This is a genomic window from Acidobacteriota bacterium, from assembly GCA_040752915.1.
Taxonomy (GTDB): domain Bacteria; phylum Acidobacteriota; class UBA4820; order UBA4820; family DSQY01; genus JBFLVU01.
The window spans coordinates 1-42,438 of sequence record JBFMHB010000024.1 but is presented as its reverse complement, the minus strand read 5'-3'; the positions used below and the strand labels follow the sequence as shown (position 1 = coordinate 42,438).

Sequence of the window (42,438 nt, the reverse complement as noted above, 5' to 3'; positions counted from 1 at the left end):
ACCCCTCCGGGGTTTCCCACCCTTCCCACAGTCCCTGCTGCGGTCAGAAGGCACCGCGTTTCGGATTGATTTTTACATGAGGCAACAAATACCATTTCGGGAAGATTCTTACGTGAGGCAACAGGCGCGGCGCCTTGGAGGCTCGATGGGGGGCGACCTCTTTACGAGGCCCGTCTGGAGAAATTGTGCAGGCTCCCGAGACGGATCGCCATCCGCCACAGGCGGAAGGCGGCGTCCCGGCGAAGAAGAAGGGGGCGGCCGAAGCCGCCCCCTCGGGCACCGCGCAAGATGGCCCGTTCCCCGGCCTCTCAGGGCTGGGGGCCGGGAGGGTCCTCGTCCTCCTCGGGACCGAGCTCCGGTTCCGGCGGATCGAAGGCCCACATGCCGGGCCCCTGGCCCGTGCATCCAGGGGATCCAGGGCCGAAGCCCTCGGCCGGTCCAGCGCCGATTCCGGGTCCCGACCCGGTACAGCCGGGTGCGCCCGGCCCGAAACCCTCGCGGGGTCCCGGGCCGCGGAAGCCGGCGCCGCGACCCATCCGTCCGCCCCGTCCGGGACGCTCTGCCCTACCCGCCGCGAACCGGCCCTTCACCTTGTCCCATTGCTCGGGCGTGAAGACCTTGCGAAGCTCCAGCTGGTGGGAGGCTCGGGCCTTGCCCATGGCGGCGCGAAGCATGGCGGTCTCGTCGATGAGCCGGTTGACGACCGCCGGGTCGGGCGTGTCCTTCTCCATCTCCCGGCGAAGGTCCAGCATCTTCTTCTGGAGGTCGCCTCGCTGGTCGATCATCTCCGCCTGGTGGCGGTAGCGCAGGTCTTCGAGTTTCTGGATCTGCTCCGGTGTGAGGCCGAGATCCTTGGCCACCTGGGGATCCCTCAAGGGATTGCGGGCTACGGCGGCCAGGGCCACGGCGATCGCGGCCCCTACGATTCCGATCTTCGTCCACGTCTTCATGGCTGTTCTCCTTACGTCCAGATTCCAAGGACCGGGTCCTGTCTCGGATGGTTTAGTCCGGACGCGCAAGGGCCGGCCAAGAGGCCGGCCCGAGGATCGGAGGATGGTTCTGGAGGTCCCGCTACTTCGGCACGACCTGGTTCTGGAGGTAATTCTCCAGCCCCATCTGGTCGATCTGGTCGCGCTGGATCTCGGCCCAATCCACGTGGGATTCCTCGTCCTTCAGGATCTTGTTCAGGAGGTCGCGGGTGCCGTTGTCGGCGCACTCCACCGCCAGTTTCATGGCGGCGTTGTAAGCCTTCACCGCGTCCACTTCGGACTTGTAGTCGTTGAGAACCATGTCCTTCACGGACTTGCCGATGTTCATCTTGTTGAGTTTGGACACCGTCGGCCCACCCTCCAGGAAGAGGATGCGCTGGATGAGCCACTCGGCGTGGTGCATCTCGTCGAAGGCCAGCTTCTCGATGGCCTTGTGGAGCTTTTCGTACCCCCAGTTGTCGCACATTTCCGAATGGACCATGTACTGGTTGATGGCCGTAAGTTCTTCGGCCAGAAGGTCGTTGAGCGCCTTCACCACCTTGGGATCGCCTTTCATGTTTCGCTCCTTTCTCTGCCGGCTTCTCGCTCTACGGAGGATTGTACAACACTTTGCCGGCCCTGGGTCATGCACGTAGGCCCCCGGCCCCTTTTCAGGAGGCCGCAAAAGAAACGCCCCAAAATGATTTTGGACTCCAGTGATCTGAGGTATGCTGGTCAGGACCTTCGGGTCGGGACGGGGGCACGAGGCCCATGGAATCGGCGCTCTGGAACGCGGCGGTCATCCTGCTCCTCATCGCGGCCAACGGTCTGTTGGCCCTCTCGGAGATCGCCGTCGTGTCCGCGCGAAAGACCCGGCTCATGAAATGGGCCGCCCGGGGGGACCGCCGGGCCCAGGCGGCGCTCGACCTCCAGCGCGATCCCGGGGGGTTTCTGTCCACGGTTCAGACGGGAATCACGCTCGTGGGCGTCCTGGCGGGGGCATTCGGAGGGGCGACCCTTGCCGAGCCTTTGGCGCGTCTCCTCGAAGGCCTGCCCATCGCCAAGCCCTACCTCCACCCTCTGGCCCTCGGGGTGGTGGTCCTGACCATCACTTACCTCTCGATCCTGCTGGGCGAATTGGTCCCCAAGCACCTGGCCCTCTCCAACCCCGAGCGCCTGGCGACGGCGGTGGCCCTCCCGCTCCGGGCTTTCTCGCGGCTTTCCGCGCCCGCCGTCTGGCTGCTGGCCGCCTCCACGCGCCTGGTCCTGAAGACTTTTCGAATCCAGGACCACGCCGATGCCCCGCTCACCGAGGAGGAACTCCGGATCCTGATGGACCAGGGGACCGCCGCCGGCACCTTCGAGGCGGCCGAGCGGGACATGGTGCACAGCGTCTTTCGGTTGAGCAACCGCCGGGCCGCCGACGTCATGACGCCGCGGCAGAACGTGGTCTGGCTCGACGCCGCGGCGGGAGCGGAGGACGCCCGGAAGGTCCTCTCGGAGACGCCTCACGCCCGCTACCCGGTGGCCAGGGGGAGTCTGGACAACGTCCTGGGTGTCGTGCACGCCCGGGACCTCCTTCTGAGAAGCCTGGGCGGACAACCCTTCGACCTCCTGGCGTGCCTGCGCCCCCCCGCCTTCGTTCCCGAAAACACGCCCGCCCTCAAACTCCTGGAGGTTTTCCGGGGCAACAAGGTCCACATGGCCTTCGTGGTGGACGAGTACGGAGCCTTCCAGGGCGTTGTCTCGCTGAACGACTTCCTGGAGAACGTGGTGGGCGAGATGGCACACGTGGGCCATGGAGCGGAAGCGGAGGCGATCCAACGGGAGGACGGCTCCTGGCTCCTGGACGGCATGCTCCCCATCGACCGGTTCAAGGAGATCTTCCAAATCCACAAGCTTCCGGGCGAAGACCGCGGCCACTTTCGAACGGTGGGAGGCTTCGTCATGCGGCAGATGGGACGCATTCCCAAGGCCGCCGACACGGTTCTCTGGCAGGGGATGCGCATCGAGGTCGTGGACATGGATGGACGGCGCGTGGACAAGGTTCTCGTGTCCAGGCCCCAGGTCGGCGCGGACAGGCCGGAGGCGTAGGTCCGGCCATCCGGCCAGGAGAAGCCCGTGGACCAGGCAGATCGCCTCATCGCCGCTCTCGGGTTGCGGCCCCTCACCTTCGAAGGCGGGTTCTTCGCCGAGACGTACCGTTCGAACCGAGGGGCGGGCGAAAAAGGGAACGAACCCCTTTGCACGGCCATTTACTACCTCCTTACGGCGGACACCCGCTCGCGCCTCCACCGCCTCCCCAAGGATGAGCTGTTTCACTTCTACGACGGGGACCCCGTGGAGATGCTTCAACTCTTCCCCGACGGAACGGGACGGGCCCTCCTGCTGGGGAGGGACGTTCTCGGGGGTGAACGCCCGCAGGTCAGGGTTCCGGCGGGGGTTTGGCAGGGGGCGCGGCTCCTTCCGGGAGGACGGTTCGCCCTCCTGGGCACGACGATGGCCCCCGGGTTTTCTCCGGGCGACTTCGAAGCGGGCGAAGCGGACCGCCTGACCCCGGCCTACCCGGCCTTCGCGCCGCTGATCGAGGATCTGGCATGAGGAACGCGAACCCGGCTCCGAAGACGCTGGAGATCCATCCCCTGACACCCGACCGCTGGGCCGATTTCGAATCGCTTTTCGGGATGAGGGGCGCCTGCGGGGGCTGCTGGTGCATGTGGTGGCGGCGGACGCGGGCCGATTTTCTGGCCGGAAAGGGAGAGGGAAACCGGGGCGCCATGCGGGCGCTCGTGGAATCCGGGGAAGTTCCCGGTCTGCTCGCCTACTCGGCCGGGCGGCCCGTCGGTTGGGTATCCCTGGGGCCCCGCGCCCAATTTACCCGCCTGGCCCGGTCGCGGACGCTCGCGCCGGTGGACGACCGGGCCGTGTGGTCGGTCGTCTGCTTCTTCGTCGCCAAGGATGCCCGGGGGCGCGGGGTGGCGGGGGCGTTGCTTCGCGCGGCGGCCGATTTCGCCCTCGCCCGGGGGGCGCGGATCCTGGAGGGTTACCCGACGGATGACCCCCCGAAGCCCCTTCCCGCGCCCTTTGTCTACACCGGCGTCACCTCCCTCTTCGTAAAGGCGGGGTTTCGGGAGGCCGCCCGCCGATCGCCCTCCCGCCCCGTCATGCGTCTGGACTTGGGGCGCCGAACGCGCTAGAGTGTGCCACTCCCCGTGGGCGGGAGGAGGAGGGCCGCGAGAGGATGAAGCCCTGGGTCGAGGAAGTGGCGAATGCCGTGACCCACGGGATCGGGTTGGCGCTGAGCGTGGCGGGCCTTCCGGTCCTGGTCACCCTGGCCGCCCTTCGCGGAAACGCCTGGCACGTCGTGTCGTGCAGCATTTTCGGGGCCACCCTGGTTCTCCTCTACGCGGCCTCCACGCTCTATCACAGCTTCCCCTGGCCCAAGGCCAAGCAGATCTTCCAGGTGCTCGATCATTCGGCCATCTACCTGCTCATCGCTGGCACTTACACGCCCTTCACGCTGGTCTCCCTGAGGGGGCCCTGGGGCTGGACCCTTTTCGGGGTCACCTGGGGGCTCGCCGCCGCGGGGATCGCCTTCAAGACGTTTTTCACGGGCCGCTTCAGCATCGCCTCCACCCTTGTGTACATCCTCATGGGCTGGCTCATCATGATCGCGCCCTGGTCCATGCTCTCGTCCTTCCCGCCCCTGGGGCTCTGGCTCCTGCTGGCGGGGGGCGTCTCCTATACGCTGGGGACGGTCTTCTTCGGAATGCGCCGCATGCCCCTCCACCACGCGGTCTGGCACCTGTTCGTGCTCGCGGGAAGCGTTCTTCACTTCTTCGCCGTGCTCGTCACCGTGGTTCCGCCCTCGCCGGCCTGAGATCGGTAAGCCGCCGCCCCCCTCCAGGGATCAGCCCGTCAGCGATCTCCACAACCCGCGCCAGGAAAAGACTTCCCTCGGATCCACGGTTTCTTCGGCCAGCCCGCGGAGCGCCTCCTGCATCCAGGGGCTCCTTCGCGCCCTCTTGAAGATGAGATCGCACAGCCAGGGACGGCCCACCCAGCGCTCGGCCATGGTGTAGCCGTGGTAGCGGGGCCTCAACCGCCTTTCCAGGATCTCCGGGTACCGGAGGACGGGGGCGGCGTCTCCCGTTTGGAGGGCCTCCCCCACCGCCTCGGCGGCGATTTCCGCCGATTCCATGGCCTTCCCGATCCCCTCGCCCGAGAAGGGAAAGGTGGTCCCCACCGCCTCTCCGATGGCGAGGACCCGGGGGTGTACCGCCGGGATGGAGCCCTCCAGGCCCATCCGGAGCATGGCCCCCTTCGGAGGGCCGAGAAGGCGCCCCGAAGCCATGAGATCCCGCGCGGGCGGAAACTCCCTCAGGAAGCGGTCGAATCCGTCTCGGATGGTCCCTCCCGCTGTGGCCGGCCGCCCCACCCCCACGTTGAACTCGCCTGCCCCCAGGGGGAAGATCCATCCGTACCCCGGCACCAGGGCCCGGTCGAAGGCGAACAGGAGCCGGTCGAGGGTCATGTCCGATTGGACGTAGGCCCGAAGCGCGAAGGCCGAGGGTTCGGGCCTGCGCACCATTCCCAGCTCCTTCATCAGCGAAAGTCCCGCGCCCGTGGCCACCAGGAGATACCGGGCGTAGAGGGGATCGGGCAGTCCCTCCACCTCCAGCCGGACCGAATCCTCCCCGGGTTCGGCGGATCGTGCCGCCCCCTGGACGAACCGGGCTCCCGCACGGGTCGCACCCGAAGCCAGGATGGCATCGAGGTGAAGGCGGCGCAGGGTCAAGGCCTCCCCGGGCACGTCCACGGCGATCCGGGAAGGGCTGTAGGCGGTCGCCAGCGTAAGCCGGTGAGCCGACGCCGCGACCTCCTCGTACAACCCCGCCCGCTTGAGGGCGCGCAGGGCGTCCGAGATCAGACCGTCCCCGCAGACTTTTTCTCGGGGAAACCGTGCCCGATCCAGGAGGAGCACCCGGTGTCCTCGTCGGGCGAGGTGCAGGGCGGCGATGGAGCCGGCGGGGCCCGCCCCCACGATCGCCGCATCCCAGCACTTCCCTTTCGCGGACTCGGGGGACTCCTGAATGGAGGGCCTCTCGGTCACCGGTCCCTCAGCCCCCTTCTCCCCGGAAGGGGTCCCTGGAGGGCGTGACCGTGACCTCTTCCAACAGGACGTTTTCGGGCAAGTCCAGCGCGAAGGCGGCCACCTGGGCCACGTCCTCGGGACGGAGCATCCTGTCCAGCGGCGCCTTGCCCGGATAGGCGCTCCAGATGGGAGTGGCGGTGGGGCCCGGGTTCACCAGCGTCACCTTGAGCCCCCTCTCCCGGCCTTCGAGCCGCAGGGCTTCCAGAAAGCCGGAGAGCCCCCACTTCGCGGCGCAGTAAGCTGTCTCCAAGGGGAAGGCCCTGCGGGAGGCCACGGAGCCGATGGCCACCACGTGGCCGCGGCCCCGGGCATAAAAGTGGGGAAGGAGGTGGCGCAGCAGATGGTGGAGGGCGGTGAGATTGGCGTCGAGGACGGCGCGGAAGACGTCGGAAGACGTATCCTCCAGGCGGGACACCTGAAAGACGCCCGCAGCGTGCACGAGCGCGTGCACTTCGCCGAAGGTCTTCAGGGATTCGGCCACGACCTCCCGGGCGTCCGTTTCCAGGGCCAGGTCCCCCGGGATGGCCACAACGCGCAGGCCCTTGGCGCTCAGTTCCCGCTCCAGCGCCACGATCCGCGCCCGGTCGCGGCCCGACAGGACCACCGTGTGGCGCCTGCCGGCGAGTTCGCGGGCCGCGGCCTCCCCGATTCCGGAGGTGGCTCCCGTCACCAGAACGACTTTCCGATCCATGGTCGGTCCTCCGGAGAGGGCCTGGGCCGCACCCGGGCGGCCCCGAGCCCCTCCGATCATTGCCAGCGGCTCAGGATGGGTTCGTAGGCCCCGAGGTCGAATTGCGGGAGGACAGGCGCCTCCGCCACGCCGAGGGGGTCCTTCCGGTTCTCCGCCATCACGTCCACGTGGGGGATGGCCGTACCGTAGCCGTCGTTGATCGCGTCGATGAAGGCGTTGGCCACGATGGCCTGCCCCGTGTAGGTGGGATGGACCCCGTCCAGGCTGAAGATCCCTCCGAGAAAGGACGTGAAGATCCTCTGTCCGTTGGGCAGTTCGTACCCGCGGTTGTGGATGAGCTTCAATTCCTTGAAGACGTCCACCACGGGGACACCGGCGGCCTTGCAGGCCTTCGCGATGACCTTGTTGTCCTCGATCACGAGCTTCTTGATCTTCTCCGCTTCCTTCCGGGTCAGCACCTCCGAAGGATCCAGGGGGCCCTGGGCCGTGCCGGCCAGGATGGCCTTCACGTGGGCCATGCCCGCGGGGGTGACGTAATCGGCGGGCGTGATTCTCAGGACCCGGAGGGGGACGCCCAGGTCCTTGAGGTACCTTCCCGAGGTGAGGGCCGGAACCACCGTGGGATCGGGGATGTTCCCCACGACCGCCTGGGCCCCCGTGGCCAGAAGGGCCTCCAGGATGGCGGGAAAGGTCTGGGAGAAGACGCTCGTGGGAATGGTGTTGGCCGGATCCCCGGAGAGGGCCCCTCCCAGAGCGTCGTTGGCGCCGATCCAGAGAAGGACGAAGGTGGGATTCAACTGGGCGGCGAGCTCCACCTGGCTGAGGGCCGGCTGCCCTCCCAGGTAGTGGCCGGGAAAGCCGAGGATGAGGTCCGTCAGGGAGTCGGGGGCTCCCTCCGGTGCTTTGGAGAGGCAGTCCAGGGAGGTGTGCCCGGGAACGGCCAGGTTGGTGGGCTGCTGGAGGGGGTTCAGGAGGGACCCCATGGTCGTCCCGGCGGGAACTAGGATGGGAAGCCCGTTGGCGTCGAAGCCCGCGAGGGTCAGGCAGATGGGAATGCCCGGATAGGAGACGAGGGGGTTGGTGACGGGGTGGCCCACCTGCTCCGAGATGAGGCTTCCCAGGGCATGCTCCTGGCCGTGCTCGTGGAGCCCGCCGTCCACGAATCCCGCCGTCAGGCTGTCTCCGATCAGGACGATGTTGGAGAAATCGGGCGACTGTGCGGCGCACAGAAGTCCCGAGGCCACGAACAGCCACGCAGTCCAGAATCCACGACTCGGCATGCCGGCCTCCTTACAGAAAGCTGAGCCTGCGTGCGGACCTTCCGCACCCGGATTCTACCCCCTCAGGTGTCATGTGGCCAAGACGAAAAGGGGCCGCCCGAAGGCGGCCCCGATTCAAGCCCGAAGTTCGGTCCGGTCTAGAAGCGGTAGCTGAGGGACACGCCGTAGAGGTAGGCCTGGCCCTTGTACTTTCCGTCCGGAACGATGTCGTACGAAGTGGGATAGAGCTGGCCGTAGACGGGCACCACCACGAGCGGAAGGCCCGTGCTGTCGGACCGGTAGTGGTTGTACTCGGTCACGTGGGCGTTGTTCCACTTCAGGTACATGGCGTACCAGTCCAGCCCCCAGTGGCCCTTCTTGTAGCTGGTGCCGAAAGTGAAGGCCCAGCGAGCCTGGTCGGGCAGGAGCGGGGAGCGCTCGTTGTTGCCGATGGCCGTCTCATCATAGAGGGCGCCGAAGTTGATCGTGTAGTGGTCGCTGTACTGGTAGCTGGCGCCCACGCGATAGGTGTAGCCGTCTTTCCAGTTGAAGACGAAGGTCTCGTTCGCCACCACCGGCGAGCCGTGGAAGGAGGTGGGCTTCTGGAAGTGGGCCGGCGCCGTGCCCCAGGTGCTCCACTGGGTCCAGTTGAGGTCCACCTCGGCGCGCCACTTGTCCCACTTGTAGCCCAGGCCCAGACGGGCGCTGGCCGGAACCGACGTGAGGCTCAGATTGACGCCCTGTCCCGGGAACAGGTAGCTGACGGACCGGAGGGACGCGGGCACCTCGAAGGAGACGTGGCCGTCGTAGTCGAACTTCGCCTTGCTGTGGTAGAAGAGGCCGAGGGACAGGTGGTCCCACTGGCCCATGTAGGACACGTTCCAGCCCAGCGCCTGGTCGCGGACGTGCGTATCGAGGCTCACCTCGGAGAAGCGGTAGAAGGGAATGCCCGGCGGGAAGGGCGGCGAGGGGAGCCGGTGGGGGTTGATGGCGGTGGAGATGGCCGAAGTGTTGGCGCTCCGGATCAGGTTGATCTCGGAGTCGTAGTAGTCGAGGCCGATGGCCACCGCGTTGTGGTCGTCCAGCTTGAAGGAGACCGCGGGCCGCACCTGGAACGTGACGATTTTGGAGTGGCGCCCGGCGAAGCGGCCGTTGAAGTCGTCGGCCCAATCCGTGGCCAGGTTGAAGGGGGCCGTGTTGCTCAGGCCGAAGGTGATCTTGTCGTTGATGGGCATGGTGAAGAAGAACGACGGCAGGAAGAAGTTCTTTGCGTTGTTCTGGAACGTGCCGTAGGTGGGGCTGAGGTGCTTCACGTCCGCCCGGATGTACGTCAGGTTGAAGGACAAGTTCATGCCCTTCTGGAAGGCCATCCCGGCGGGGTTGTAAAAGACGGCGCTCGGGTCGTCGGCCTGGGCGACGAAGGCTCCGGCCAGGGCCGAGGCCTTGGACCCTTGTTCGTAGACCTGCGTGCCGGACGCGAAGGCGCCGGTGGCCGCCAACAGTAGCAGGACCCCTACCAATCCTCTCATCCTCATCCGATCCTCCTCTTCCAAAAGAAAAGATACGCGGTCAGGTTAAAACAGGCTAAAACGGGGTGTCAAGGGCTTTTTGGGCCCGGACCGGACCTTCCGGATGTAGAGAAGCCATTACACTGAAAAGACTTGAGTTGCAGCCTCCCCCGCAGGCGCCCTGGGAGTGCATCCAAGCGAAACGCCCCAGTCCGGAGACCGGGGCGTCTCGTGGAAGGACCTCCGCCGGGCTACTTGCCCACGGTGTACGGGGGCGCCTCGGGGATCTTGGGATCTCTCGGGAGCTTGCCCGGACCGTGCAGTTTGTCGCACGGTTTGTGCTTGCGGGAGAGGTGGAGGTAGTCGAGGACGAGCTGCCTCTTGAGGTGCTGGATGGCCTTGGCCGGGTCCACGCCCTTGGGGCAGGCGCGGGAGCATTCGCCGGCGTAGTGGCATCGGAAGGCCCCGTGGCCCGAGCCCGCCACGGCGGACCGCTCCTTGCGCGCGCCATCCCGCGTGTCCACGTTGTACCGGTAGGCCTGGGCGAGGGGCATGGGCCCCAGGTAGCGAACGTCCGTGGCGAGGGTGGGACAGGCGGCCATGCAGCAGCCGCAGCGGATGCAGAAACTGAACTGGAGGTATTCCTCCAATTCCTCGGGAGACTGCTCGTACTCACCCGCCGGGTCATTGAGCTCGGCTTCGTCCCTTACGATGAAGGGCATCAGGGAGCGGTGCTTGTCGAACATGGTCACGAGGTCGGGAACCAGGTCCCTCACCACGTCGAAGTTCGGCAGGGGAGCCACGGCGAGCGCCTTGTCGGCGATGTCCAGAATCTGCGTATTGCAGGCCAGCATGGGGCGCCCGTTGAGGAGCATCCCGCAGGAGCCGCAGACCCCCATGCGGCAGGAGTACCGCCAGACCAGGGTCGGGTCCAGGTTCTCCTTGATGTAGTGGAGGCCCTCCAGGACCGTCATGCCCGGCTTCACGGGCACCGTGAAGTTCTGAAAATAGGGCGCCGGGTCCTTTTCCGGCGTGTACCTGCGGACGCTGAAGACGACGTCGATCACTTCGGTTGCTTTTCCCGCCATGGTCAGCCCCTCCCCCCGGCCGCTGCGGCGAAATGGACGGTCCACGCCGCCCAGGTCCCCAGCCCGAAGAGGCCCAGGCCCGCTAGCAGGAGGATCGCCGAAATGGCCTTTTCCACCGCGGGCTTGAGCGTGAGTTCGAAGAGGATGTTCTTGAGCCCGTAGAGACCGTGGTAGAGAGCGATCCCCAACAAGAGCGTGAAGAACACCGGGTAGAGCGGCTGGGCGTCCCGGGCCAGGGAGTTGGCCTGGGAGACGGCCTCCTCGCTCCGGTCGGCCACGGCGATACCCGTCAGGTTTCCGGCGTGGGTGTACACCATGTGGAACCCAAGGAGCAGAAGGATCACAACGCCGGCCAGCATGTGCCAGGTCCAGAATTTCGTCTCGCTCACGGCCGACCTCCTACTTGGACAGGGCCGCGAGGAACTCGGCCCCTCCCAACACCACGAAGAGCCCCGCCAGCATCATCATGACGATCAGCAGGGGGCGCTGGACGTTCAGGGACGTCCTGTAGGGATACACGGGCTCGATGGGCCTGCCCACGGCGAAGCCCAGCTCCACGAGCACCAGCCTCAGACCGTTGAAGGCGTGGTAGGCGAAGGCCAGGAACACCATGAACTCCCCCACCCGGAAAATGGGCTTGTGGAGCATGCCGCCATCGGTCCACAGGTAGATGCCTTTGGCCCTGAGGCTCGTCACCACGATGTGCATGAGAAAGTAGAGCAGGATACTCAAGCCCGTGATCCGGTGCAGGGCGTACGCGTACCGCTCCACGCCCCACCGGCCGCCTCCCAGCCAGCCCCAAATCCCGAGCCGGTTGTCGTGCCGTTTTCGATCGGCCATCTCCGCCTCCGTTTCGAATTCCGAACTCCTTGGCTGGGTGTCCGGAATCTCCAGTAGTCGACTCCCGGGCCGCCGGCGAAGCCGCCGGCCCTCCTCCCCTCCCTAGTACTTCCTCTCGACGGGCTTCCAAAGGGTGATCGTCACGTCCTTGTAGTCCAGCTTGGGCTTCCCGCCGTCGTTGAAGACCAGGGTGTGCTTCAACCAGTTCTCGTCGTCCCTCGTCTTGAAGTCGGTCCTTGCGTGGCCGCCTCGCGACTCCTGCCGCGTGTGGGCCGCCAACAGCAGGATCTCGGCGAGGGTGAGGAGGTTGCTCGTCTCGATGGTGTGCATGAGGTTGGAGTTGTAGACCCGCCCCTTGTCCTTGATGGAGACGCGGGAGAACCGGTCCTTCAGTTCCGCGACTTTCTTGAGCCCGGCCTCCATGGAAGGGCCGCTCCGGTAGACGCCGGCGTGCTCGTCCATGACGCGGCGGAGCTCCCGGCGGATGTGGTACGGGTTTTCGTCGCCCTGCTTTTCCAGGAGCCCTTTGAAAAGGCGACCCTCCTCGTCCTTGGCCTCCTGTTCGGAGTAGCCCGAAAGCTTCGGTCCCGGCTTGAGGTAGGCGGCGATGTTGGCTCCCGTGATGCCTCCCCAGGCCAGGCACTCGGCCGTCGAATTGCACCCGAGCCGGTTGGCGCCGTGGAGGGAGTGGCAGGCCACCTCCCCGGCGGCCCAGATGTTCTCGATGCGCGTGCGGCCGTCGATGTCCGCCTCGACTCCGCCCATGGAGTAGTGCGCCACCGGGCGGATGGGGATGGGCTTCTCGATGGGATCGAGGCCCAGGAACTTGATGCAGACCTCGCGGATGAGGGGCAGGCGCTTGTTGATCCGGTCGGCCCCGAGGTGGGTGAGGTCCAGGTGGATGTAGTCCAGGCCGTCCGGGCCGGGGAAGCCCCGCCCCTCCAGGATCTCCGTCATCTCCGATCGGGAGACGATGTCCCGGGGCGCGAGCTCCATGAACTTGGCCGCGTAGTTCTCCATGAAGCGGGCCCCCGAGTTGTTCCTCAGGTACCCGCCCTCGCCCCGGCATCCTTCGGTCATGAGGATCCCCGAGGGGATCAGGCCCGTGGGGTGAAACTGCAGGAACTCCGGATCCTCCATGGGAAGCCCCGCCTCCCACGCGAGGATCTGGCCGTCGCCCGTCACGGTCTGGGAGTAGGTCGTGAAGCCGTAGAGGTTGCCCAGGCCGCCCGAGGCCAGGAGAAGCGCCTTGGCCCGGATCACCAGGAACTCGCCCGTGGGCATGTCGATGCAGCACAGCCCGGCGAAGCGGCCGCCCTCGGTGAGGATCTTCGTGGCGAAGACCTCGTCGTACCTCCGGAAGTTTCTATACTTCAGGAGGGTGTCGTAGAGGGCCTGCATTTCGAAAAATCCCGTCTTGTCGGCCGCCATACAGGAGCGCGGGAAGGAGTGACCGCCGAAGGGCCGCTGCATGATCCGCCCGTCCTCTCGGCGGGACCAAGGGAGGCCCCAGTGCTCGAGGAGGCGGATCTCGTCGGGCATGGTCCGGACGAAGCGCTCCACCACGTCCTGGTCGGCGAGGAAATCGGATCCCTTCACCGTGTCCCAGGCGTGCAGGTCGAAGCTGTCGCCCTCCTCGGGACGCATGACGGCCCCGGTGCCCCCCTCTGCGCAAACCGAATGGGAGCGCATGATCTGAACCTTGGAAACCACGCCGATGTTCGCCGTGCCCCCCGTTCGGATGGACAGCTCCACGGCGGCGCGGAGTCCGGCGAGCCCCGTCCCCAAGATCAGGACGTCGTGGGTGATGACCTCAGCCATTCGATTCCTCCCTCCTTCCCCCTCCAGGGGGAAAGTGCGTTTCAGGGCGGGTCGGCTTGCGCCGAGAATCCCGCCGGCCCCTCAGCGGCCGCGGACGGGGCGCGCACCCCGGCCGAACCGCGGTCGGGCACCCCTCGACGATGGATTCAAACAGGTCCCCCAGCATCAAAGGGGCCAAGATAATGCCGCCGGAGGCCGCTGTCAAACGGCCCCCGCGAGCCGATCCAGCGATGGGGACGGACCGGGCCGCCCGCTCCCCGCCCTCCAGAGCGGGTGACGCGGTACTCGTCCGGCCCAAGGCCTCTCCGCCTGGCGCCGAAGAGCAAGTGCTCACCCGAGCAGGAAGCGGGTTCTGCCCCCATCCACGGGCAGGGCCGTGCCGGTGACGTAGGACGCTCTCTCGGAGCAGAGGAAGGCCACGGCGGCCGCGATCTCCTCCGGCTCGCCGAGGCGGCCCGCGGGAATGGAGGTCGCCCAGGCGGCGCGCACGGATTCCGGCGCGGTGCCCTCGCGCTCCGCGGTGGCGGAGGCCAGGTCTTCCAGCCGCTCGGTCCGGGTGTAGCCCGGACACACGCTGTTGACCGTGACGCCGTCGGCCGCCACCTCCGCCGCCAGGGTCTTGAGGAGCCCCGTGACGGCGGGCCGGTAAACATTCGAGAGCGCAAGGCCCGCGATGGGTTCCCATACGGACACGGACGTGAGGGCCACGATCCGGCCCCACTTGCGTTCCCGCATGCCCGGCAGGACCCCGCGGATGAGCCGGGCCGCCGACAGGAAGGTCAGCTCCCACCCCTTGCGAAGGGCCTCCTCCGTGAGGAGCGAGGCGGCCGAACCGGGGGGCGGCCCGCCCGCGTTGGCGAAGAGCACGTCACAGCGGCCGTATCCTTCGTGGAGGTCTTTCAGGACCGTTGAGATTTCCCCGTTGTCCGACAGGTCCGCGGCCCGGAAGAGGGCGCGGACGCCGAAGCGGCGGCGAAGGTCCCCCGAAAGCCCGGCCAGGGCCTCCTCCCGCCTGGCCACGAGGAACAGATCGCACCCCTCCGCCGCCAGGGCCTCCGCCACGGCCCTGCCGATGCCCGCGCTGGATCCGCAGACCAGCGCCACTTTGCCCTTGAGCCCCAGGTCCACGGGGACCTCCAAAGAAGACTGTCCGACCCCTCGGCCGCTCCTTCACCCGGTGGACAGGCCGCTTGCCCTTACCGGTAGGATTCCTTCCTGTGCGCTATGCGAACGACGAGGATCCATAGTTCTTTGTCGCTGAAAGCGTAAAGGACCCGGTAATCGCCCGTCCGGGCCCGCCAGAGGGGGCGCCAACGGCCCTGGAGCGGTTCGCCCATTCTCGGGTCCTTCGCCAGCTTTCTCTCCACGAAGGTGCGCACCCTTCCCGCGGCCTCCCGTCCCAGCCCTTTGAGATCTTGTCGAGTGCTGGCTTTCCAACGAACCTCGTAGGTCACGACCAGCCCAAGGAGGCCCAGAGTTCGTCGCCGCTGAGGACTTTATCCTGCGGGTCGCGGAAACGCTCCAGGGCGAGATCGTATTCAGCGCTTTCCCCCACGTAGGCCGCCACCGCCTCGCGAACCAATTGAGAGCGGGTGCGTCTCCTGCTCTTGGCCAGGCGGTCCAGGCTTTCCACCTCCTTCCTGGATAGCCTTGCCGTCACTGCAACAGATGGTTGTCTTTCGGCCATGTGTACACCTCAAATTCGAATGTATACGATTTAGTACGCACAGTCAAGGCATAGCCGCCCTCGCTTTCGCATTGGGAAAGCTATCCATCCATGAGGACGAGATTCTCCCCCGGTAAGGATTGCTTACTTCACGGCCCTGGCGAATTCCGCTTCGAGGCGCTCGGCCTCGAAGGTCTGGACGAGGGGCTCGAGGAGCATGTCCATGTCGCCGTCGAGGATGTCCGAGAGGCGGTGGATCGTGAGGTTGATGCGGTGGTCCGTGCAACGGTTCTGGGGGAAGTTGTAGGTCCGGATCTTCTCCGAGCGGTCGCCTGAGCGGACCATGGACTTGCGCGTGGCGCTGAGCTGAGCCATGCGTTTCTCCTCCTCCATCTGGAGGAGCCGGGAGCGGAGGATCTTGAGGGCCTTCGCCTTGTTCTTGATCTGGCTCTTCTCGTCCTGGCAGGAGACCACCAGGCCCGTGGGCAGGTGGGTGATGCGGATGGCGCTGTAGGTCGTGTTGACGCTCTGGCCGCCGGGACCCGAGGAGCAGAAGCGGTCGATGCGGAGGTCCTTCTCGTCGATCTGGACGTCGATCTCCTCGGCCTCGGGCAGGACCGCCACGGTGACGGCGCTGGTGTGGATCCGGCCCTGGGCCTCGGTGGAAGGCACGCGCTGGACCCGGTGGACGCCGGCCTCGAACTTGAGGCGCGAGTAGACCCTCTCGCCCGACAGGGAGCACACCACTTCCTTGAAGCCGCCGAGGTCCGTCCGGCTCTCGTCCAGGACCTCGATTTTCCAGCCCCGCCGCTCGGCGTAGTGGGCGTACATCCGGAACAGGTCCCCCGCGAAAAGGGCCGCCTCCTCGCCGCCCGTCCCTGCGCGGATCTCGAGGATGGCGTTCTTGGCATCGTTCGGATCGGTGGGCAGAAGGCAGACCATGAGGGCCCGCTCGAGCTCCTCGAGGCGCGGAGCGAGGGCCTCGGCCTCCTCGCGCCCCATGGCGGCCAGCTCGGCATCCTCTCCCGAGGCGAGTTCCTTGGCGCCCTCATAATCGGAGAGCGCCTTCCGGTAGTGGAGGTAGGTCTGCACGGTGTCGCCCAGGTCCGCGTAGGCCTTGGAGAGTTCTCGGAAGCGGGCGGAATCGCCCATCACCTCAGGCCGGCCCAGCTGATCGGCGATTTCGTTCCGCCTCTGAACGAGGCTGTCGAGGCGCGAGAGGATAGCCGGGTCCATGGAGTCTCTCCTTCCGCCTCAGGCCGCGGCGGCTTCCGCGTCCAGATCCCGCGCCTCGCTCAGGGCCTTGAGGGCCACCTCGAGCATGGAGTCGTCGGGCTCGCGCGTGGTGAGGAGCTGGAAGGCGAGGCCCGGCCAGAGGAGGGGGCGCACCCACGGGCTTTTCGGAAACTTGGCCGTGAAGCGGATCAGCTCGTAGGAGATCCCCGCGATGAGAGGCAGAAAGACGATCCGCGCCAGGGCCTTGGCCCAGAACGGGAAGGAGTGGGGGACGAGGGAGAAGACCAGGATGGACACCACCATGACGAAGAGGAGGAAGGAGGTTCCGCACCGCGGGTGCAGGCGCACGTGCCGGCGCGCGTTTTCCACCGTGAGGTCTTCCTCCGCCTCCCACGTGAAGACCACCTTGTGTTCGGCGCCGTGGTAGGCGAAGACCCTTCGGATGTCCTTCGCAAGTGAGATGCCGAGAATGTAGACCAGAAAGACCGCCACCCTCAGGGCCCCGTCCACCAGGTTGAAGCCGATGGAGTTCTGGGCCAGGGTCCAGCGCGTGGAAATGAACTGCGTGGCCACGAGGGGCAGGTAGAAAAACAGGAGCACCCCCAGCGCCAGGGAGAGCGCCACCGTAAGAACGAGGGACCAGGTGGAGGCGGCGGCGGGCTTCTCTCCCTCCTTCAATTCTTCGGCCATGGCCACTTCGGCCGAGTAGTTCAGGGCCGAGATGCCCAGCATGAGGGACTTGAAGAGAATGACCGAGCCCCGCACCACGGGGAGGTTTCCGAAGCGGCCGCGGGCGGTCTCCAGAAGCCGCTCCTTCTTGACCTGGACGTCGCCCTTCGGGTCGCGGACGGCCACGGCGTAGGTCTTGGGGAGCCGCATGAGGACCCCCTCGATCACCGCCTGCCCGCCCACCAACACGCTCCCCTCGGCCAGGAGGGGCAGAAACACCCTCCGCGTCGCCCGGGACAGGGCACCGCCGGATTCGATCATGGGAGGGACGGTCTACTCCGACTTGTTCTTGTACTTGCGGTTGAACTTCTCGATCCGGCCCGCGGTGTCCAGGTATTTCTGCTTGCCCGTGAAGAAGGGGTGGCAATTGGAGCAGATTTCCACCTTCAGGTCCTTCTTCGTGGAGCGGGTCGGAAACGTGTTCCCGCAGGCACACGTCACGGTGACTTCGTGGTATGCGGGGTGAATGGCCTTCTTCATGGAGCAAAACCTCCTAGCAAAAGAGGATTTTAGCCCAGTTTGCCCCCTCTTGGCAAGGGGATCCGGCGCAACCGGCGACACGGGCGACCGGTAACCGGAGGGAATGGGTCGGCCCGTTCCCTCTCTTCCTCTGAGGTCCGCCTCGCCTCCCGCTCTACCCGACGGTGAGGACGACCTTTCCGACGGTGCGCCGGTCCTGCATGCGGCGGTGAGCCTCGGCGGCCTTCTCCAGGGGAAGGGCGAGCCCCACGCGGGGCTTCACGACCCCCTGGACTCGCAGATCGAGCATCCGCGCGGCGGCCTCTCTCAGAAGGTCGCTGCGGGAGGCCATGTGGTAGAGGTTGAAGCCGGAGAGGGTGCGGTTCTTGTCGATCATGGCGAGGGGCGAAACCAGGAGCATGCGCCTCAAGCGCCACAAAGCGCCCAGCCGCGCGATGGCTCCGGGCTTCACCGCCGCTGCGGCCCCGAAGAGGACGTGGCGGCCGTAAGGCTCCAGGAGACCCCAGGATTTGTGGAAGGTGTCGCCTCCGATGGAGTCCAGGACCACGTCCACCCCCCGCCCCGAATCCTTCCGGATCCGCACGGCGAAGTCCTCCTGGGTGTAGAGGATGGGGACGGCCTCGGGATACTCCTCCTTCACGACGGCGGCCTTTGGTTCGCTGCTCACGGTGGCGAAGACCCTCGCGCCCGCATGCCTCAGCAGTTGGAGGCAGGCGATGCCCACCCCGCCTGCCGCGGCGTGGACGAGGACCGTCTCCCCCTCGCGGACGTGGGCCAGTTGGTGGACGGCGTGCCAGGCCGTCAGGTACTGGACCGGAAAGGCCGCCGCTTCGGGAAACCCCATGTCCTCTGGGAGTCTGAAGACGAAGGCCTCGGGCGCGGCCACCTTCTCCGCGTAGCCCCCAAAGGTGCAAAAGGCCATGACCCGGTCCCCGGGCTTGAAGGCCCTAACACCTTGTCCTGTGGCTTCCACGACGCCCGCCACCTCGATTCCGGGAACGAAGGGCGGCTTGGGCGCCGCCTTGTAGATTCCCAGCCTGGAAAGCACGTCGGCGAAGTTGACGCCGGCGGCGCGCACGTCCACGAGGAGAGTCCCGGGCCCGCACGGTGGGGCCGGGACTTCACGGACCTCCAAGAGGGAGGCGTCCCCGTATTTAGGAATGACCACGGCTTTCATGGCGGTTCCTTTCCTACCGGGCCGTCATCGGCCCCCGAACTTCGACACCAGCAGCACCGTCACGAGGGCGGTCAAAAAGAGCGCCCTCCGCATCCACAGGAGCCGGATCTCCCACGGGGATTCCCTGGGAATCCCCTTGTCCAGGGCGAAGAGAAGGCTCAGCGCAAGGAGCGTCCACAGGGCGATCCCGCCCCAGGGCTCGGGCAGGGCGGGCAGCCTGAGGATTCCCTTGGCCTCGAGCAGGGCCGAGGCGCCCGCCGCGCCGAGGAGGACGACCCCGACCCCGCAGGCCGCGCAGAGGGCTTTCGCGGTGTTCTCCGTCCAGCGCATGGCCACTCCTCGAAGGACCGCCCGAGCGCGTCAGGCGGGCTTTCTCGGGCGCATCTTCAGGGCGAAATAGGGCCTCGCCAGCGCCTTCACGGCCCTCAGGCGGGCCACGTAGAAGGCCTTCCTCCAGCTCCAGGGCACGAGGTCCCTGGCGTCATCGGGATTGACGATGAGGCTCACCTCGATATTCGGCGCCATGCCCACGGGAAGCCCCCTCTCCATGCAGGATTCGAAGACCCTCCGCATGACCACGACCATGTCCTCGAAACGGGGCGAGGGTTCGTTCTCCATCGCCGTACCCTGAAGGGGCCGGAAGATGCACACCGTGGGGAAACAGCCCAGGGAGGTGATGAAGTCGATGGCCTCCAGGGTCTTCTCCAGGGGCTCCAGGCCGGCGATGATCTCCCCCGAGTTTCGCCCCTTCCCCATCTTCTTCGCCGTGTACTCCATGGCCCGGAAGAAGGCCTCCTGGCCCACCGTGGCGGCCTTGCCGGGACAGACCCGTTCGAACCAGCCGGGGTCCTGAAACTCGTAGCAGAAGGAGAAGTGGTCCGCTCCCGCGTCGATGAGGCGGTCGTACTGGGAGAGGTCCTTCTCGGGCAGGACCTGCACGCCCACGAGGGCTCCCACCCGGTCCTTCACGGCCCGGACGTAGGGCTCCACCGTCTTCAGCCCCCCGCCCGCCTGGTCCCCCGAGTTGAAGTGGACGAAGGTGACGCCGCTCTCCCGCTTGGCGGCGAGGGCCGTTTCCACCACGTCCTGAATGTCCTTTTCGGCCTCCTCCGTGACCCCCACGTTGAGGCCCGTGGCGCAGAAGCGGCAGTTGAGGGAGGGCCGGGCGGACCAGAACTGGCAGACCCTCCCCACGTAAATTCCCAGGTAGGTCCCCTGGAGGACGCCCACCTGGCTCATGAGGGTCCCGCGGGAGGTCCGCCGGCCGTACCAGGAGGGCTGGGCCGGCAGGCGCACGGGATAGATGAGTCCCTCCTCTCGGGCGTCGGACACGGCGTAGCCCCCGTCCCGCCGCTCGAGAGAGTAGGGAGAAGACGCCGCGAAGGGCTCTTCCACCGGCACGTTGACCCAAATCGTCTTGTGGGCCGCCGGGAGACACAACTCGAGGCCCGATCCCAACCCCGCCCGCACCTTGGCCAGAAACCGGGCGTCCCCCTCCACGGCGCGAGGATCCACGCGGATGCCCTTGCAGAGAAGATCGATCTCGAGTTCGGCAGGATTCAGAGGTCGCATCCGGCCCTCCTTCCCGGTCCAGCATACAGGGAAACCGCCCCTCGGAAAAAGGAACCGTTGAGGACCGGGAGCGCCGCCCGAACCGTCTCGAAACCTCCGGCCCTTTCTCTCCGTATAAAGAAGTTTGCAATCATCCGCGGCAGTCCCCATGGGAGTCGGCGGGGAGGGAATGCGGCGGCCGTTCATCGGAACGTTGCGCATGAATCGGAAAGGAGAATCGGGCATGACGTGGAAGAGGCGTTTCGCGGCCCTCTGCGTGCCTTTGCTGGCCGTGGGCATCTCCGCGGCCTTGCGGGCGGAGGGCTTCAAGGATCTGCAGGGAAGGGTCGTCGAAAAGACCCTGCCCAACGGGTTGAAGGTGATCATCCTGCCGAGGCCCTCGGCCCCCGTGGCCTCCTTCGTGACCTACGCCGACGTGGGCGGCGTGAACGAACAGCAGAACGCCACGGGGCTCGCGCACATCTTCGAACACATGGCCTTCAAGGGCACCACCTCCGTGGGCACCAAGGACATCGAGAAGGAACTCGCCGCCATGAAGGCGGAGGACGAGGCCTTCCTGGCCCTCCGCGCCGAACGGAACCGCCGGCCTGCGCCCGATCCCGAGCGCCTGAAGTCCCTGGAAGCCGCCTTCAAGGCCGCCCAGGAAGAAGCCCAGAAGTACTCGGAAACGGGCGAGTTCGACAAGATCATCGAACGCGAAGGCGCCCAGGGCATCAACGCCTTCACCGCCTTCGACCAGACCGTCTACTTCTATTCCCTGCCCTCCAACAAGGCCGAGCTCTGGGCCGCCCTGGAGGCAGACCGCTTTTCCAACCCCGTCCTGAGGGAGTTCTACAAGGAAAAGGACGTGATCATGGAGGAGAAGCGAATGGGGGAGAGCAGCCCCACCGGCCGCCTCTTCGACGACTTCTTCCCCGTGGCCTACAAGGCCCACATGTACCGCTCCTTCGTCATCGGGCACATGAGCGACCTGCAGCACATCTCCCGACAGGACGCCATGAACTGGTTCAACACCTACTACCGCGCCAGGAACCTCACCTGCGCCGTGGTGGGGGACGTGGATCCGGGGGCCCTGCTACCCGTGCTCGAAAAGCACCTGGGCCGGATCCCGGCGGGCGTCAAGCCCGAGGGGCCGGTCACCGTGGAGCCTCCCCAGCGGGCCGAAAAGCGCGTCATCATGGAGGACAAGGCCCAGCCCTTCCTCGTGATCGGCTACCACCGCCCCGCCGTGACCCATCCCGACAGCGCCGCCTACGAGGCCCTGGCGGACATCCTGGGCGGAGGCCGGTCCTCCCGCCTGTACACCGCCCTCGTCAAGGAGAAGAAGCTCGCCGTGCAGACGGCCTCCATGCCCACCATCGAGGGCGAGAAGTACCCCGGCCTCTTCGTGATCTTCGCCGTGCCCAACAAGGGCAAGAGCAACGCCGAGTGCGAGGCCGCCATCTACGCGGAGCTGGACCGCCTCCAGAAGGAACCGGTGACCCAGGAGGAGCTCGACGGCGTGAAGGCCCGGGCCAAGATGAAGTTCATCGACTCCATCGACTCCAACGTGGGCCTGGGCATCCAGCTCGCCATGGCGCAGAACGTCCACGGGGACTGGCGCGAGATGTTCAAGGCCCTGGACAAGATCGACGCCGTGACGGCGGAGGACATCCAGCGCGTGGCCAAGACCCTCTTCCTGAAATCCAACCGCACCGTGGGCCTCATCGAGACGGTCCCCGACCCGGCGAACTGAGGAGGCTGCCATGGACATCACGAAAAGGAAACCCCTGTTTGGCGCCCTCGCCCTGCTCCTCGCCGCGCCCGTCCTCGCGGCGGGGGCCCAGAAGCCCCGCCCCATCGACGCCCTGAAGTATCCCAAGCTGAACGAAATCAAGATGCCCGCGGTGGAGCGCGTCCAGCTTCCCAACGGCCTCAAGGTGATCCTCGTGGAGGACCACGAGCTTCCCGTCATCCAGATGCGCGCCCTGGTCCGCGGCGGCAAGGTGGCCGAGCCCGCGGGCAAGACCGGCCTGTCGGACCTCTTCGGCGAGTCCCACCGCACGGGCGGCGTGCAGAGCCTGAGCGGCGACAAGGTGGACGAGTTCCTGGAGCGCATCGGCGCCTCCATCGAGTCCGGCGTTTCGGACGCGTACGGGTCCCTTTCCGCCAAGACGCTCAAGGAGAACTTCGACCAGGTCCTGCCGCTTTACGTGGAGTTCCTGGCCTCCCCGGCCTTCGCCGGGGACAAGGTGGACCTGGCCAAGACGCACCTCAACAGCGTCATCGCTCGGCGCAACGACGAGGTGATGAACATCGCCCGGCGGGAGATCCTCAAGGTCATCTACGGAGCCGGCTCGCCTTACGCCCGCCAAATCGAATACGCCGACGTGGAGAACCTCTCCCGGGAGGACCTCCTCGCCTTCCACGGCGCGTACTACCGGCCCGATAACGCGCACCTCGCCGTCTGGGGCGACTTCGACACGGCGGCCATGAAGGACAAGCTGGCCGCGGCCTTCGCCTCCTGGAAGGCCTCCGGCCCCCGGCCCGAGATCCCCGAGCCCTTCCTCTTCCCGCCCGAGCCCTCGGTGAACTACATCGAGAAGAAGGACATCGAGCAGACCTTCCTCTTCGCCGGCCTCCTGGGGCTCCGCCTCGACGATCCCGACTTCCCGGCGGTCAACATGCTTTCCGAGATCCTCGGCGGGAGCATGGCCTCGCGTCTCTTCACCCAGATCCGCACCCTCAAGGGCCTGGCTTACGGAGCCGGCGGGTTCATGGTGCCGGCCTACGACCACCCCGGGGCCTTCTACTTCTTCACCTCCACCAAGCCCTCCACCACGGCCCTGGCCCTGGAGACCCTCCTCGACGAGTTGAAGAAGATCCGCGTCGAGCCCGTCACCGACGAGGAGCTGGACCGGGCCAAGAAGGGCTACCTCAACTCCTACGCCTTCGAGTTCGATTCCACGGACAAGATCGTGAACCGGCTCCTGACCTACGACTTCTACGGATACCCCGCCGACTTCAACGCCCGCCTCCGCGACGCCATCGAGAAGGTGACGAAGGACGACGTCCTCGCCGCGGCCAAAAAGCACCTGCGGGTCGAAGACCTGGCCGTCATCGCCATCGGGATTCAGGAGAAGTTCGACCGGCCCCTCTCGGAGTTCGGACCGGTGAAGACCCTGGACATCACGATCCCCGATCCGCCGGCCAAGGAGACCCTCCCCGAGGCCACGCCCGAGGCCCTCGAGCAGGGGAAGGCCCTCCTCCGGAAGGCCGCCGCCGCCAGCGCCGAGAAGGCCCTGCGCTCCTTCAACGACCTCACCACCACCGGCAACGTCTCCGTCCACTCCCCCATGGGGGCGATGGACCTCAAGGTCAAGACCGTCTTCGCCCTGCCCGGCCGCTCCCACAGCACCATCGAGACGCCCATGGGAACCATGGCCCAGGTCTTCGACGGCAAGAATGCGTGGATGGCCGTGGGGAACCAGCACCGCTTCCACCCCGCCTCCACCGCCGAGGAAATGAAGCAGGGGATCTGGCTGGACGGCGGCTTCGTCCTCCTGTGGCAGGCCCTCCTCGACGGCAAGGTCGAGGCCCAGGCCCTCGGCAAGACGACCTTCGAGGGTCAGGAAACCGAGGAGGTCTACCTCCGGGCCCCCGCGGAGAAGGTCCGCCTCTACCTCTCCCCCGACGGAAAGACCGTCCTCGGCGCCCGCCGCCGGGTCCTGACCCAGGAGGGACCCAAGGTCATGACCGAGATCTTCTCCGACTACCGGGATGTCTCCGGCCTCCAGATCCCCTTCAAGACCGTGCAGAAGGATGGCGACAAGGAGGTGGGCGTGCAGGTCATCCAGACGGCGGTCGTCAACGCCGGCTTCGCTCCCACCCTCTTCGAGAAGCCCGCGGCGGCCGAATCCAAGTAACCCGCGGCCGGCCCGCCGGACCGCACCGACAGCAAGAAACGCCCCGCCCCTTGGGCGGGGCGCTTCCGTATCCGGGGGGGCCTACTTCACCACGATCTCCGCCCGGGCCGAGTGCCCCCGGCCGTCCCGGACCTCCACCACGTGCGTCCCCCGTGTCAGGGGCCAGTCCAGGCTCCCGTCGGAGGAGGCCCGCCCCACCTCGGCGCCGTCTACGAGCCAGAGGAGGGTGCGGGGAGGGCCCTCCGCCGCCGCGCGGAAGGGTAGGGTCTGAAAACCCGGGCGGAGGGTGGGGTCGAGGAGGTAGACGGCCCCCGCGGGAGGATTGAGCAGGACCAAGGGTGGCGCCGACGCGCGGCGCTCCCCCCCCGGCGGAGGCGGAGCAGGCAGGGCCGTGGCGCCCTCCTCGAGCCGGCCGGCGCTCCGCGCCCAGGACCGGTACTCGGAGGGCCAGGCCACCGTTCCACCCTTTCCATGCCACGAGCACGAGACCGGCGCGGCGGACGGAGGAAGCCATTCCCTCTCCACCCGCGGGCACAGGGGCGAAGCGGTCAGCCCAGAAAGGGCGCAGATTTCGAGGGGGGAGAGCCCCTCCGGAAGGTCCGCGAGGGGCGGGTCCGCGGGCCCGGGCAGGCGCCCCGTCGCCCGCCGCTGGGCGGCCACGAGCACGTCGTGAAAGAGGGGCCCGGCGCCGGTCACGCCGGAGGAGTTCACCAGGGGCGTCCGGTCGAAGTTGCCCACCCACACCCCCACCGTGACTTCCCGCGTGAAGCCCACGCACCAGTTGTCCCGGTAGGCCTGGGAGGTGCCCGTCTTGACCGCGACGGGGAAGGGAAAGTCCAGGCTCCCTCCCGAACCGAAGGCCCACGCCCTCGCCGAGGGGTCGCTCAAGACATCGGCCGCCCAGAAGGCCGCGCGGGGAGAGAGGATCCGACGGGGTTCGGCGGGGGCCGGGGAAGTGGACGAGCCGTCGCTCCACCGGACGCGCCGCACGAGCCGAGGCGGGAGGTAGAGGCCGCCGCGGGCCAGGGCCGCGTAGGCGGCGGCCACCTCGTCGAGGCGGACCTCGGCGTCCCCGAGGGTGAGCCCGAAGCCGTAGAAGTCCGCGTTCCGGTCCAGGGTCGAGAACCCCGCCGCCCTCAGCAGGCCCAGGAGGTCCGCCACGCCGACCTTGGAGAGCAGGTACACGGCGGGGACGTTCTCCGAACCCGCCAGGGCGACCCGCGCCCGCATGGGGCCCCGGAAGACGCCGTCGTAGTTGCGGGGAGCGTAGAGGACGCCCTCCTGGGCCGTGGGGAAATGGGAGGGCACGTCGGGCAGGACCGAAGCCGGCGTGAAGCCCTTCTCGAAGGCCAGGGCGTAGGTGAAGGGCTTGAGGGCCGACCCCGGCTGGCGCGGGGAGGCGGCGCCGTCGATGGCCCCACCGTGGGCCCCGTCGAAGTAGTCCCCGGAGCCCTCGTAGGCCAGGACCTCGCCCGTCTCGTTGAGGAGGACCACCACGGCCGCGTTGTGGGCGCCATGGGCGAGGCGGGCTTCCCGACCGGCCGCCAGGATTCCCCGGACGTCGCCCTGCAGGTCGAGGTCCAGGGCCGTCTCCACCCTGGAGGCCCTGCGCCCTTCGAGGCCGCCAAGGACCCGCTCCACGAAGTGGGGCGCAAGGAAGGGGCGGTCCGGACGGCCCACCTTCAGGCGCTCCCTCAACGCCCGGCCATGGTCCTCCCCATTCAGGAACCCCAGGGCCCTCATGCGGCCCAGCACCCACCGCTGGCGTCCCAGGGCGGAGTCCAGGTTCTTGTAGGGGTCGAGGGCCGTGGGGCGCTGGGGCAGCCCCGCCAGGAAGGCGGCCTGGGCCGGAGTCAGGTCTTGGGGCGAACAGCCGAAGTAACCCCGGCTCGCCGCCGAGGCCCCCACGAACTGGTTTCCGTAGGGGGCCAGATTCAGGTAGAGGGCCAGGATCTCCCGCTTGGAAAGCCGGTGCTCCAGGCGGAGCGCGTAGACCATTTCCCTCAGCTTGCCGCCCACGGTGCGCGGCCGGCCCATGAGCCGCTTCACGGCCTGCTGGGTGAGGGTGGAGCCCCCCTCCTTGATCCGCCCCGCCTTCGCGTCGTGCCAGAGGGCCCGGCCGAGGGCCAGCGGGTCCAGGCCCGGGTGGAGGAAGAAGCGCCCGTCCTCGGCGGCCAGCGTGGCGTTTACGAGAGTTGCCGGCAAGGAGTCGGGCGCCAGCCACGCGCTCCGGCCCTCCCGCTCGGAAAGGCTCTCGTAGAGGGGAGCGCCGCGGCGGTCCACCACCTGGGTGGACTGGTGGGCGGAAGGGTCCAGGAAACCCTCGGGGAGAGGCCCGCAGCGCAGCCACAGGACGAGCGGGATAGACGCCAGAAGGAATGCCGCCGCGGCCCTCGCCCGCCTGGATCTCGCCAGGTGTCCGAACCTCTTTGCGGCGCCGCCCATGGTCTCTTTATCTGGGACGGGGAGGGGTTGGCCCCTTCCCGCCCAGCGCCCGGGGGGGCAGAGCCCACCGCGGGGGGCTCAGGCGCAGGCAGACCCGCGGCTTCGCCCATGGTGTCCACCCATCCTCACTTCGAAGAAGTCCCTTGCACATGTCCGATACTTCCGTCCGGAGCAATAGTGTACACGCTCGCGGTCTGCTACTCTTGCACAAAGGTCCCGCCTGGGGGGACCCGAAAGGGGGAACGGGAGATGAAGCGATGGGTGGCGGGGGCGTGGCTGTTGGGCGCGATTGTATGGGGTGCGGGGCTCGCTGTTCGTGGCCAGACGGGTGGCCCCCTCCCCGCCGACCGGAGCCAGACTATTGAAGGCCTTCTGGACGAGAGCCGGTACCAGGAAGCCCTGACCTCCGCCGAGGAAGGCCTGAAGGCCGACCCCTCGAACCCGGACTTCGGCCTGGGAAAGATCCGGGCCCTCCTCGGCCTCGGCAGGCCCCTCGAGGCGGCCCGCCTGGCCGTCCCCCTGGCGGGACGCCACCCGGACCGCCCCGAGTTCCGCTTTCTCGCCGGCGAATCGGCCTTCCATCTCGCCATGGTCCCCCAGGCCGTCCAGCACTGGTCGGCCCTCTTCTCCGTTCCAGGCTGGTCGGAGACGGCCTGCCGGAGGGCCGTGAACGCCCTCCTCGCCACCGGCAAGGAGGCCGAGGCCAGGGCCCTTCTGAACGAGACCCTGGCCCGGTTCGAGAAGCCCCCCGTCGGAATCCTGCGGCTGGCGCTCAGCCTCGCCCTCAAGGGCGAGGAGGGAGTCCGGCTCGCCGACCGCCTCCTTCTGGCCGATCCCGCCAACAAGGAGGAGTACGAGGGACTCAAGCGCCTGTACGCGTCCATCGGAAGCGCATCGCTCTTCGAGGAGAAGCTCGAAGCCGCCTATCCCGTCGTCCTCCCCCTGAAGGAAAAGTCGGAGTTCCGCGACATTTCCTCCCTCACGTGGGGCTCGGGCGACATCGGCACGGCGGGCGTCACCACCTCCACCCGCGTGGTCACGCCCGTGGCGGTGAACGGGACCAAAGAAAAGCTCATGCTTCTCGATTCGGGGTCCGACCTGTGTCTCGTGAGCCCCAAGTGGGTCGAGGAACTGGGCCTCAAACCCGTGGCCACGGCCGAGTACCTCGGGCTGGGCATCGAAGGCTCCCAGACGTCGAAGTGGGTCCTGCTGGATTCCGTGAGATTCGGCCCCCTCACCCTCCGCCACGTGCCCGCCATGGTCATCAGCGAGAAGGAGGACTTCTTCAAGGAGGTGGGCGGGATCATCCCCCTCTCGCTCCTCCGCCGCCACGGCATCCTCTACGACCGCCGGCACAGCAAGCTCGTGCTCCACCCCGCCGGCACCGACCCCAAGGCTGCCCTCGGGCCCGACGCCTTCAAGGTCAAGTCCCTCTGGCCCTACGACCGGCCCTTCGTGGAGACCTCGGTCAACGGAAGGCCGGGGTGCTACTTCCTCGTGGACACGGGCGCCTACGCCACCTTCATCGCCGCCGAGAGGGCCAGGGAGGTGAACGTCACCATCAACTCGGCCCGCTTCGGCTCCCAGATGGGCTCCGGCCTGTCGGGCGCCTTCGCCTCGGGCGTGGCCGCCGACGTCACCATGGTCCTGGGCAACACCCGGCTCAACATGCAGACCGTGCAGGTGACCCCCCTGGGCGGAGGCTGGGGGCTCCCGTCCTACGGGATCCTCGGCCGCCGAGACGTCCTCGACCTTTTCGCCATGTGGTTCGACTACCCGTCCAACACCGTCGCCTTCGCGCCCTACGACAAGTAAGCCAGGGGGGGGAACCGGCCACCGACGCCCGCGGTTGGGTTGCCATTCCCTGGTCTATCCCGAGCCGGTCTTTGACGGAGCAGGGAGGCGGACGAGTGGATGACGTTCTCTGCTTCGAACGTCGTACCGAACGAGGCGGTTGTCCTTGTCCAGAAGGAGCACACTCTCCAGGAGCCCTTCGCGTTCGGGCGACATCCGGCGCCCCTCCGCCAGGGGATAGCCTTGATGGATGCGCAGGCCGTGGATGGGCTCCGCGGTTGCACAGGCCGGATCTGCGACGTACGCATCGCCCTCAGAGATTCTGCCCTTCTCGGGGCCGGACCCGAGGAGGATGTTCCCTCCTGCGAGTTCATCCACCGGACTGAACTTTAAGCGGGGGGGGAGGGGAATGGACTTCAAGAGCGATCCTTCCGGCGAAAACACGCGCAGGACATCGGAGGCCTCCCCGCGAGACCTCGCCGTGCAGACAATCCGGCCGTCGGCGAGCACGAGGGGCCAGACACGCTCTTGGCCCTCCAGAAGGTGAACCTTTTTCACCCCCGTGGATCCATCATGGAGGTCGAGGCCCCGAGCGTCCTTCGGGCCCGAGCGGACGACGATCGAATCCCCGGTCGGCACAGGCCAGAAGAAATAGAAGGCGGTATCCAGGGTACCCGTCCGGGTCAGCGTTCGGCTGGGGACATCAAAGCGCCAGAGGTCGACGTGGGCCGTATCCAGAAGGGGGGTGGAGGGCCAACCCGGGCGCCTCCTGCTCCGGTCCCGAATCCGCGAGTAGAGTCGGACCCGGTCCTCACTCTCGAAGCGCCCGCTGAGCCAGAGGTCCGCATCCGCTCCGACGCGGAAGGAGGCCAAGGAACTCCCGTCATCGGCATCCAGGACCTGACCTTCCCCCCCCGTCAGAAAGAGAAGGCGCTTCCCAAAAGGCGAGAACGTCACGGCGCCTCTACTGGGCTCATCCCATCCATCCGCAGGCCCCAAGATCTCCCATTTCCTTTCTCCAGAGAGAGTTCGGCAGGTGAGTAACCAATGCGCCCCCTCTTGGGACCATCGATTCTCGATGAAGGCGACGAATTTTCCATCGGGGGAGATGGCGGCGTCCCCCCACCCGGTTGTGGACCAGCTCAGGCGGCGATGCCCCCCCTCCCGTGCGTCCAGCAGATAGGTGGGGAGGCCCAGCCAATCCTTGCCGACGTGGCTTCCCGAGAGGAGCCACCAGCGGCCATCGGGAGAGCGTTCGCCCATGGTGAGCCGCTGCAGGTGCTTCGGACCCCGCGTCTCGACATAAGCCCAGCCGGCCCCTAGAAGGAGGAGGGCGGAAAACAGGGATGCCCCGAGGGACAGGGAGACCGCCGTCCTCGCCCGCCGCGCATCCGTGCGGCCCCGAACCACCAGAAGGAAGGTGCCGACCAGAGCCCCAAGGAAGACGATCCCCAGGACGAAGAGATAGACATAGCGTGCGCCGGGGAAATGAAGGGTGACCGGGCTTGACAGGCTGAGGATGCCCGCCACGAACAACACGCCAGCCATTAGGGCGTCCAAGGCCAGCCAGCGCGAGGGAATGCGAAGGATGGACCAGAGGCAGATGGAGGCGGCGTACAGAGCCAGCAGGGCGAGCACAGCGGATCCATAGAGGCCGGCGGGCGTAAGAAGGTAGTCGCCGATTCCATGCAGATACGCCGGATTGATCACGGTGAAATCTCGAAGCAGGCCTTCCCCCAGGAGCGTCACCGGCGCCAGTGGGAGGACCGCCATAGAGAGGACCACGGAAAATCCCCCTAGGAAGCGGCCCGCCCAGATGGCCCAACCGGAAACGGGCCGAGCAAAATCGAAGCCTATTTTTCCAGAGCTCAGGTCATTAGGAATTACGGAGGCCCCAACGGCCAGGGCGCCGAAACCGCCCAAGAGGACTGAAAAGGTAGCCGCGGCGAGGTTGGCCACGTCCATGAAGCCGTATCGGCGCAGAATTCCTCCGAGAAGGACGGCCACCAGGCCCGACGCGAGCCCTGCTGCAAAAGCGGCCTTGCGCAGAAGCACTTCCCGCATATAGACGGCGGCGAATCCCCTCATGGGGCACCTCCTTCCTCGCCGGTGAGGGCGATGAAGATCTCTTCGAGGGACATTTCGGAGGCTTCGGCGGCGGCTACCCCCGGAGAGGAGGCGAAGCCGTGGAAGGCCGTCTCTTCGTAGGCGGCGACGACGGACTCCTCGCCGAAGGCCGTCCGGCGGACGAAGACCGGTTCGAGCGGACGGAGGGCCGCCTCTCCCGCCTCCTTCTCCCGCCGGAAGGAGAGCCGGCGGAAACGCGCCTTGAGACCCTCCAGCGGCTCGTCGAGGAGAAGGCGCCCCTCCCTCAGAAAGGCCACGCGGTCGGCGATGGACTCGACCCCCGAGAGGTCGTGGCTGGAGAGGAAAACCGCGGCGCCCCGATCGGCTAGGTCGGCCACCAGTTCCTCGAAGAAGGCCTTCCGGGCCACGGCGTCCAGGCCCAGCGTTGGATCGTCGAGGACGAGCAAGTCCGGGCGGTGGGCCAGGGCCAGGGCCAGCATGGCGTGGCCTTTTTGCCCCTTGGAGAGGCTTCCGAAGGGAACGCCGAGCGGGACGCCGAAGCGCTCCAACCGATCCTCCGCTCCCTTTCCGTCCCACGTGCGGTAGAGGCGGGAACAGAAGGCGAGCAGGTCCCGCACCGAGAGGTCCTCGGGCGCGTCGGGCGTTTCGGGGACCACGCCGACCCGCTCCAGGAGTTCGTGGCGGTGCTTCCAGGCATCCTTGCCCCAGAGAAGGGCCTCGCCCTCCTGGGCCTTCCGCATGCCCAGAAGGACCCGGATCAGCGAGGTCTTCCCCGCGCCGTTGCGCCCGAGGAGGGCCGTCACCTCCCCGGCGGGGACCGAGAGACTCACCCCCTTCGCGGCCACCGCCTTTCCATAGCGTACGGTCACGCCCCTGAGCTCCAGGGCGTTTTCCGCGCTTGCCGCTTCCGTCATCGCTCCTCCCCCTTTCCGGCCAGCCGCCCCCACTGGACTTCCAACGCCGACGACGCTTCCTCGAGTTCCGCCCCCACCGACAGGGCCTGGGCGGCGTACCGCCGCGCCCCCTCTTCCAGGCCCCTGCGGCGCTCGGCCCTTCCGGGCTGGGGGAGTTTCGCCGCCACGAAGGTCCCCTCCCCGCGGCGGACCTCGAAGAGCCCCGCCTCCACCAGGCGCTGGCAGGCCTTGACCACCGTGGCGGGGTTCACCCTCAGCTCCCGGGCCAGCTCCCGGACGGAGGGAACGCCCCCCCCCGGCCGGAGCAGGCCCGCGGCCACCAGCCCGCGAAGCCCCTCCTCGATCTGCCTCCAGAGGGGCACGGCGGACCTCGGATCCACCTTCAGCCTCGTGCTCACCGTCTCACCTCCCACCCGGCCCGGCCGCGCCATGTGTATTAGTGTAGTAATACACTAATGCGGCCCGAGGCGATTGTCAAGGGGGGTGGAGGGAAGAGGGAAGGCGGAAGGGGCATGGGGGATATGGGATTTCGGACTTGAGATTTGGGATTTCGGATTTGGGATCATGCCTGTCCAAGATCTTTTTGCGCGTCTGAGGAAGGCGCGTCCCGGCGCCGGTGGGCTGGAGGGGTCCGGCCCCCCGGCAAGGAAGCCGAGGCGGCTGCGACGCAGGCGTACTGGGATGTACGTCGAGGAGCGAGCCGCCCAAGGCTGACGCCGCAATCGGTCCGGCGCCGCCGGCGCAATACCAGAGTGGACGGGCATTCCAGCACGAGGCCGGGCCTGGAGCCCGAAGGGCGGTGGAGGGGCTGAGGCCGGATCGCGGCCGGGCTGCCTGGAGGCGCCCGGACCAGCCCCTCCGTGCCGCGCCAAGGGCGCGGCCAGGGCCCGGCCGACGTTCGCAGGAGACACGCTGCTTGATTTCGGACACGCATGATTTCGGATTTCGGATTTCGGATTTGGGGAAAGGGATGCGGGAGACAGGTCTCTTTTCGCCCCCTCTTCTCCCTGTTCTCCCGTTCCCTACCGCCCTTCCACCCTACTCACCTACTGACCTACTGACCTACTCACCTACTCACCCACTCACCCACTCGCCTCCCCACCTCGACTCACCTCGGCGCGAGGTAGTCCACGGCGAGGCGCCAGATTCCCGCGGAGTCTCGACGCCAGATGCGCGCGAAGACCATGGCCCGCGGCTCGTCCTGGCCGGCCGCCGGAGGGACGGTGGCGATGCCCGCCACGAGGGTGAGGTCTTTCGACGAGGCGGGCCACACGAGTGAAGCGGTCCAGGAGGCCTGCCCGGAAGCCGGGCGGAGGGCCTCGGCGAGGGCTTCGGGGCCCGAGGCGGGCAAAGCCCCCTCCCGGAAGACGGCCACGTCGGGCGCGGCCAGGGCGGCGGCCGCCGCCACGTCGTTTCCTTTCAGGGCCGCCGTGAAGGCGTGGTCCGCGTCCAGGGCCTTCCGATCCGCGCTTTCCTCCATCGCGGCCTGGAGGGAGAGAAGTTCCGCCGCTCCACCGGGCAGCGGACCGGAACAGGGATGGCCCACACCCGTGTCGAGGAGGAGCGTCCAAGGCCCTCCTTTCTCCCGCTTCCAGATCGAGAGGTAGCGGCCGCAGGCGTCCGGCGAGGGGGACTTGGGGTCCTTCCGGTATTCCCAGGGACCGAAGGTGTAACCGAGGTCCGCCGCACGGGAGACCTCCACCCTCTGGGGCGCCCAGGCGAGGAGGCCGGGCTGGGGCGGTCTCTCCTCGTACCAGCGCCGGGCCGCCACGGGGCCCGGACGAAAGACGACGGCCTCCTCGGCCAGCACCCCCAGAAAAGCCTCCCGGATCCCCTTCTCCGCGGCGGCGCGGGCGAAGGCGTGTTCGGCCGCCTCCAGAGACGCCGCGGGCGAGGGGGAGGGCGCCTGCCCCGCGGCCCGCGTCAAGGCGACGAGCGTGAATCCGGCCATCACGACAGCCCGCTTCAGGTCCATGAATCGCCCTCCCTTTTCTTCGTCCCCGGTCCGAGTCCGGGCGACGGGAATCGGCCGCTACTCGCCGACTTCGATCTGGTCCGTGGCGGTCCTTCCGAAGACCTCGGGCTCGTACATTTCCTCGGCGCGTGCGGGCGCCGTCCGGTAGGACCCCGGCGTCGTGGCGCGGCAGACGTAGGAGAAGACGTGCTTCCCCTCGGAGAGCCGCGTGGCGAAGAGGAGCACGCGATCGTCGTGCCGCTCCACGTGGTCGAAGCCGCCCCGGCGCCACCAGGCGGTCCAGTCGTACCCGGCGTCCTCCTCCCCCGGAGCGTTCTGGGCGCGGACGAGGTCCCGCGCCGTCGTGGCGAACCAGGATTCCACGGGCTCGAAGCCCGCGGGAAGCGGGTCCGTCACGGCCACGTACCGCCGCTCCTTGGTCAGGTCGAGGGTGATCGTGACGCGCACGAGGGACCCGGCCTTGAAGGTCCGGGAGGGCTCCGCGCCCCCCTTCTCCGTGAAGGGCTCGTAGGTCCGGGCCACCCGCATCCCCGCGTCCAGACCCTCCTGGAAGAGCGTGTCCACGGCGTACTTGAGGCGGGCCGCGTAGAAGAGCGTCCCCGTTCCCTCCTTCTTGAAGGCGAGGGGAAGCCGCGTTCCCGCCGGGCCCCGGGCCAGGATACCGGGCATGGGCAGGGACTTTTTCCAGGCCTGGGCCGACCGTCCCTGGAAGCCCTTCGAGGCGACCGGGTCCCCGCCGAGGGAGACGAGGGCCGTGAAATCGGGGATCTCCTTTTCATAGGCCCGGTAGTAGTCCACCAGAGACTCCATGCACAGGGCGTTCTCCTGGGTGTTGCCCCAGCGGCCCTTCTCCCGGACCTTCAGGAGCCACCGGACCATCCGGGTCACGAGTTCCTCCCGCGAGGGCTCCTTCACGAAGGTCCTCAGAACGATGGCCGTGGAGCGCACGTTCGAGTTCCAGAACCAGAGCAGGTACGGGTCCGAGAGTTCCTCCACGTGGGCCGACCCGCCCTCGGGAAGGATGGCGTTGTCCATGCGCTTGAGGAGGGAGGCGCGCTCCGACTCGAAGCGGCCGGAGGCCCGCATGGCGTCGGCGAGGTAGGCCAGGGCGAAGACCGGCATGCGGTCCGCGTAGCCGTGGAGCCGAGTGAGGTGGCTGTCCACGTTGCGGCCGCCCTCGGAGAGGACCTTGACGGAGAAGGCCTGCCACGCGGTGTAGGCGGGCCACCACCCCTCGTTACCCGGGTGGGGACGGTTCAGCTCCCCTTCGAGGTAGCCGTAGCCCTTCTGGAGGACCGCGGGATTCACCGCGTAGCCCAGCCCCTGGGCCCTCTGGTAGACGTGCAGGACGTAGCTCGTCAGGTAAGCGGAGGCGTAGAAGCAGGGGTCCCCCTTCCAGTAGACGAACCCCCCGTTCTCGCACTGGTAGGCCTCCAGGTCCTTGAGGGTCCTCTGCGAGATGGAGCGCAGTTTTTCCGGCTCGATGCCGGGAAGCGAGAAGGCGTCGCCGAGGTCCGACGCGAGGACCAGGGCCAGGGCGCAAGAGGACCTCTGCTCGGCGCAGCCGTAGGGATAGTCCACGAGGTAGCGCGCGCCCTCGCCCAGGCCCACCAGGGCCGTGGAAGAGAGTTCGAGGTCGAGGCCTCCGAAATCGGCCACGGCGCCCGGGGGGACCTCCAGGGCCTCGGCGGCGTCGGGCCGGGCCTGGCCGTAGGCGGCCACCACCTCGGGGGAAACGAGAAGCTCCACGGGAAGGGACTCTTCCAGGGCATCCGCCTCGCCCTCGAGCCGGGCCTCGAGCCGCAGGCGGGCCCTTCCCACGCCCACGGCCTCAAAGGCGAAGCGGGCCTCGGCTGGGGCTCCCGGCGAGACCTCCACGTTTGTCTCCGCCGGCCCGGTGATCTTCAGGCGCTCGGGATCGAGGCTCCTCGCCGTGACGCGCACCGTGCCGGGCTCCTTCATTCGGCTGTGGACGACGCACCCGAAGGAGGCCCGGTCCTTCAGGGCGAGGAACCGAGGGAAGGCGGGCAGGAGGAGGAGGGGCTTGCTCGTGCGGATTTCGCGCTGGGCCCACCCGAAGCGCGAGGCCTTGTCCTGGGCCACGGCCATGATGCGATAGGTGGTGAGTCCGTCTGGTAATGTGACTTCTGTGGTCACCTTTCCACGGGAGTCGGTGACGAGGGAGCCCAGGTAGAAGGCGAGCACGCGGAAGTCCTTCCGGATCGTCCCCGGGCCGTCCTCGGCGCCTCCCCCTCCGCCCTCGTCGGCGCCCTTGGGCGTCAGCACGCGGCGGGAGACGATGCGCTGGCGGGAGTCCTGGGTGAGGACCTGAAGGGCCTTGGGCACCCAGACCTCGGGGAGCAGGTCGGGGGTCTTGTACCCCGTCAGGGAGAGGACGCCGTAGTCCACCGCCCAGAGGGTGACTTCGGCGGCGTCGGGCTTCCCGGCGGGATCGGAGACCGCCACCGTGACCTTGGCCCGGGCGGCGGGCCGGTACTCCTCGCGGTCCGTTTCGATGGACACGGCGAGCCGCTTGGAGCGGTCCTCCACCTTCAGCTCCACCATCCCCATCCGGAAGGAGGGCTTTCCCGGGTCGCTCGCGTCTTCGGTGGTGAAGGCTTCCGTGCGGCCCTTCACGAGAAGGACCGATACGAAGACGTTGGGGACGTGTTCCTCGCCGATGGGGACCTCCACCGTCTGCTGGGTGGAGGTGAGGTCGAAGACCTTCCGGGTTCTCACGCCCTCGCGCTCCGTCGTGAGCAGGGCCTTGGCCTTCTCCCAGGGCGACTTGATCAGAATGCGGGCCGTCTCGCCGGGCCGGTAGGTCTTCTTTTCGGGGACGAGGTCCATGCGATTGTGGTCGTACCGCTCCCAGGCCGTGTACCCCGCGCCCAGGGCGTAGAAGGAGACGGAGGAGGAGGTCCGGCGGCCGGAGGCGTCCCCCGCCTCGCCCTTGAGGAGGTAGTAGCCACCTTCGAGGACGGGGATCCGGACGGGAACCGGCTCTGCGGCCGTCTCCGCTTCGCCCGTCCACTTCTCCACCTCCCGCCTCTCGCACTCCCAGGTGTAAAAGCCGTTGCCCTCGGCGCGGCGGACGCTGTGCCACTGCACCTGGACCAGGGACAGGCGCACCGTCACGCCCGGGACGGCCAGGCCGTCCAGCCCCGCGGCCACCACCTCGTTCTCCAGCTCCTTGCCCGCGTCCACGAAATAGCCGGGGCGGCGAAGGCCCACGAAGAAGGGCGCCGGATAGACCGGAAGGGAGGCTCGGCCCGAGAGGCTCTGGCGCGAGACGTCCGTCACCGTGCCCTCGAGGGTGTAGGTGTAGGCGACACCGTCGTCGGGCCGGGTGGGGATCTCGACCTTCACCTGGCCCTGGGCGTCCAGCGCCCCCTCCTTCCGCTCGAGGACGTCCTCCTCGCGGGAGCGGTACCTTCCCCAGCCGGCCTCATCCAAGAAGGCCCAGCGCTCTTCGGGGTAGGCATCGGCAACGGCGGGGGGCACGGAGAAGAGGCGCCGGCGCGAGGTCACCCACGCGACTTGCTTCCCGGCCATGGGCGCGCCGAAGAGGTAGCGGCCCAAGACCGAGCCCGTCAGGGTCGCGCCGGCCACCCGCTCGGGGGCGCCGAGGGCGGCGTCCACCCGGAAATCGGGCTTCCGGTAGGCGGCCACGAGGAAGGTGTCGTAGGTGGAGCGGTGGTGGCCCTCGACGGTGGCGCTGATGGAGTAGGTCCCGAGGGGGGCCTCCTCGGGAATCTTCACGGTCCAGTCGGCGGCCCCCCAGGCGTTCAGGGTCACGATGCGCTTGTCCACGTCGCCGTCCCGGCTGTCCTTGAGGACGACCTCCACCTTCTGCCCCTCGGGGGGGACTTTCATGCCGGAGGCCGTGTCGCTGCGCAGGATGGCCTTGAGGTGAACCTCCTCCCCCAGCTTGTAGACGCCCCGATCGGGGAACACGGCCCCGCGCAAGACGGGCTTGGCCTCGAAGAGGTCGAGGTCCGCGCCGAAGGACCAGGGCTCCACCCCCTCGTTCCAGTCGGAGCAGGCGTAGGCCACGTCCCCGTCCTTCTCGGCAGTCACGACGTAGGCGAAGCGCCACCAGCCGTCGGGGTTTCGAAGGGGCGTCTCCTCGGCGTGGGCCAACCCGGCCTCGTCGGTGACGCCCCTCCAGAAGGCCGCGCCGCCGGGCTGGAGGAGGGTGACCCGCGCGCCCTCCACGGGCGATCCGTCGGAGAGGCGGGTGACCCAGACCAGGGTGTTCTGGGGGCTGTCCTTCACGGTGATGCCCAGGTCCGTCACCTGGAGGAGGGTGGCCTTGGGCCGCCCGTCGGGCTCGAGACTGGCGTTGGCGATGGCCTCCCCGTTGCGGACCGCCGCCCAGACGAGCCCCTTCCCCTGGGAGTTCAAGGCCGGACTCAGGTCCAACCCGTAAAATTGGGTCTTGTCGCTGACCCACCGCAGGGGCCGTTTCACCGGCTCCCCGGGGGGCGGAAGGCGGAAGGGCTCCCAGTTCCAGTCGTCCTGGACCTCGCCCGTGTCGGGGTCCTTGGTGGAGGGCCGGACCGACAGGGCGCGGATGGCCTCCATGAGGCCCTCCGGACGCAGGGGAGAGACCCACTGATCCACCCACTTGAGGTTCCGGGCGCTGAAGGGGACCACCGGGCCTCCCGCCGCCTCCCAGACACCGAAGCCCGATTCGAAGCTCGAAAAGGCCATGCGGTGGAGGTTGACGAGGCTTCCGACCCACGTGTAGCCCAGGGTCTGGCCGTCGGCGGACCGGAGGCTCCGGTCCAGTTTCAGGACGAAGGTCTGGGCCGCGCCGAAGGGGAAGCCGGTCTGGTCCAAGGACCAGGCCACGCTGGGGTAGTCCCAGGACCCGTCCTCCGCCGCCTCCTCGCCCCGGGCCAGCGGTTCGGAGGTATCGGGGCCCGTGGCCCGCCGAACCGTAAAGCCCCTTTTCAAGTCCGCCAAATAGAGGGGCGTCGTGAACCGGAGGGGATTGTACCGGTCCGGGTTGCACCCCACCGAACAGCGCAGGCCCTCCACGAAGAAGGCCGGCTCCAGCTCCACCGTGTAGCCCTGGAATTCCCCCGGCGTTTCGGACCCCGCCGGGCTGGGGACGCCCGGGGCGACCTCGAGGCCCATCCAGGCGTTGGGCGGCGGCACGGAAACGGTCTCCAGAACGACGATCTCGTCCTGCTTGGGAAAACGCTTCTCGTCCCAGGAAGAGGCCAGGCCGAAGGGGACGGGCCGGTTCGAGCGCGCCGCCAGGGTGGCTTCGGCGACTTTGAACTGGTAGTCCTCCAGGGCCTGGGGATCTTCCCTGCGGAGCCAGGAGAGGCCCTCCGGAGGCAGGGGCGGGGGCTCCCAGGAATGGGGTTTGAAGACGAGGTTTAGGTGGCGGACCACTTCGGCGGCCTTCACCGGCTGGTTGAAGGCGAGGACCAGAACCGCAGGCGATCGAACCGTGCCGTCCTTGCGGTACCATCGGACGCTCTTCAGCCGCACCGTGGGGGTCGTGAAGGAAAAGGAGAAGGCCTCTTCGAGGCTCCGGCCCGAAACCGCCCGGGCCTCCCTGGCGAGGGTCACGGTGTAGCGTGTCGCGTAGGGGAGGGGGGCCTTGGGCGTGAAGAGGAGGGTGTCCGTCCCCGACCAGCGAAAGACCCCGTCCACGGCGGGCTGGATGGAGAAGTAGGGGGCCCGGACCGGATCGGGAATGCGCCCGAGGGCCACCATGGGCTCCGAAAAAACGACCCGGATCTCGTTGGCTTCGGTGAGGGTGGCGATCTCCCCCTCGGGGCCCGCCTTCAAGACCCGCAACCCGTCCTCCGCCCCCCACAAGACCGTGGACGCCGCCAGCATCGCCGCCAGCCCGATGGCCTTACCCGCGCCGTGCCTCATGGTCCCTCCCCGCGCGGAGCCGCGTCCGCCCCGCCCTGGATTCGCTTCGCTTTACCGGACCAGTCTACGCCCCGGCCCGGAACGGCGACAAGGGAGGAGGGCAGGTCAAGATCCCGCGCCGGGCAACGGGATGGCCTCCGAAAGCCCGCGCGGAAGGTCTCCTTCACGGGGGACGGCCCTCCACCGCCGCCCCCTCTGAGCCCGCGAGCGGGGTGGGACGGGCCCGCCCCGTCCAAGAGGCCGCGCCTTTCCCTCGTGAACCTGAGGACCCTCCGAAGCCACCCGCGCTTTCCTGGCGAATCTCGGAGGGCCGAGAAGGCACGAGGTGGGCCTGCGGGTGCCGGAGCCTGACGATCCCGCCTCGTTCCCACGGCGGCCGGAACGGATCGGGCCAACCGCCCCGGCCAGGCCCCCGGGGGGCGGAACAGCCTTGCACAGGGTCCGAAGGCGGTATATTTTTTTCTCATCCAGCGGGGATGAGGCACCCGGAAATTTGGGGCGATTGCACACTTACAGGGCAGTTCAGACCGGACGCCCCCGTGCGTCCGGACGAAGGAGGGGGTCATGCGCGCGCTCACTCGTTGTCTCCTCGTGTTCCTGGCGGCCGTTTCGGTCCTGACCGCCGCGTCGGCCTCGGCCGCCGACAAGCAGCCCCGGTCGGGAGGGCCCGTCGGGATCGCCTCCTGGGGACCCGGGTCGTCCTACATCGAGTCGGCCATCGACGACACCACGGGCCAGTTCACCATGGGCGTGCCGGGCGGGCCCGTTCTGATTTACGGGCATCCCTACCCTGGAACGTCCTTCACCTCCGTCAAGGTGGACGGGACGGTCTACACGAACGACGGCCACGCCTTCGGGACCCTGGTCCAGGCCCCCACCACCGTGGGCCTCACCAACGAGGGCATCTGGTACCTGGGCACGGGCCCCCTCAAGGTCCACCAGAAGATCACCCTCGTGACGAGCGCCACCACGGGCCACCAGGACACCTACCTCATCGAGTACAAGGTGGGGAACAACGACTCGGTGAGCCACACGGTGGGCGTGCGCGTCATGCTCGACACCAAGATCGGGGACAACGACAACGCCCCCTTCCAGGTGCCCGGCACGGGCTCCATCTCCAACGAGACCGAGTGGACCGGGGCTTCGGTCCCCCCCTACTTCTTCGTCTTCGACGACCTTTACAACCCCACCGTGACCTGCCAAGGGACCCTCTTGGGAGGACAGGTGGCTTCGCCCCCGGACCGGTTCCAAGTTGCTTACTGGTCGAACATCTACGGGACTGAATTCGATTACACGGTGGACCCCGGCGCCACCATCTACGACACGGCCTACGCGCCCTACTGGGTGGACCGGGTCATCCCGCCGGGCACCAGCGTCACCTTCGGGACCTACTACGGCCTGGGGAGCGTGGCCGTCAACACGACCCCTCCCCTCGCCACGGCCCTCACCGCCCCCGCCACCCTGGACTGCCTCCTCGGCCAGTTCTCCCCCAACCCCTTCACCGCATCCCTGTACCTGTCCAACACCCTCTCGGGGGCCACGGGCACCGTGACCGGCGTCACGGCCACCCTGAGCCTGCCCGCGGGCCTCTCCCTGGCCTCGGGGACCCTCAGCCAGACCGTGGGGGACCTGGCCCTGGGGGCCTCCTCCCTCAAGTCGTGGAACATCCGGGCCACGGGCGACGTCACGGGGACCCTGACCTACACCATCCAGGTCAACTCCACCAACCTGGGCTCCAAGACCGTCACGGGCCAGGTCTACGTGCCCCCGGGGTGCGTCCAGGCGGGGTGCGGGACCTACATCGTCACGGACGACAACGAGAACAACGCCCGCACGGGCACGCCCGACGGGGACTGGAACACCTGCGTCTGGAACTCGGACGGGAACCACCCCATCGAATTCAACGTGCCCGTCACCGGCCCCCTCCCGGTGGCGAGCGCCAAACTGCTCCTTCTGTGCAACGACGTGGACGAGACGAGCGGCGAGGTGGACGAGGTCTACTTCAACGGCCACCTCCTGGGGACGCTCACGGGGGCCAACAACCAGGATTCCACCACGGTCTTCACGATCCCGAACCTCTCCTGGGTCCTTTCAGGGAACAACTACGTCGAGATCCACGTGGACGTGGATAACACGGGCTGGTGCGTCTACATGAAGCAGGCCCAGATCGTGATCGACGGCGGGTGCCCCGCCACGGCCTCCTGCCGGACCATCGGCACGGACAAGACCTCCTACGATTTCGGCGAGGAGGTCATCGTGACCACGGAGGCCGACACCACCCTGGCCTCCCAGCAGATCCGGATCGAGACCAACATCCTCGACCCCTTCGGCGTGAACGTGGCGGGGGACGACACGACCTTCACCACGTACGGCAGCGCGGACGATCCCGCCACTTTCAGCCTGTATCTTCCCTCCTCGGGAGAATCGGGCCTCTACACCGTGGAGTCGCTGATCTTCGACACGGCCTCGGGGCTGCTCCAGACGATCTGCCAGACCACCATCGCCGTGGGCTCGGTCTCCAACTGCCCGGCCACCTTCCTCCTCAACCAGGTGGACGCCTCGGCGTGCCCCACGGTGAAAGCCGTCGTGAGCGTCCTGGACGCCCTGGGCAACCCCGTCACGGGCCTGCCCGCCTCGGCCTTCTGCCTGACCGAGGACGGGGTGCCCGTCACGAACTTCACGGTGACCAGCGGATCCGCCGGCGCCGGAGACCTCTACACGGCCCTGGTCCTCGACAATTCGGGAAGCCTCGGCTCCACCGCCTTCAACGACGAGAAGACCGCGGCCAAGGCCTTCCTGGCGCTCCTGGGCTCCACCGACCAGGCGGCGGTGTACGGCTTCACCAGCACCGTGGACCTGGTCATGGACTTCACCACGGACAAGACGGCCCTCGGCGCGGCCATCGACGGGTATCCCTACAAGGGCGGGATGACGGCCTTCTACGACGGGGTCTACCAGGCCCTCTCCAACACCTCCACCCGGACCGGGCGAAAGGCCGTCGTCGCCATGACCGACGGCGAGGACAACTCCTCGGCCCACTCCCAGTCCGAACTCATCGCCTACGCCCAGGGACTGGGCATCCCTGTGTTCACCATCGGGTTCGGGAGCGCCGACGCCACGGTCCTCGACGCCATCGCCACCCAGACGGGCGGCAAGTACTTCGCCGCCGCCACCTCCTCCAACCTGCAGGCCATCCTGCAGAGCATCGGCGCCATCGTGAACAGCC

General features: G+C 67.8%; 33 protein-coding genes. 8 read left to right on the top strand and 25 right to left on the bottom strand.

The window, feature by feature from the left end; all coding sequences use genetic code 11:
* Positions 1–308 precede the first annotated feature (308 nt).
* Both AB1824_06355 and bfr read right to left on the bottom strand, forming a co-directional pair.
* Positions 309–950, bottom strand: a complete 642-nt coding sequence (locus tag AB1824_06355) for a Spy/CpxP family protein refolding chaperone (protein ID MEW5764583.1) — start codon at positions 948–950, stop codon at positions 309–311.
* A gap of 121 nt (positions 951–1,071) precedes the next feature.
* Positions 1,072–1,545 (bottom strand): bacterioferritin, encoded by a 474-nt coding sequence (bfr, locus tag AB1824_06350; protein ID MEW5764582.1) that lies wholly within the window; start codon positions 1,543–1,545, stop codon positions 1,072–1,074.
* A gap of 194 nt (positions 1,546–1,739) precedes the next feature.
* Between bfr and AB1824_06345 the strand changes: the two genes are divergently transcribed.
* Genes AB1824_06345 through AB1824_06330 form a run of 4 tightly spaced genes read left to right on the top strand, consistent with a single transcriptional unit; the run spans position 1,740 to position 4,848 of the window.
* Positions 1,740–3,062 (top strand): hemolysin family protein, encoded by a 1,323-nt coding sequence (locus AB1824_06345; GenBank protein ID MEW5764581.1) that lies wholly within the window; start codon positions 1,740–1,742, stop codon positions 3,060–3,062.
* A gap of 27 nt (positions 3,063–3,089) precedes the next feature.
* On the top strand, positions 3,090–3,569 hold the full coding sequence (locus AB1824_06340; GenBank protein ID MEW5764580.1) for a cupin domain-containing protein: 480 nt from the start codon (positions 3,090–3,092) through the stop codon (positions 3,567–3,569).
* Positions 3,566–4,165, top strand: coding sequence for a GNAT family N-acetyltransferase (locus AB1824_06335; GenBank protein ID MEW5764579.1), 600 nt, complete (start codon positions 3,566–3,568; stop codon positions 4,163–4,165). Before AB1824_06340 ends, AB1824_06335 begins: the two co-directional genes overlap by 4 nt.
* A 44-nt stretch (positions 4,166–4,209) precedes the next feature.
* Positions 4,210–4,848 (top strand): hemolysin III family protein, encoded by a 639-nt coding sequence (locus tag AB1824_06330; protein ID MEW5764578.1) that lies wholly within the window; start codon positions 4,210–4,212, stop codon positions 4,846–4,848.
* Between the two features lie 30 nt (positions 4,849–4,878).
* Here AB1824_06330 and AB1824_06325 read toward each other — a convergent pair whose 3' ends face one another.
* From AB1824_06325 to AB1824_06245, 17 genes are all read right to left on the bottom strand, one after another.
* Positions 4,879–6,081, bottom strand: a complete 1,203-nt coding sequence (locus tag AB1824_06325; protein MEW5764577.1) for a geranylgeranyl reductase family protein — start codon at positions 6,079–6,081, stop codon at positions 4,879–4,881.
* A 7-nt stretch (positions 6,082–6,088) separates the two neighbouring features.
* Positions 6,089–6,814, bottom strand: a complete 726-nt coding sequence (locus AB1824_06320; protein ID MEW5764576.1) for an SDR family oxidoreductase — start codon at positions 6,812–6,814, stop codon at positions 6,089–6,091.
* A gap of 56 nt (positions 6,815–6,870) precedes the next feature.
* Positions 6,871–8,094 (bottom strand): SGNH/GDSL hydrolase family protein, encoded by a 1,224-nt coding sequence (locus tag AB1824_06315; protein ID MEW5764575.1) that lies wholly within the window; start codon positions 8,092–8,094, stop codon positions 6,871–6,873.
* Positions 8,095–8,231: 137 nt separating this feature from the next.
* Complete coding sequence (locus tag AB1824_06310) at positions 8,232–9,608, bottom strand: outer membrane protein transport protein (protein MEW5764574.1); 1,377 nt, start codon at positions 9,606–9,608, stop codon at positions 8,232–8,234.
* Between the two features lie 224 nt (positions 9,609–9,832).
* Complete coding sequence (locus AB1824_06305; protein MEW5764573.1) at positions 9,833–10,669, bottom strand: succinate dehydrogenase iron-sulfur subunit; 837 nt, start codon at positions 10,667–10,669, stop codon at positions 9,833–9,835.
* 2 nt (positions 10,670–10,671) lie between these two features.
* A complete protein-coding gene (locus AB1824_06300; protein MEW5764572.1) occupies positions 10,672–11,058 on the bottom strand; it encodes a hypothetical protein in 387 nt (128 codons plus the stop codon).
* 10 nt (positions 11,059–11,068) lie between these two features.
* Positions 11,069–11,509, bottom strand: a complete 441-nt coding sequence (locus tag AB1824_06295) for a hypothetical protein (protein ID MEW5764571.1) — start codon at positions 11,507–11,509, stop codon at positions 11,069–11,071.
* A gap of 102 nt (positions 11,510–11,611) precedes the next feature.
* Positions 11,612–13,330 carry a succinate dehydrogenase/fumarate reductase flavoprotein subunit gene (locus AB1824_06290; GenBank protein MEW5764570.1) on the bottom strand — a complete coding sequence of 573 codons (1,719 nt, stop codon included), beginning with the start codon at positions 13,328–13,330 and terminating at the stop codon, positions 11,612–11,614.
* A 330-nt stretch (positions 13,331–13,660) separates the two neighbouring features.
* Positions 13,661–14,458, bottom strand: a complete 798-nt coding sequence (locus AB1824_06285) for an SDR family oxidoreductase (GenBank protein MEW5764569.1) — start codon at positions 14,456–14,458, stop codon at positions 13,661–13,663.
* Between the two features lie 68 nt (positions 14,459–14,526).
* A complete protein-coding gene (locus tag AB1824_06280) occupies positions 14,527–14,784 on the bottom strand; it encodes a type II toxin-antitoxin system RelE/ParE family toxin (GenBank protein MEW5764568.1) in 258 nt (85 codons plus the stop codon).
* Positions 14,781–15,017, bottom strand: coding sequence for a ribbon-helix-helix protein, CopG family (locus AB1824_06275; GenBank protein MEW5764567.1), 237 nt, complete (start codon positions 15,015–15,017; stop codon positions 14,781–14,783). Before AB1824_06275 ends, AB1824_06280 begins: the two co-directional genes overlap by 4 nt.
* A gap of 123 nt (positions 15,018–15,140) precedes the next feature.
* On the bottom strand, positions 15,141–16,220 hold the full coding sequence (gene prfA / locus AB1824_06270; protein MEW5764566.1) for a peptide chain release factor 1: 1,080 nt from the start codon (positions 16,218–16,220) through the stop codon (positions 15,141–15,143).
* 30 nt (positions 16,221–16,250) lie between these two features.
* Entirely contained in the window at positions 16,251–17,222 is a 972-nt protein-coding gene (locus tag AB1824_06265) for a DUF1385 domain-containing protein (protein MEW5764565.1), read from the bottom strand.
* A 12-nt stretch (positions 17,223–17,234) separates the two neighbouring features.
* On the bottom strand, positions 17,235–17,441 hold the full coding sequence (rpmE, locus tag AB1824_06260; GenBank protein ID MEW5764564.1) for a 50S ribosomal protein L31: 207 nt from the start codon (positions 17,439–17,441) through the stop codon (positions 17,235–17,237).
* 154 nt (positions 17,442–17,595) lie between these two features.
* A complete protein-coding gene (locus AB1824_06255; GenBank protein ID MEW5764563.1) occupies positions 17,596–18,618 on the bottom strand; it encodes a zinc-binding dehydrogenase in 1,023 nt (340 codons plus the stop codon).
* 24 nt (positions 18,619–18,642) lie between these two features.
* Positions 18,643–18,948 carry a hypothetical protein gene (locus tag AB1824_06250; GenBank protein MEW5764562.1) on the bottom strand — a complete coding sequence of 102 codons (306 nt, stop codon included), beginning with the start codon at positions 18,946–18,948 and terminating at the stop codon, positions 18,643–18,645.
* A gap of 30 nt (positions 18,949–18,978) precedes the next feature.
* Positions 18,979–20,190 carry a radical SAM protein gene (locus AB1824_06245; protein ID MEW5764561.1) on the bottom strand — a complete coding sequence of 404 codons (1,212 nt, stop codon included), beginning with the start codon at positions 20,188–20,190 and terminating at the stop codon, positions 18,979–18,981.
* 223 nt (positions 20,191–20,413) lie between these two features.
* Here AB1824_06245 and AB1824_06240 point away from each other — a divergent pair, with 223 nt between their 5' ends.
* Together AB1824_06240 and AB1824_06235 are read left to right on the top strand one after the other, a co-directional pair.
* Positions 20,414–21,925, top strand: a complete 1,512-nt coding sequence (locus AB1824_06240) for a pitrilysin family protein (GenBank protein ID MEW5764560.1) — start codon at positions 20,414–20,416, stop codon at positions 21,923–21,925.
* A 10-nt stretch (positions 21,926–21,935) separates the two neighbouring features.
* Positions 21,936–24,095 (top strand): insulinase family protein, encoded by a 2,160-nt coding sequence (locus tag AB1824_06235; protein ID MEW5764559.1) that lies wholly within the window; start codon positions 21,936–21,938, stop codon positions 24,093–24,095.
* An 81-nt stretch (positions 24,096–24,176) separates the two neighbouring features.
* On the opposite strand, the gene pbpC is transcribed toward AB1824_06235, so the two are convergent.
* Positions 24,177–26,540 (bottom strand): penicillin-binding protein 1C, encoded by a 2,364-nt coding sequence (gene pbpC, locus AB1824_06230; GenBank protein ID MEW5764558.1) that lies wholly within the window; start codon positions 26,538–26,540, stop codon positions 24,177–24,179.
* 249 nt (positions 26,541–26,789) lie between these two features.
* Here pbpC and AB1824_06225 point away from each other — a divergent pair, with 249 nt between their 5' ends.
* Positions 26,790–28,355, top strand: coding sequence for an aspartyl protease family protein (locus AB1824_06225; GenBank protein ID MEW5764557.1), 1,566 nt, complete (start codon positions 26,790–26,792; stop codon positions 28,353–28,355).
* 54 nt (positions 28,356–28,409) lie between these two features.
* On the opposite strand, the gene AB1824_06220 is transcribed toward AB1824_06225, so the two are convergent.
* From AB1824_06220 to AB1824_06200, 5 genes are all read right to left on the bottom strand, one after another.
* Complete coding sequence (locus AB1824_06220; protein ID MEW5764556.1) at positions 28,410–30,422, bottom strand: hypothetical protein; 2,013 nt, start codon at positions 30,420–30,422, stop codon at positions 28,410–28,412.
* Positions 30,419–31,336 carry an ABC transporter ATP-binding protein gene (locus tag AB1824_06215; GenBank protein ID MEW5764555.1) on the bottom strand — a complete coding sequence of 306 codons (918 nt, stop codon included), beginning with the start codon at positions 31,334–31,336 and terminating at the stop codon, positions 30,419–30,421. Before AB1824_06215 ends, AB1824_06220 begins: the two co-directional genes overlap by 4 nt.
* Positions 31,333–31,734 carry a GntR family transcriptional regulator gene (locus AB1824_06210; GenBank protein MEW5764554.1) on the bottom strand — a complete coding sequence of 134 codons (402 nt, stop codon included), beginning with the start codon at positions 31,732–31,734 and terminating at the stop codon, positions 31,333–31,335. The genes AB1824_06215 and AB1824_06210 overlap by 4 nt, the downstream gene beginning before the upstream one ends.
* Before the next feature lie 710 nt (positions 31,735–32,444).
* A complete protein-coding gene (locus AB1824_06205; protein ID MEW5764553.1) occupies positions 32,445–33,311 on the bottom strand; it encodes a nuclear transport factor 2 family protein in 867 nt (288 codons plus the stop codon).
* Between the two features lie 57 nt (positions 33,312–33,368).
* Positions 33,369–39,212, bottom strand: coding sequence for an MG2 domain-containing protein (locus AB1824_06200; protein ID MEW5764552.1), 5,844 nt, complete (start codon positions 39,210–39,212; stop codon positions 33,369–33,371).
* Between the two features lie 564 nt (positions 39,213–39,776).
* On the opposite strand from AB1824_06200, the gene AB1824_06195 reads away from it, so the two are divergent.
* The coding region (locus AB1824_06195) for a VWA domain-containing protein (protein ID MEW5764551.1) at positions 39,777–42,438 on the top strand (2,662 nt) is incomplete at its 3' end.

Excerpts from the sequence above, each read along its gene's own strand:
- AB1824_06355 (MEW5764583.1), bottom strand. The coding sequence starts at position 950 with ATGAAGACGTGGACGAAGATCGGAATCGTAGGGGCCGCGATCGCCGTG.
- bfr (MEW5764582.1), bottom strand. The coding sequence starts at position 1,545 with ATGAAAGGCGATCCCAAGGTGGTGAAGGCGCTCAACGACCTTCTGGCC.
- AB1824_06345 (MEW5764581.1), top strand. The coding sequence starts at position 1,740 with ATGGAATCGGCGCTCTGGAACGCGGCGGTCATCCTGCTCCTCATCGCG.
- AB1824_06335 (MEW5764579.1), top strand. The coding sequence starts at position 3,566 with ATGAGGAACGCGAACCCGGCTCCGAAGACGCTGGAGATCCATCCCCTG.
- AB1824_06330 (MEW5764578.1), top strand. The coding sequence starts at position 4,210 with ATGAAGCCCTGGGTCGAGGAAGTGGCGAATGCCGTGACCCACGGGATC.
- AB1824_06320 (MEW5764576.1), bottom strand. The coding sequence starts at position 6,814 with ATGGATCGGAAAGTCGTTCTGGTGACGGGAGCCACCTCCGGAATCGGG.
- AB1824_06315 (MEW5764575.1), bottom strand. The coding sequence starts at position 8,094 with ATGCCGAGTCGTGGATTCTGGACTGCGTGGCTGTTCGTGGCCTCGGGA.
- AB1824_06310 (MEW5764574.1), bottom strand. The coding sequence starts at position 9,608 with ATGAGGATGAGAGGATTGGTAGGGGTCCTGCTACTGTTGGCGGCCACC.
- AB1824_06305 (MEW5764573.1), bottom strand. The coding sequence starts at position 10,669 with ATGGCGGGAAAAGCAACCGAAGTGATCGACGTCGTCTTCAGCGTCCGC.
- AB1824_06295 (MEW5764571.1), bottom strand. The coding sequence starts at position 11,509 with ATGGCCGATCGAAAACGGCACGACAACCGGCTCGGGATTTGGGGCTGG.
- AB1824_06290 (MEW5764570.1), bottom strand. The coding sequence starts at position 13,330 with ATGGCTGAGGTCATCACCCACGACGTCCTGATCTTGGGGACGGGGCTC.
- AB1824_06275 (MEW5764567.1), bottom strand. The coding sequence starts at position 15,017 with ATGGCCGAAAGACAACCATCTGTTGCAGTGACGGCAAGGCTATCCAGG.
- AB1824_06265 (MEW5764565.1), bottom strand. The coding sequence starts at position 17,222 with ATGATCGAATCCGGCGGTGCCCTGTCCCGGGCGACGCGGAGGGTGTTT.
- rpmE (MEW5764564.1), bottom strand. The coding sequence starts at position 17,441 with ATGAAGAAGGCCATTCACCCCGCATACCACGAAGTCACCGTGACGTGT.
- AB1824_06255 (MEW5764563.1), bottom strand. The coding sequence starts at position 18,618 with ATGAAAGCCGTGGTCATTCCTAAATACGGGGACGCCTCCCTCTTGGAG.
- AB1824_06250 (MEW5764562.1), bottom strand. The coding sequence starts at position 18,948 with ATGCGCTGGACGGAGAACACCGCGAAAGCCCTCTGCGCGGCCTGCGGG.
- AB1824_06245 (MEW5764561.1), bottom strand. The coding sequence starts at position 20,190 with ATGCGACCTCTGAATCCTGCCGAACTCGAGATCGATCTTCTCTGCAAG.
- AB1824_06240 (MEW5764560.1), top strand. The coding sequence starts at position 20,414 with ATGACGTGGAAGAGGCGTTTCGCGGCCCTCTGCGTGCCTTTGCTGGCC.
- AB1824_06235 (MEW5764559.1), top strand. The coding sequence starts at position 21,936 with ATGGACATCACGAAAAGGAAACCCCTGTTTGGCGCCCTCGCCCTGCTC.
- pbpC (MEW5764558.1), bottom strand. The coding sequence starts at position 26,540 with ATGGGCGGCGCCGCAAAGAGGTTCGGACACCTGGCGAGATCCAGGCGG.
- AB1824_06225 (MEW5764557.1), top strand. The coding sequence starts at position 26,790 with ATGAAGCGATGGGTGGCGGGGGCGTGGCTGTTGGGCGCGATTGTATGG.
- AB1824_06220 (MEW5764556.1), bottom strand. The coding sequence starts at position 30,422 with ATGAGGGGATTCGCCGCCGTCTATATGCGGGAAGTGCTTCTGCGCAAG.
- AB1824_06215 (MEW5764555.1), bottom strand. The coding sequence starts at position 31,336 with ATGACGGAAGCGGCAAGCGCGGAAAACGCCCTGGAGCTCAGGGGCGTG.
- AB1824_06205 (MEW5764553.1), bottom strand. The coding sequence starts at position 33,311 with ATGGACCTGAAGCGGGCTGTCGTGATGGCCGGATTCACGCTCGTCGCC.
- AB1824_06200 (MEW5764552.1), bottom strand. The coding sequence starts at position 39,212 with ATGAGGCACGGCGCGGGTAAGGCCATCGGGCTGGCGGCGATGCTGGCG.